This window comes from Arcicella sp. (assembly GCF_964672035.1).
In genome coordinates this window covers 1-41,263 of sequence record NZ_CBABQS010000040.1, presented here as the reverse complement: position 1 = coordinate 41,263, position 41,263 = coordinate 1, and the positions used below count along the sequence as shown (strand labels likewise).

At 35.9% G+C, this 41,263-nt stretch carries 35 protein-coding genes; 13 read left to right on the top strand and 22 right to left on the bottom strand.

Annotated elements, in window-relative coordinates; translation table 11 throughout:
• Positions 1-202: 202 nt before the first annotated feature.
• Positions 203-1,285 carry a glycosyltransferase family 4 protein gene (locus tag AC1W31_RS12200; protein WP_481734729.1) on the bottom strand — a complete coding sequence of 361 codons (1,083 nt, stop codon included), beginning with the start codon at positions 1,283-1,285 and terminating at the stop codon, positions 203-205.
• A gap of 86 nt (positions 1,286-1,371) precedes the next feature.
• On the opposite strand from AC1W31_RS12200, the gene AC1W31_RS12195 reads away from it, so the two are divergent.
• The 6 genes from AC1W31_RS12195 (at position 1,372) to AC1W31_RS12170 (ending at position 8,130) form a co-directional block, all read left to right on the top strand.
• A complete protein-coding gene (locus AC1W31_RS12195; protein WP_481734728.1) occupies positions 1,372-2,604 on the top strand; it encodes a M16 family metallopeptidase in 1,233 nt (410 codons plus the stop codon).
• A 53-nt stretch (positions 2,605-2,657) separates the two neighbouring features.
• Entirely contained in the window at positions 2,658-3,188 is a 531-nt protein-coding gene (locus AC1W31_RS12190; RefSeq protein ID WP_481734727.1) for an ADP-ribosyltransferase, read from the top strand.
• Between the two features lie 3 nt (positions 3,189-3,191).
• Positions 3,192-3,527, top strand: coding sequence for a hypothetical protein (locus tag AC1W31_RS12185; protein ID WP_481734726.1), 336 nt, complete (start codon positions 3,192-3,194; stop codon positions 3,525-3,527).
• Positions 3,528-3,550: 23 nt separating this feature from the next.
• Positions 3,551-4,672, top strand: coding sequence for a radical SAM family heme chaperone HemW (gene hemW / locus AC1W31_RS12180; RefSeq protein ID WP_481734725.1), 1,122 nt, complete (start codon positions 3,551-3,553; stop codon positions 4,670-4,672).
• 118 nt (positions 4,673-4,790) lie between these two features.
• The gene (gene mtgA / locus AC1W31_RS12175; RefSeq protein WP_481734724.1) at positions 4,791-5,591 is read left to right on the top strand and encodes a monofunctional biosynthetic peptidoglycan transglycosylase; all 801 of its coding nucleotides are present in this window, start codon (positions 4,791-4,793) and stop codon (positions 5,589-5,591) included.
• A 70-nt stretch (positions 5,592-5,661) separates the two neighbouring features.
• Positions 5,662-8,130: a YfhO family protein gene (locus tag AC1W31_RS12170; RefSeq protein ID WP_481734723.1), complete on the top strand. Its 2,469-nt coding sequence runs from the start codon at positions 5,662-5,664 to the stop codon at positions 8,128-8,130.
• Positions 8,131-8,268: 138 nt separating this feature from the next.
• On the opposite strand, the gene AC1W31_RS12165 is transcribed toward AC1W31_RS12170, so the two are convergent.
• The 3 genes from AC1W31_RS12165 to AC1W31_RS12155 all read right to left on the bottom strand — a co-directional run bounded on the left by AC1W31_RS12165 (position 8,269) and on the right by AC1W31_RS12155 (position 11,593).
• Complete coding sequence (locus AC1W31_RS12165; RefSeq protein WP_481734722.1) at positions 8,269-9,387, bottom strand: glucosaminidase domain-containing protein; 1,119 nt, start codon at positions 9,385-9,387, stop codon at positions 8,269-8,271.
• Positions 9,388-9,548: 161 nt separating this feature from the next.
• Positions 9,549-9,869 carry an MGMT family protein gene (locus AC1W31_RS12160; RefSeq protein ID WP_481734721.1) on the bottom strand — a complete coding sequence of 107 codons (321 nt, stop codon included), beginning with the start codon at positions 9,867-9,869 and terminating at the stop codon, positions 9,549-9,551.
• 107 nt (positions 9,870-9,976) lie between these two features.
• Positions 9,977-11,593: a beta-N-acetylhexosaminidase gene (locus AC1W31_RS12155; protein ID WP_481734720.1), complete on the bottom strand. Its 1,617-nt coding sequence runs from the start codon at positions 11,591-11,593 to the stop codon at positions 9,977-9,979.
• Between the two features lie 128 nt (positions 11,594-11,721).
• On the opposite strand from AC1W31_RS12155, the gene AC1W31_RS12150 reads away from it, so the two are divergent.
• Positions 11,722-12,117 (top strand): VanZ family protein, encoded by a 396-nt coding sequence (locus AC1W31_RS12150; protein WP_481734719.1) that lies wholly within the window; start codon positions 11,722-11,724, stop codon positions 12,115-12,117.
• Here the strand turns inward: AC1W31_RS12150 and AC1W31_RS12145 are convergent.
• The 6 genes from AC1W31_RS12145 to thrA form a co-directional block, all read right to left on the bottom strand.
• On the bottom strand, positions 12,106-13,233 hold the full coding sequence (locus tag AC1W31_RS12145) for a helix-turn-helix domain-containing protein (RefSeq protein ID WP_481734718.1): 1,128 nt from the start codon (positions 13,231-13,233) through the stop codon (positions 12,106-12,108). The two genes, AC1W31_RS12150 and AC1W31_RS12145, sit on opposite strands and share 12 nt — an antisense overlap.
• Positions 13,234-13,301: 68 nt before the next feature.
• On the bottom strand, positions 13,302-13,739 hold the full coding sequence (locus tag AC1W31_RS12140; RefSeq protein WP_481734717.1) for a DoxX family protein: 438 nt from the start codon (positions 13,737-13,739) through the stop codon (positions 13,302-13,304).
• A 49-nt stretch (positions 13,740-13,788) separates the two neighbouring features.
• Complete coding sequence (locus AC1W31_RS12135) at positions 13,789-14,505, bottom strand: hypothetical protein (protein WP_481734716.1); 717 nt, start codon at positions 14,503-14,505, stop codon at positions 13,789-13,791.
• A 219-nt stretch (positions 14,506-14,724) separates the two neighbouring features.
• Positions 14,725-15,660, bottom strand: a complete 936-nt coding sequence (locus tag AC1W31_RS12130; protein WP_481734715.1) for a homoserine kinase — start codon at positions 15,658-15,660, stop codon at positions 14,725-14,727.
• Between the two features lie 430 nt (positions 15,661-16,090).
• Positions 16,091-16,243 (bottom strand): hypothetical protein, encoded by a 153-nt coding sequence (locus AC1W31_RS12125; protein ID WP_481734714.1) that lies wholly within the window; start codon positions 16,241-16,243, stop codon positions 16,091-16,093.
• A 49-nt stretch (positions 16,244-16,292) separates the two neighbouring features.
• Positions 16,293-18,749 carry a bifunctional aspartate kinase/homoserine dehydrogenase I gene (thrA, locus tag AC1W31_RS12120; protein ID WP_481734713.1) on the bottom strand — a complete coding sequence of 819 codons (2,457 nt, stop codon included), beginning with the start codon at positions 18,747-18,749 and terminating at the stop codon, positions 16,293-16,295.
• Between the two features lie 193 nt (positions 18,750-18,942).
• Here thrA and AC1W31_RS12115 point away from each other — a divergent pair, with 193 nt between their 5' ends.
• Together AC1W31_RS12115 and AC1W31_RS12110 are read left to right on the top strand one after the other, a co-directional pair.
• Positions 18,943-19,449: a DUF2237 family protein gene (locus AC1W31_RS12115; protein WP_481734712.1), complete on the top strand. Its 507-nt coding sequence runs from the start codon at positions 18,943-18,945 to the stop codon at positions 19,447-19,449.
• A gap of 197 nt (positions 19,450-19,646) precedes the next feature.
• A complete protein-coding gene (locus tag AC1W31_RS12110) occupies positions 19,647-20,765 on the top strand; it encodes a vWA domain-containing protein (RefSeq protein ID WP_481734711.1) in 1,119 nt (372 codons plus the stop codon).
• A 70-nt stretch (positions 20,766-20,835) separates the two neighbouring features.
• On the opposite strand, the gene AC1W31_RS12105 is transcribed toward AC1W31_RS12110, so the two are convergent.
• Together AC1W31_RS12105 and AC1W31_RS12100 are read right to left on the bottom strand one after the other, a co-directional pair.
• On the bottom strand, positions 20,836-21,627 hold the full coding sequence (locus AC1W31_RS12105; RefSeq protein ID WP_481734710.1) for a 3-keto-disaccharide hydrolase: 792 nt from the start codon (positions 21,625-21,627) through the stop codon (positions 20,836-20,838).
• A gap of 126 nt (positions 21,628-21,753) precedes the next feature.
• Positions 21,754-25,449, bottom strand: a complete 3,696-nt coding sequence (locus AC1W31_RS12100; protein ID WP_481734709.1) for an immunoglobulin domain-containing protein — start codon at positions 25,447-25,449, stop codon at positions 21,754-21,756.
• Positions 25,450-25,603: 154 nt separating this feature from the next.
• Between AC1W31_RS12100 and AC1W31_RS12095 the strand changes: the two genes are divergently transcribed.
• The 3 genes from AC1W31_RS12095 (at position 25,604) to AC1W31_RS12085 (ending at position 28,535) form a co-directional block, all read left to right on the top strand.
• Positions 25,604-27,139, top strand: a complete 1,536-nt coding sequence (locus AC1W31_RS12095) for a MoxR family ATPase (protein WP_481734708.1) — start codon at positions 25,604-25,606, stop codon at positions 27,137-27,139.
• Between the two features lie 66 nt (positions 27,140-27,205).
• Positions 27,206-27,829, top strand: a complete 624-nt coding sequence (locus AC1W31_RS12090) for a Uma2 family endonuclease (RefSeq protein ID WP_481734707.1) — start codon at positions 27,206-27,208, stop codon at positions 27,827-27,829.
• A gap of 13 nt (positions 27,830-27,842) precedes the next feature.
• Positions 27,843-28,535 carry a peptidase associated/transthyretin-like domain-containing protein gene (locus AC1W31_RS12085; protein WP_481734706.1) on the top strand — a complete coding sequence of 231 codons (693 nt, stop codon included), beginning with the start codon at positions 27,843-27,845 and terminating at the stop codon, positions 28,533-28,535.
• A gap of 36 nt (positions 28,536-28,571) precedes the next feature.
• Here AC1W31_RS12085 and AC1W31_RS12080 read toward each other — a convergent pair whose 3' ends face one another.
• From AC1W31_RS12080 to alaS, 9 genes are all read right to left on the bottom strand, one after another.
• Complete coding sequence (locus AC1W31_RS12080) at positions 28,572-29,456, bottom strand: tyrosine-type recombinase/integrase (protein WP_481734705.1); 885 nt, start codon at positions 29,454-29,456, stop codon at positions 28,572-28,574.
• 293 nt (positions 29,457-29,749) lie between these two features.
• Positions 29,750-29,944 (bottom strand): 30S ribosomal protein S21, encoded by a 195-nt coding sequence (rpsU, locus tag AC1W31_RS12075; protein ID WP_481734704.1) that lies wholly within the window; start codon positions 29,942-29,944, stop codon positions 29,750-29,752.
• Positions 29,945-30,077: 133 nt separating this feature from the next.
• The gene (leuS, locus tag AC1W31_RS12070) at positions 30,078-32,921 is read right to left on the bottom strand and encodes a leucine--tRNA ligase (RefSeq protein ID WP_481734703.1); all 2,844 of its coding nucleotides are present in this window, start codon (positions 32,919-32,921) and stop codon (positions 30,078-30,080) included.
• A 190-nt stretch (positions 32,922-33,111) separates the two neighbouring features.
• Positions 33,112-33,996: a hypothetical protein gene (locus tag AC1W31_RS12065; protein WP_481734702.1), complete on the bottom strand. Its 885-nt coding sequence runs from the start codon at positions 33,994-33,996 to the stop codon at positions 33,112-33,114.
• Between the two features lie 60 nt (positions 33,997-34,056).
• Positions 34,057-35,058: an aminodeoxychorismate synthase component I gene (locus AC1W31_RS12060; RefSeq protein ID WP_481734701.1), complete on the bottom strand. Its 1,002-nt coding sequence runs from the start codon at positions 35,056-35,058 to the stop codon at positions 34,057-34,059.
• 5 nt (positions 35,059-35,063) lie between these two features.
• Entirely contained in the window at positions 35,064-35,480 is a 417-nt protein-coding gene (locus tag AC1W31_RS12055) for a c-type cytochrome (protein ID WP_481734700.1), read from the bottom strand.
• Positions 35,481-35,595: 115 nt separating this feature from the next.
• Positions 35,596-35,835: a hypothetical protein gene (locus AC1W31_RS12050; RefSeq protein WP_481734699.1), complete on the bottom strand. Its 240-nt coding sequence runs from the start codon at positions 35,833-35,835 to the stop codon at positions 35,596-35,598.
• A 14-nt stretch (positions 35,836-35,849) separates the two neighbouring features.
• Complete coding sequence (locus tag AC1W31_RS12045) at positions 35,850-36,014, bottom strand: hypothetical protein (RefSeq protein WP_481734698.1); 165 nt, start codon at positions 36,012-36,014, stop codon at positions 35,850-35,852.
• 41 nt (positions 36,015-36,055) lie between these two features.
• On the bottom strand, positions 36,056-38,701 hold the full coding sequence (gene alaS, locus AC1W31_RS12040; RefSeq protein WP_481734697.1) for an alanine--tRNA ligase: 2,646 nt from the start codon (positions 38,699-38,701) through the stop codon (positions 36,056-36,058).
• Between the two features lie 280 nt (positions 38,702-38,981).
• Between alaS and AC1W31_RS12035 the strand changes: the two genes are divergently transcribed.
• Positions 38,982-39,359, top strand: a complete 378-nt coding sequence (locus AC1W31_RS12035; protein ID WP_481734696.1) for a MerR family transcriptional regulator — start codon at positions 38,982-38,984, stop codon at positions 39,357-39,359.
• A gap of 308 nt (positions 39,360-39,667) precedes the next feature.
• On the opposite strand, the gene AC1W31_RS12030 is transcribed toward AC1W31_RS12035, so the two are convergent.
• Positions 39,668-41,263 (bottom strand): xanthine dehydrogenase family protein molybdopterin-binding subunit (locus tag AC1W31_RS12030; RefSeq protein ID WP_481734695.1); only part of this gene is annotated, 1,596 nt, incomplete at its 5' end.

Sequence of the window (41,263 nt, the reverse complement as noted above, 5' to 3'; positions counted from 1 at the left end):
CCCTCAGAGCCTTGAATCGTCCCTTGGGTCTTTAACCCAGCACAGTACATTAAGGTACTTCTGAGGGGATGGTTTTCTCACTTTGAGAAATTATTTGAAATTACTTTTTTCTTGGAAAAATTCAACAGCACAAACCTAAAAGCACAGTCCTGTCGATTATTTACTCATGGCATGACTCAAAGTCATGCCATGAGTGTTAGTTTTATAATTTTTGATAAAGTTCATTTAATTGTCTCGCAACTCGTTCCGCAGAAAACTGTTTAACGTGTTTTTGCCCAGCTTCAACCAATTGGTTTTTTAAGTTTTTATTAACCAATACTTGCAAAATTTTATTCGATAAATCATTGATATCTACAGGATTAGCGTACAAAGCTCCTTCGCCCCCAGCCTCTTCCAAGCATGAACCCGTCGCTGCTACCACGGGCACACCAGAATGTAATGCCTCCACAATCGGGATACCAAACCCTTCAAAAAAGGAAGGATAGACAAATAATTCTGCGCCTTGATAAATAGCGGGCAAATCTTGAAAAGGCACTTTATTTAAAATCTTTACATGATGAACACGATTTTCTTTGATATACTTTTCAATCTGGTCTTGGTATTTTGAATGACCGCCTACCAAAATTAATTCATAATTGCTAAGGTTTAATTTATGAAAAGCGGCCACTAAAATTGCCTGATTTTTCCGCTCAATAATTGTTCCCACCGAAAGGATATATTTTTTCTTGATTTGGTATTTTTCTTTAACTTTATCAAGGTTTTCACCATTCAATTTTACTTGAAACGCCACATCACAATCTTGATAAATCACGTGGATTTTTTCTGGATTAATTCCGTAGAAATTAACAATATCTCGCTTCGTTTGTTCGCTCACTGCCACAATAGCATCCGTATTTTTACAGGCTTTTCGGAATTTAATTTTGTAGATGAACGTATCAAAAAATGGGTAAAGCTTTGGGTATCTTTCAAAGATTAAATCGTGGATAGTTACCACCGTTTTGATACCCGAAGGCATTTTTCCGAAGGGCAATTCGTTACTTAATCCGTGATAAATTTGGATTCCGTCACGTTGTAAGTCGTTCTTAATGAACCAACTACGCCAGAGAAATTTCTTTTTGGGCGTTATTGCTTTAATGCCAATTTCTTTGTCTGATAATTTAGGTGAATACGCAAAATATTCGTTTTGCGGAAAATATTTCAACAATCCTTCCATCACGAAACGACTGTAATTTCCTAAACCTGTATTATTATGAAATGCCCGTTTGGCATCGAAACCTATTTTCATTTTTACACTCATTGAATCATTCAGCTATAAAATTAGTTAAATTTGTAGTTATCTTCTACGATTTTGAAATCGTCTTAATTTTTTTAATGGAATCAATCAATCAACATACTTTGCCCAACGGCATTCGAGTCGTGCATCGGCAAGTTACGCATACTACTATTTCACACATCGGGATAATGCTCGATATGGGAAGTCGGGACGAAAAACCTCACCAACAAGGGCTTGCTCATTTTTGGGAACACATGGCTTTCAAAGGCACTCAAAAACGCTCTTCTCTCCAGATTATCAACCGTTTAGAGATTGTTGGCGGTGAATTAAATGCTTATACCACCAAAGAAAAAATCTGTTTTCACGCTTCCGTGCTCACGCCTCATTATGAACGTGCCTTGGAACTTTTGGCGGATATTACTTTCCGTTCAACCTTCCCCGAAAAGCAAGTTGAACGTGAACGTGGCGTAATTTTGGAAGAAATGGCGATGTATTACGACTCGCCCGAAGATGCTATACAAGATGATTTTGATGAAATAATTTTTGCGAATCATCAATTAGGAAAAAACACACTCGGAAATCAAGAAAGTGTGTCGAATTTCACGAGACAAGATTTATCAAATTTCATTTCCGAAAACCTTGATACAGAACGAGTTATCTTTTCATCCATTGGAAATATTCCTTTCAAAAAAGTAGTACAATTTGCCGAAAAATTCTTCAAAGATATTCCCGCAAAAAGTTCTGATTTAGTAAGAATTGTGCCAAATGTTTATGTACCGCAAATTCAAAGTATTACCAAACCTATTTCACAGGCACACGTTGCCATTGGTCGCACAGCTTATTCATTGACGGACAAAAACCGTTTACCTTTTTTTATGTTGGTAAATTTATTGGGCGGTTTTGGCATGAATTCTCGCTTGAATTTAGCCGTCAGAGAGCGCAACGGCTTGGTTTATTCCATTGATGCGGGTTATACGCCTTTTATTGATACGGGTTTTTGGGGAATAAGTTATGCCACGGAAGTGAAACGATTGAACAAAGTTAATTCATTGATTTTAAATGAATTACGAAAATTCAGAGAAGTTTCCTTAACAAAAACACAACTTCAAAATACCAAAGACCAATTGATGGGGCAAATGGCAATGTCGGAAGAAGGAAACATGAGTTTTATGTTGATGATGGCAAAAAGTTTGTTGGATATGAACAGGATTGACGGCTTGGAAGACCTTTTCGTACAGATAAAAGCCGTGACCGCTCCACAACTACAAGACCTTGCAAATGAGATGTTTAGGGAAGAAGATTTGAGTTATTTGACTTTTTTGCCAGAGTGAAATCTTCATTATTCTTTGTATATTTGTCTTAGCAACTACATTTTAGAAACTCTATGACATCGGAAGAATACGCTAATAAATACTTAGAAAATGAACTTAAAATCATTGAAAATTCTGAGAGGAAAATCGTTTTACCAGAATTAACCATTTTTGAAAAAGCTATAATCTATAAATACTCAGATGATGGATATCAAGATTTGAATGAGAATTTAAGAATTAATAATGGAGCAAATATGCCTATTTTTGGAAAATTATTATCTGAATGCTTAGATAAATTACCCAATTTTGTTGATAATATTTACAGAGGTGTTGATTTGACAACTAATGAATATAATATGTATTTGGAAGCATATTTAAATGATGAAATAATTAACGAGCCCTTTTTTACTTCCACCAGTAGAAGTATATTAGTGGGAAATCAGTTTGGTAATATACATTTTGAAATATTTTGTCAAACAGGTAAAAATATTGAACATATCGCAAAACACCCTATGGAAAAAGAGATATTACTTGGCAACAATTGCAAATTTAGGGTTGTTATGGCAAACGAAATTGAAGGGAAAATCAAACTTATTGAAATTTAGAAAATGGGAACTTTAACGAAAGAAATACACTCATCCGAAATCATATATACACCTACATTTTCTCAGGTGGTAGCAAACTATTCATTTGATGAAAAGGACAAAAGCCTTGAAATTGAATGGATTGAGGTAGAATTAGCTTTTGTCAAGCAGAAATTGGCAACTGGTGCATCTACTTTGCAAAGAACAACAATTGCTCGATTAATGGATTTAGTTCGAGAATTAACACTCAAAAAGGAATATTTACAGGAAGGGCTATCATTAACCCTTTCCAATACTCCTGATATCTCAGCATGGCGATTACACAAAAAATCGCAATCAGGTTTTGAATTAAAAGATTGATAATCTGACCATTTCTTCTCAAAATGCACCTATACCTCCATATCCCCTTCTGCCGACAGGCTTGTTATTATTGTGACTTTCATTTTAGCACTTCTTTAAAGGCTAAAAGTGAAATTGTGCAAGCAATTTGTCATGAAATTTTCTTGCAAAAGGATTATCTTCAAGACAAAAATTTAGAGACCATTTACTTCGGGGGTGGTACGCCTTCATTATTGGAAGAAGCTGATTTTATCCAGATTTTTGAGACTATTTCTAAGCATTTCAACATCAAATCAAATGCAGAAATAACCCTCGAAGCCAATCCCGATGATTTGACGAAGGAAAAACTGCAATTATTCAAAAAATACCATATCAATCGGTTGAGTATTGGCATCCAATCTTTCCACGAACCGCATCTAAAAAGTCTCCATAGAATTCATACCAGTCAAGAAGGCGAAACTTGCGTTAAATTATCACAAGATATTGGTATTCAGAACCTTACGATTGATTTAATCTACGCAATTCCTGCTGAAAGTCATAAAATTTTTGAGTTAGATTTACAGAAAGCAACGGCGTTAAATACCAATCATATCTCCGCTTATTGCCTCACAATCGAACCCAAAACCGTTTTTGGAAAATGGTTAAAACAAGGAAAAATACAAGTAATTGATGATGATTTTGCGGCTACTCAATTTGATATGTTGGTCAGTCATTTAGCTCAGAATGATTTTGAACAATACGAAATTTCAAATTTTGCCAAAAAAGAACATTATTCACGACACAATACCAGTTATTGGAAACAAGAAGAATATTTAGGAATTGGCCCGTCGGCGCATAGTTTCAACCACGTAAGTCGGCAATATAATGTGCCGAATAACACAAAATACGTCAAGGAATTACAACAAAATATCGTTCCTACTGAAATAGAAATTTTGACCATTGAAGACCAAGTAAACGAATATTTATTAACGGGTTTGCGGTCAAAGTGGGGTTGTGATATTCATAAAATCAATACGTTATCCAATCAATTATTTCAAAAGCAAAATGCTTCTGAATTAGAAAAACAGATTCGGGAAGGTTTTTTGATAATTGAAAACAATACACTCTTATTGACTTACAGAGGAAAACTATTTGCGGATAGAATTGCGAGTGATTTGTTTCTGTAATGGCAACCACATAGTATGTTTAGAAAATCAAGAAAATTTAGGGCAAAAAGGGTTTTAAATTCTGTATCTAACACAAAAGAATCGTAATTTTGTGGTTAAACCGACCAACAAATCCACAATGGCAAAAAATACGTTCAAAAATTCCTTTCCTTCCGAAGAAAATCGACAAAGCTCACAACCCAAATTGAGTCGTTGGCAACGCTTTGAGGATTTTGGCGAACATTATCCAATTGTGCAAATCATTCTCATTAACTTTATTAAGTTTATTCTCTACGGCATTGGCGTTTCTCTGGTTACGGTTATTCTCTTAAAATTCGTTCCTGTGTGGATAACACCCACGATGATTGACCGTAAATTCACCGCACTATTCAACGGTAAAGATTCCGAAATCCATTCGGATTGGGAATCTTACGATAATATTTCTAAAGAAGCTGCCTTGGCAGTTATAGCCTCAGAAGACCAACTTTTTCCCTACCATAACGGCTTTGATTTTGAAGCAATGTACGGCGCATTTCGTCATAATTTAAAAGGGAAACGTATCAAAGGAGCCAGTACGATTTCTCAACAAGTAGCCAAAAATGTTTTTCTTTGGCAAGGCAGAAGTTACATCAGAAAAGTTTTGGAGGTTTATTTTACCTTTTTGATTGAAGTGATATGGGGAAAAGAACGCATTTTGGAAGTGTATCTAAACGTAGCCGAAATGGGCAAAATGACCTTTGGCGTTGAGGCCGCTTCCCTGCGATTCTACGGACATGGGGCAAGCAGTTTATCCCGCACCGAAGCCGCCCGAATTGCCGCAGTTTTACCAAGTCCAAACCGTTTTTCTATTTCAAATCCTTCCAATTATGTGCAGCGACGGACAAATTTTATTGTACGACAAATGCGTGGTTTGGGTGGGAAGGCTTATTTGAGATTTTAATCTCTCGATAATATTTTGGCATAAAATTTGGTTAAATTTAGGATATAAATTAACCAAGTCCTTACCCAAAATGGCTAAAAACAAACAAAATTCTCAAAGCATAAAACAAACCGAATCTACGAAGAAAGTAGAAACAGAAATTACACAAAAGCCTGTTGGTCAGAGTATTATTGCTAAATATACGTTTCAGATATTTACCTTATGCTTAATCCTGACGGGTTTTTTCATTTTCAAGGATTATTTATTGGGTAAAGCGGCCTACCAATTTAAAGATATTGGAAGTGATTCTATTAACCTTACACAAACAATTTTAGTATGGCTGCACGATTATTGGCGAACCGAAGGAATGCCAAGTTGGTCGTTCCAGCAAGGGATGGGGCTAAACCTTTATCCATTCTTTTTTGATCAGTTCTTCTGGATAATTCCATTTTTCAGCAAAGAAAATATCCCTTTTGCTATCGTCTGGGTAACTTGGTTTGAAGTCATGGCCGCAGGTGCAGTATTTTATTATTATCTTAAAACCCTCAGATTAACAGCGCTATCCTCTCTCATTGGCGGACTCTGCTATGCATATTGTGCTTACGGAATATTGTCTTCAACTTGGGTCAACCGATTTGAAATTGAATTATTCAACAACGCTCTTCTATTATTAGCCTTAGAGCGATTTATTCAAAAAAAATCATGGTGGTTGATTCCCACAACCATTGCATTAATGACTATTGATATGCCTTTTAATCTTTATCCATTTAGTTTTTTAATCTTAGGGTATTGTATATTTAGGCACTTAATTATTGAAGGAAAATTCACCTATAATATTCTCACTACCTTAATTTGGATGCTATGTTTAGGAACATTAGGCGTGGGAATGGGAGCAGTTTTAGGTTTTGGAGAACTTGACCAAATGTTAGATAGTCCCCGTGTAAATGGAGGACAGTCATTTGTAAGTCAATTGATTGATAAAGGGCTTTCTGGTTCGATTGGTAGCAAAGAATTATTAACTTGTATTACTCGTACATTCTCAAATGATATGTTAGGAACAGGTTTAGAATTTAAAGGTTGGAGTAATTATTTAGAAGCCCCCATGTTTTATGTTGGTTTATTTCCGCTCGTTTGTCTTCCTCAACTTTTCTATTTTACAGATACTACTCGAACAAGAATTTATGGATTTTTATTAGTTATAATATTTATTCCAATACTTCTTCCTTTTTTCAGATTTGCTTTTTGGGCTTTTACGGGAGATTATTATCGTACCTATTCTTTATTCGTGGGTATGACACTCCTAACATTAGCAATGAAAGCGCTTAGCAAAATTGAAGAATCAAATAAAATCAATTGGATTACACTCATTTTGACCATTTTAGGTTTTATTGTCTTACTTTTTTTACCCCTTAGCGACGAAGATATTATTCAAAAAAGTATTCGTTCGTTAGTGGTATTATTCCTCATTATCAACGGTATTTTATTATGGGCAATTTCGATGAAAAGTTTTAGAAATATTGCTCAAATTGTCCTATTGATAGTTTTATGTACAGATTTAGTTATTAATTCTTCTCGAACTATCAATATGGCAAATAGAGAAGCCTTAACCAAAGAAGAGTTATCTAAAAAAACAGGTTTTAATGATTACACCAATGAGGCTATTACTTTTATTAAAAATAGCGAAAAATCTCCTTTTTATAGAATCGAAAAAAGCTTCGGTTCTGGACCAACTCGTTTTCAGAGTATCAATGACCCAAAGATTCAAAATTTTTATGGTATCAAATCGTATCATTCTTTCAATCAGCCCAATTATATTCGATTTATGACGGCTCTGAAAGTCGTAAACCCACAAGATGAAAACACTTCACGTTGGTGTTCTGGTTATCCCGCTAATGTGATTTGGCATAGTTTAGTGGGCGTCAAATATTTTATTTCTAAAACCAGTGACGGGCAAATGTTTGGTTATGATTCGTTGAAAACTTTTAATGACATAAAATTGTCAAAAAATCATTTTGCCTTGCCTTTGGGAATTACGTATTCAAATTATATGATAGAGGAAGATTTTTCTAACAATAATTATTCTAATATATATGCTTCAAAAGCGATGTTGAAAGCCTGTATAATTGACAGAAAAATGCTCCCACAATTATCTGAATTACAAAAAATATCAACCATCGACACTTCACAAGTATTTGGTAATGGTGAGTTTGAACAAGATATTAAGAATCTAACCAATGATACTTTACAGATTTCTTCTTTTGGGAATACTAAAATTACTGGAAATATTGATTTAAAGACCAAGAAGATTCTCTATTTATCCATTCCATTTGATAAGGGTTGGCACGCAATGGTTGATGGGAAAGAGGCTGAATTACAGCGAGTTCAATGGGGATTAACGGGTTTAGTGTTGGATAAAGGCAATCATACAATTGACTTAACCTTTACACCTCCCTACCGAAAAGAAGGCACATTTGTTTCGCTATTTTCTTTGGGATTATTTGGGGTGATGTTGTTTGTTAGTAGCAGACGAAAAGGCAAAGAGAAAATTTTGGATGTTTAATATATCACGGGGATTTATCCCGAGAATTATGAGTCCAATCACGGGATAAATCCCTTGGTACATTAAAAAGCCTCAAATAATCAAATTTGAGGCTTTTTACTTTTATTTCTATGTATACTATGTCTCTATGTGGTTGCACTAATCATGTTCAATTAAACCATATTTATCGACTACTCTCATGATTCTATCGGCATAAAACTTGCCTCCTTTGTGGGTATAACCACGTTCGCCGACTGAATATATGAAAGTATAAGCGGCTGAATATTTCTCTACCCCTGAAGCAATTTGTCCACGATAAAATTTGGCAATATCGCTGTAATCACGCTTCCAAGCCCCTGTTTTATGAAGGAAAACTTCTTCTATTAGAAACTCAATACATTCACGTCTCGAACCAAAACGGCGATACCAATTATCGGGGCGACGATTTTCGTCATAAATGATTTGTCCATCGTCTGATTTTTTCAAAATGGCCACTTTTCCTTGGTATTCATCGGGTTGGCCTTTCAATTGATAAGCGTTTGATTCATTCCCCCACCATTGCTTTATTCCGAAGAAATTATTGGCAAAAACGGCATTTCTACTAAATCCATAGCCACTTTCCATGGCAGCCATTGCCATTACAACGCTGGCTGGAATTTGATGTTTTTGTCCCAATTCAACCGCAATAGGCTTGATATCTTCCAAAAATGCACGGGCCTCATCTTGCGTAGGGTGTCCGATAGCAGTTCCATAAACATTCTGATTTTTTCCTAAAAAGGGGTCTTCAAAAGGGGTTGGATTAAATTTCAGTTTGGTAGTTGGCAGTGGATAAGTTGGCTTTGAAATATCGGGTTCATTATTAATGGTGGCCCAACCACTATTAAATTCATTCTGAATAACCACTACACTCCCCAAAGATTTCCCAGTAATCGCAATGTCTCCGTAAGCTACACTCACGGTATCATTTGTGGAAGAAATACCTACGAATCTCAGCTTTTTCGTACTTGGAAAACCAAAGGAAAAACTCAATTCAGCTTTGTTCTGAACGGTTTTTATGGTTCCGAGACTTCCTTTATCCGAAAATATTTTGATTCTTTGGACATTATCGCCCGCTGTGAATAGAAACCTAACCTCCTCCCCTACGGATGCAGAGGGGGTATATTCGACATTAAGACCGATTTTTTTAAGTTTTTGGTAGGAGAAAGCAAGTAGTACAACTACCAAAAGGCTTAACGAACCCAAGATGCCGCCACGAAGTAAATTCTTTTCCGTCTTCATAAATTTTTCTTAAATCCTTAGCTCTATATCTTTAACTGTCTATGGCGGGAGAAGTTAATTTAACTAAGGTTAAACAAAAACCATGCCGTGAGCAATTGATAATTGACAGTGTACAATGGACAAAAGTTAATCATCCATTGTACACTGACAATTATCAATTATTAAAGCAGTTCCTCTTTCGGAATCCAATAATGGGTTTTAAAATTCTTTATTTTATCGTTTTCTATCGAAATTCCTTCATTTTCAAGTAATTCTTGCATTCGATTTCCTCCGAAGAACGCCTTACCCGTCAGTATTCCAGCACGATTCACTACTCGGTGAGCGGGAATAGTTGGGTCGCCATGACATGCATTCATGGCCCAACCCACAAATCTTGCTCCGCCTTTTGAACCAAGATATTCCGCAATTGCACCGTAAGAAGTAACTCTACCTGCGGGAATAAGCTTGACTACTTCGTAAATGTCTTCAAAGGTATTTTTCATGATGATGTCATTTAAACAAAAAGCTAAAAATAGTCCAAATGAAGGTAATGGAGCTATTTTTAGCTTTGTATTTTAAAAAAATCATTAACGTAAAATTTATTATTTTCTTATTTTTTATCCGACAAAAATCCCTTATAGTAATTCACTTTCAAGTTATCCAAGCGTTTTGCATGGATTTTTAACCGTTTTTCAAAATCTACAAAATTCTTGGTACCCTTTGGCGACCACGCCGTTTCTGCAATGGCGGAGGCACGAGGATAAACCATATATTCTATTCGATTGGTGTCCCACATATATTCTGTCCAGACATTTCCTTGAAAACCGATGATTTTTTTCTGTTGTTCTTCCGTTAATTCTTTTGGAGCTGGGTCGTAACCATACACTCGTTCGACGGGCAAAAATATACCCACATTCATAGAGTCAGCTTTAACGCCCGATTGAAAATAATCCAAATAAACGAACCTATCGGGAGTCATAATAACATCGTGGTTTTGTTTGGCAGCGGCAATTCCGCCTGCTTCTCCTCGCCACGACATAATCGTAGCATTTGGCGAAATTCCACCTTCCAAAATTTCGTCCCAACCAATAATTTTTCTGCCTTTTGAGGTAACAAATTTATCAATTCTTCGGATAAAATAACTCTGTAATTCGTGTTCATCTTTCAAGCCTTCTTTTTTCATCAATTCCTGACAAAACCGACTGGTTTTCCATTGGTCTTTCGGACATTCATCCCCGCCAATGTGAATATATTGACTCGGAAACAAGGCTATAACCTCAGAAAGCACGTTTTCTAAGAAAGTAAACGTTTCCTCTCTCGGGCAAAATACATCATAAGAAACACCCCAAGAAGTCCAAACGTCATAGATTTTATCTTGATTACAGCCAAATTCTGGATAAGCTGCCAATACTGCTTGGGCGTGTCCTGGCATTTCGATTTCTGGAATAATGGCAATAAATTTCTTTTGTGCATAAGCCACCACGTCTTTGATTTCTTCTTGCGTGTAGATTCCACCGTATTCTTTACCATCATATTTTGGCGTTTTTCTATTTCGACCAATCAACGTTTCCTTACGTTTTGAGCTAATTTCGGTCAATTTTGGGTACTTTTTAATCTCAATCCTCCACCCTTGATCATCGGTTAAATGCCAGTGAAAGGTATTAAATTTGTGCAAAGCAAGCAAATCAATGTACTTTTTAACAAATGAAACGGGTGAAAAATGACGAGCAACGTCCAAATGCAATCCACGGTAAGAATATCTTGGGGCATCTTCAATTTTACAGCACGGAATTGTCCATTTTATGCCTTCCGTTTTTGCATCTTTGAAAATTTCGGTTGGCAATAATTGTAATAAAGTTTGCACGCCATAAAATGCACCTTTGTTAGTTTTTGCCTTGATAATTACTTGTTTTGGCAAAACTTCCAAGGTGTATCCTTCTTCCGCAATATTTTCATCTTGAACAAATTGAATTGAATTATTGGATTTTTTTGAAGTATTTATCACTACTTTTTTACTCCAACCACCCACATTATTTAGCTGAGTATTCAGTAATTCTGCTACTTCTTGCCAGTTAGAATTTCCTAAAATAACTGTTTTTTCATTAACTGTAAAAACGCCCGATTGAGCTTCTAATTTTTGGGGAATTGGGATAATATTATACTCATTTTGAGCAAAAGTTGAGAAAGAACATACCCAAAAGGATAATACAACAAAGATTTTTTTCATGATGAATAGTTTTTGATTGATAATACTATTCAAAAGTAAGTCAAAGAAGATGAATAATGAAGGTTAGTTTCATATTTTTGGCGATTATCTTTTATTAATCGGCAATATATTACTTATTAAGAAATTAATTGCCGATTATTTTAAGATTTAGTAATTTTGTATTTATGAAAAATATTGTCAAAATTATTCAATCAAAGTACACAGCCATATTTTGGACTATACTTATTTTTATTCTTTGTACACTTCCGAGTAAACATTTACCCCAAAATAATGACAAAATAAGTCATTTCATTGCCTTTGCAGGATTCACGTTCTTCTGGTTTTTTCAAACTTCAAAATACTGGCTAATTATTCTCACGGCAACAATATATGGAATTGGAATTGAGTTTTGGCAAGGTAATTTACCCGAAAGCTTTCATCGTAATTTTGATTGGTATGATGCTTTAGCAGATGCAGTTGGGGGAATGATTGGACTGCCTGTTCATATATTTTTCGATAGATTAACAAAAATTTTAATCCGATAAAAAATCTTTCGGTGCTTTGCCTGTAAATTTTTTAACCGAGCGATTGAAAGTGGCTTTTGAGTTAAATCCACAATCAAAAGCGATGCCTAAAAGTGTAATATTTTTGTTTTCGGGTAAAAAAATTCGTTCTTGAAATTCTTTTACCCGGTATTCATTTACGAAATCATTAAAATTCTTTCCGAAAGCATTATTTACCACGCCCGAAAGCACTGAGATATTGGTTTTCAGACGATTAGCAATATCCGAAAGATTTAATTCGGGCTGGAGATAGAGTTTTTCATCTTCTATCAATATTAAAATTTTTATTTTCCAATTTTCCAATTCAGATTCATTAAATTTCTCTTTCTGGATATTTTCAATTTTATGTTCTTCCTCTTTAAAAACCAAGCCAGTATTTGGTTGCGCCTGTGCGTAACCCGTAATGGAAACGTAATAAATCAAAGCCACGCCCACCAAATTATCCCACCAATCTTGTTTGAAATCAAGTTGATAAATATTGTCAATAACTAATTTTAACAGGTAAACGATTAGCATTATCACCAAGACAATCAGGAAGTTACGAAACCATTTAAAACTAATAGCATCAGTATCGGAGAATTGTACTTTTGTCCACTCACGATATTGTTGGTACAGTTTTAAGGCACGATAAGCATAATAACAATCTAAAAAAATACCTGTAAACGTTTCTATTTCAGGAATATGCAATGCACCGTGAAAGTTTTTCTCGACCATTTTTACAAAATCTTGCCCCATTGAAAACACTCCTACATGATAAACCGTATGAATGATAAAGGGTAAGAAATTGATGATATCTTTCTTAGAAAAACGAAAATCTTTATCAATTTGACTTTTGAAATAGAAATAACAAAGTGGTGGAAAGGCATATCCAAAATTTCGGGGAAAGAAATTCAGTTCTTTCCACAGAATTTCAATGCCCGAAAAACCAAGCATATATTCCCAAATATTAAACGCCATTCCTACCAAAACCAAACCCAAAAGTACATCTGAAAGACGACCATTTTGCCTACTACGATTCCAGAGTAAAAAGGCATAAATCCAAGCTTGAATAAAGCCAAACCAAAGCGGTGTAGAATAGTAGGACAGATAAATTTCCATTGAGAATTAATAAATTGAAAGTTTCAAAATTAAATATACAAGGTAAACTCATTTTTGAGAAATCAGTTTTAGGCAAGCCATTTTTTAGCAATCAAATGGTCAATTCCAAATCTTCCCGAACCCATCACAATAGCATATATTGAAATCCAAAGGAAGCCCATGGCCGGCAACATTTCCCAAACTTCTCCGCCCCATTTTTGGAAGAAAATAGCCACCAACATCGTACACATTACCATAAATCCTGCAAAACGAGTGAATAAACCAAGCACTAAAAATGCTCCGCCAAATGTTTCCGCTAAAACGGCAGCCCACGCAAAAAAGGCAGGAAAAGGAAAACCATATTTGGTAACGTCCGAAATAAACCAATCTGGACAAGGGAATTTACTTCCGCCGAAATTGACCGCTAAAAAATAACATCCAATAATGCGTGGAAGCGCTAATAATAAGTCGGTGTACCAAGCAGATGTGTGAACAGGTCTAATGATTTTTGAGAATAGATTTTTCATGATTTTTGATGCGGAAAACCGCTTTTAGATTTATAAAATCAATTGATAATTAATTCAATACAACGGTTAAGTCCGACTTTTTATCATCCACCATTAAGACAAGCTTTTCGGTAAATTTGGTATCTTTATCCCAATATTTTCCGCTACATTGATAGACTTTTGTGCCGATTGGAAGAAATACGTATTGCCCTTTAAATTTACCAAGAGACGTGGAAAAGCCCGTTTGCTTATCATTTCCCCAAGGTAATTCATAACGTACGTGAGCCATTGAGGGAAACCATGATGAGCCTTTTATATTAATACCAATTAATTTAAGTCCTTTATTCTTAGCAATGCTTTCAATAGAATTATCGTCTTTTACTTTCTCAAAATTTCGTTGATTCATTTCCGCACGAGCCGCTTCAAGATATTGTTCACGGCTGATTTCGTATTCATTATTGACGTTATACGTTTTACCATTATCTTTTTCTGTTACGACAAAAAGTAGTTCATTTTTACCATTTTTTTCTTGGAATACATACACAGGAACGGGCAGATTTACAGCGTGTGAAGCCAAGCCATTTAGTCCATAGCCGTAGCCCGCCGTAAATCTTTCTTTTGCAGCACTATAACTTCTAAAGTCAACCATTTTACTTTTTAACGATGGATTTTTGATGGTGAAGCTGACACGAGACTGTTCTATCCGAGCAGGTTCTGTTTGGCCTTGGCTCATGAAAGTGATAAAAGAAAAACAAGCGATGATGATTTTTTTAATTTGCGTTTTCATGTTTATAAATTGTTTATTTGTGAATTAATGGGTCAAAGTTTCACCTTTAAAAACCCCGAAACGCTTTAAAACATGATTTGAAACGTCTTGAATCATGATTTGAGACAACAAAAAAACCTGCAAGAAAAAAAATTCTTGCAGGTTTTCAAGTAGGACAGGATTCTAACCTATCAAATACTAATTATTCCACTAATAGATTAGAGATCTGTCGAACATAAATTATCCCAGAACGACAGGTCCCGCCTGATTAATTCCAGAAACGTAACATTCTGAGCCAATCCCAACTTTGGCAAAACCATCTTGCATGGCTTTCCCAACCCGATTTGCCGTAAATAAATCTTTCGACAAAGCAAACATCGAAGGGCCAGAACCTGAGATTGAACAACCCAAAGCTCCGTTGTCTAATGCCGCATTTTTCACGTCATCAAACTGAGGAATCAAGATTGAGCGAATAGGTTCGATGATTACATCTACCAAACTTCTCGAAATCAAATCGTAGTCGGGCAACATCAAACCAGCGACCAACCCCGCTACATTTCCCATTTGAGTAATGGTATTTTTCAAAGAAATCTCTCTTTTCAAAATATTACGAGCATCCTTCGTATTTACCTCAATGTGTGGATGAACAATGGTAGCGTATAATTCTTGCGGCGTTTTCAATTGAATAATATCCAAGGGTTCGTAAGAACGAATAACCACAAAACCGCCCATTAAACTTGGCCCAACATTATCGGCATGAGCAGAACCGCAAGCGATACGCTCACCTTCCATGGCAAAAGGCAATAAATCTTTTTGAGCCAAAGGTCTGCCCATCAATTCATTAGCGGCAAAAACACCCGCCACCGACGAAGCTGCCGAAGAGCCCAAACCTGAACCCAAAGGCATGAGTTTTTTAAGATTCATTTCAAAACCCTGACCTTCTTCGCCAATGGCTTCTAAGAATTTAATAATGGCAATTCCAGCGGTATTTCTTTCGGCATCCAATGGCAAACGACCGTCGTCACCTTCAATACTAAGAATTTTAACGCCTTTGTGGTTAGCTTTTTTCAAGATTAATTCATCTCCAGGATTATCAACGGCAAAACCGAAAATATCAAATCCACAGGCTACATTTGCCACCGTTGCAGGGGCGAAAACTTTTATTGTATTTGTCATTCTATAATTTTATCCAATTCCAACTTCTTTCAAAAGCTCATTTAACTCATTTTCTTTTATCGTTGATTGGCTACTTTTATCATAAATCGATAAGAGATAAATGGTTTCATTAACAATTTTCACACAAGTAATTACCCTTGCACCGCCTGATTAACCTCTATTTTTTGATTCAATTGCCATTGTGACTTTGTAGCAATCATTTCCTAATCCATCCCCTTGAAGCGGGTTTTATAATAGGGACTCAATAAATATTTTAAAATCGCTATCAATAGAACGATACTTCTTTTTTAAAGCCTTGATATCCTTTGCAAAAGAAGGAATGGCATCTATTTTCATAAATTCTCAGACCTTAATTCAGCCAATAATTCTTGTGCTGATTGCAATTTGATTTTACCTTGTTGATGTAATTCAACTTCAACTAAAGCCTGTTTCAATCCATCAACAAATTCTTGTTGTTCGGCAGTGAGTTTACGTTTTGCTTTTTTTCTAATTCTTCTTTACGCATTTTGATGTGTAAAGAGGAAGCCAATTCTCTAAAGACAGGAATATGGCTGGGCTGAACATTTTCTAATACTAAGTTCATATTATTTGAATTTTATAATCTTAATTTTTCCTTAAAGATAAACAAAAACCTAAGCCAAATAACTCCCAATTGCCACAATATCCGCAAACACACCCGATGCCGTTACTTCTGCTCCTGCTCCTGGTCCTTTAATGACCAATGGGCGGTCGTGGTAGCGTTTTGTGGTGAATGAAATCACGTTATCGGCTCCGTCCATCATATAAAATGGATGCGTTTTTCCGATACTTCTCACGCCGATATTGATTTTATTGTCTTCCAAAGTCGCAATGAATCTCAGCACTTCGCCTTTGGCTTCTGCTTCGTTTACCATTGCTTCAAAATAAGCATTTGAAACCTCTAATTCTTTGAAAAAATCTTCAACGGTTGGGGCTGATTCGCAATTTTCTGGCAATAATTTAGCGATTGTAACGTCTTCTGGTTCTAATTTTAAACCTATTTCACGACCCAAAATCAATATTTTTCTTGCCACATCCATACCACTCAAATCTTCTCTTGGGTCTGGTTCGGTATAACCTTTTATTTTGGCTTCTTTTACGATGTCGGCAAACTTAACGCCCGCTTTGAAATTATTGAAAATATAGGATAATGTTCCAGATAAAACGCCTTCGATTTTCTCGAATCTATCGCCCGAAGAAATCAAACCTTGTAAGGTATTAATGACGGGTAAACCCGCTCCTACGTTGGTTTCGTACAAGAATTTTACCCCTTTTTTCAAGGCTGTTCTATGCAACAAAGCGTAATCTTCGTAACGTCCAGAATTAGCGACTTTATTCGGGGTTACTACCGAAATATTCGCTTCAAATAATCCTAAATAATAGTTATGAATTTCTTTGTTGGCGGTACAATCAGCAAAGACAGAATTTGGTAAATTTAAACGTTTCGCTTCTTCCACAAATGCCCAAATTTCGGCCGATTTTCCTTTTGAATCACGTTCATCTTCCCACGAATCTATGTCAATTCCTTGTGGGTCAATGAGCATTTTTCGAGAATTCATAACGCCTACTAAATTGATTTTCAAGGCTTTATATTTCGACAAATAATTTTCTTGTCCTTGCAATTGTTCTAATAATGCTTTACCGATTAAACCTGTTCCTACCAAGAAAAGATTTAATGTTTTGGCTTGTGAGAAGAAGAACGAATCGTGGATAACATTCAAGGCTTTTGAAATATCTTTCCGTTCAATTACCACGGAAATATTCAATTCTGACGAACCTTGTGCGGTCGCAATAATGTTGATTCCATTTTTACCCAGAACCGAAAATAATTTACCACTCACACCCGTATGACGACGCATTCCTTCGCCCACCACAGCAATTACCGACAAATTTTCTTGAATATCAATGCCTTCTACATCGCCATCGGCAATTTCAGTTTTGAATTCTTCTTCCAATAATGCTTTCACTTCTGCCGATGCCGACGGCTCAATGGCAAAACATATTGAGTGTTCGGAAGATGCTTGCGAAATCAAAATAACGGAGATTTTATGCTTCGCTAAAACGGTAAATAATTTGGCAGAAACCCCCGCCACGCCAATCATACCCGAACCTTGTAAATTGACCAAAGCCAAATTATCAATCGAACTGATACCCGTAATAATGTATTCTGATGGTTCAGCAGCACGATTTACCACGGTTCCAACAAAATCGGTATTGAATGTATTGAGAACTCTAATCGGAATATTTTTGGCAAAAGCAGGTTGCAACGAAGGTGGATAAATCACTTTTGCGCCAAAATGCGTCAATTCCATTGCTTCCGAATACGTGATTGTCGGAATGGTGAAAGCATTTTTTACTTTGCGTGGGTCGGCGGTCATCATGCCGTCCACATCCGTCCACATTTCGATTTCTTCGGCATTTAAAGCCGCCCCAAAAATTGAACCTGTATAGTCAGAGCCTCCACGACCAAGTGTTGTGGTTTCGCCTTTTTCAGTCGAACCAATAAAACCAGTAATTAATTGTAGTGATTTTGTTTTCGAGAAATACGTTTGAATTTGAGCATTTGTTACCTCAAAATTTACCGCTGCCATATTGAAATTACTGTCGGTACGAATGACTTTACGAGCATCTAAGAACTGACAATCAACACCTTGTGCATGAAGAATTTCATAAATCAAAGTGGTAGAAAGACGTTCTCCGAAACTGACGATAAGGTCGGATGTTCGGTCAGAAATTTCACGAATCAACGAAACACCTTTCAGTAAATCTTCTAATTCGTTGATAGTGGTACGGATATTTGCGAATACTTTCGACTGAGATTTTACGTCAATTAAGGCACGTACAACTGTGAAATGACGATTTTCAATCTCTTTAACTAAGTCGAAATAGGTGGTATCTCCTACCGACGCTAAATCTCCTGCTTTCAATAATTGGTTGGTTACGCCACCCATTGCTGAAAATACTGCTGCAACTTGCTCACCTTTTGCCTGTTTGCTTTTGATGATGCCTAACACTGCTTGGATACTGTCAATAGTACCACAAGAAGTTCCTCCGAATTTTAATACTTTCATTTATTTTAGTGAATAGTTTCCCTATTCCTGCTTGGATTATCTGCTTTACAACAGCAGGTTTCATTTATTATGTTTTATTAGCAACAAATATACCCATAAAAGCCCTCAACCTCAAAGCAGATAAAGGCATTGTTTCCAAAGAGCACAAACAATATACCTGCACATTCGTTTTATTAGTGTAAAATTTAAGTATATGAATAAGATATTTATCTTGGGTTTTCTCTTTTACACGAACCTCTGTATAGCACAAAATAAAACCCTTGCCAATCAATCAAAAGCGGGTTGTGGACCTGTGACTGAAACAAATCTGAAAAAGAAAATGGAAAATCAAGCGAAGAAAGACGAGAAAAATGTACTTGGTACAGAGTTAAAAATAGCTGGCACATCGCCCATCACGGGATTTTATAGAGACGGCTTTTGCTCAACGGGAACCGCCGACCGAGGTATTCACGTAGTGGCAGCCATCGTTACGGACAAGTTTTTACAATACTCAAAAGCCCGTGGCAATGATTTAATTACGCCTTATCCAGCCTACGGATTCCCAGGGTTGAAGGCGGGTGACAAATGGTGCTTGTGTGCCGCTCGTTGGAAAGAAGCCTACGATGCTGGGGTCGCTCCGCCCGTTGTCTTGGAAGCAACGCACGAAAAAGCCTTGGAATATGCCACTTTGGAAGAATTGAAAGGCGAAAAGATTAAGTAGGTAAGAACTTGTAAGAAATATTCGTTGTTATTCCAGTAACCATTAGACCACGGATGACACGGGTTTAACAGATTTTCACGGATAAAAAATTTGATTTATATTAATTTTTCAACTCAATTGATTATTTCATTGAATTAAACAATTAAAAATCCGTCCAATCCTTGTCATCCGTGGTCTAATAAATCCTAAATCAAAATATGCTCGGCTATCGTTTCTCAGAATTTATACCCTCCGAACAGGAAGATGGCAAAAAAGCCAAGTTCGACCAATTGCTTGATATTTTCAATCAATTAATCACGATGACTGCGGGGAACGTATCCGAGGCTTTGTCGTGGATTACGCAATTGGATAAGCAATATAACCTCACCGATGAATCTTACGGAATTGCCGATTTTATCCAAGATTTAAAGGATAAAGGCTATATCAAAGAAGAAAAAAACGAAGATGGACAGGGGCAACAAGTCCTCACGGCAAAGGGCGAGCAATCAATTCGTAAACAATCGTTGGATGAGATTTTCGGTAAATTGAAGAAAACCAACAATTCTGGCAATCACCGCACGCCCTATCAAGGCACGGGCGATGAAAATAATACCGACCGCCGAGAATTTCAATTTGGGGATTCGATGGAACAAATTGCCATGACTGAATCCATCCGAAATGCGCAGATTAATAATGGCGTTGAGAATTTTATGCTTACTGAAAATGACCTCGAAATCATGGACAAAGAGTATAAAGCCCAAACTTCTACGGTATTGATGATTGACATTTCGCACTCAATGATTCTTTACGGTGAGGATAGAATTACGCCCGCAAAAAAAGTAGCAATGGCCATGGCAGAACTCATTATGACCAAATATCCAAAAGATACGTTGGACGTAATTGTGTTTGGAAATGATGCTTGGCAGATTCAAGTGCGTGATTTACCGTATTTAGAAGTTGGCCCTTATCATACAAATACCGTGGCAGGATTGGAATTGGCGATGGATTTATTGAGAAGAAGAAAGAATAAGAACAAGCAAATTTTCATGATTACTGACGGCAAACCAACCTGTTTGAAAGAAGGAATCAAATATTATAAAAATTCGTTTGGCTTAGACAAAAAGATTCTGAATAAAACGTTAACCTTGGCGGCTCAATGCCGTAGATTGAAAATTCCAGTAACCACTTTCATGATTGCGAGAGACCAATATTTGAAAGAATTTGTGCAGGAATTTACCAAAATTAACAATGGACGAGCGTATTATTCTTCGTTGAAAGGTTTGGGGGAGTTTATTTTTGAGGATTATGAGAAGAATCGGAAGAAAGATGTTAGATAATTAACAATTGAAAATGGATAATTGAAAATGGACAATTGATAATTATTCATTTTCAATTATCCATTATTCATTAATATTCCATAATTTCAATCGACTTAAAATCCATCGGGTGACTGTTAGATTGTAACGAAATATAGCCATTTGTTACAGCATCATTTCCATTAACGATAAAGGTTTTACCGATAATATGCATTGGGTCAAATCGAGGGTTTTCGTATTCCAAAATCTTTTCTCCATTAATAAAATGAGCCATTTTACCGTCTTTCACGTCAATTTCTAAAGTTACCCATTGGTCGCCATGAAAAGTACGTTTCACCGTTGCGGGCGTGCAATAAGCTTTATTTTTATCTCCATTCACGGTTACATAGATTCCGTTGGCACAAATTTCACCCAAAGGATTTTCATCTTTTCCATTGCCTCCGTGCAGATTATACTCCAAACAAACAGGAAAGTTTTGCATTTTTTCCACCGTGTTTGGGTCTTGACAATAGAATTGCACTCCACCGTCTCTGTAACCCCAAGTTGGTGCTCCTGGAGCAGTTTCTCCCACAAATCTATATGTTACTTTTATTCTAAAATTGGCGTACTTCTTCTTGAAATACAAAGCGCCAAACTGATTATCAAAGCTTTTATATTGGTCATAACGAGTGCTTAAAATGCCATTTTCAATTCGAAAAGTATTGTAGGCATTTTCACCCACTGGAAATCCTACGATTTTCGGTTTCCAACCATCGAAGTTTTTACCGTTGAAAAGTTGCACCCATTTGGGTTTGACGCTTTTTCCTTGAGGTTTTTCTTTTGTAAAAGCAGCGAAGTTTAGACAAAGAGATAGCAGTAATAAAAAGTTTATTTTACGAATCATCGTGTTAAGTTTTAGTATTTATGTCAAATTAAGCCGTATTTATCTTTATACTTATGCTGATTTATCGTTATAAAAAATACGGACTGAAATTGACATTCCAACCCGTAATGTAAATATTGTTAATTTCTAAGGAGTTCTAAACTGTAGAGTTGTACCATTCAGAAATGACAGAACTCCATTGGTTATAATTGAACCGACCCGAGCATCACCACTAAAAACCGTTACTGTTGTTCCTCCCGCCACGGTGGTAGCATCCACAAAAGTAGGCACACGCCCACATGACCACGTACTTCCTGCGTGCCAATCGCCATTTACCATACTGATTAATTGGTTGGTGGTAACGTTGAAAGAAGGAGAGACAGGACTGGTTACGCCATTGCTTACTACTCGAATATTATAATTTCCAGAGGGTATATCCAAGGGTAAAATAACGTTAATTGGAGACGTTGTACTTTGCCCAATTACCGTTGGATTTACTGGAAAATTACCCGAAACATCCGATAATTGAACACTTGCGGCTGTACCTGCGGGAATTCCATATCTATCAAATTCTAAGCTAAACATATTACCATTACAAAGTGTATTACCCGTTATTTTAGGAGTTGAAATAATACTGGTAACATTATTTGATAAAATTACAACTGAAATATCGAAAGTATTTCCAACTCTATCAATCGGATTAGAGGGTTCAAAATCAAAAGTTGCCCCATTATATTGTTTTGAAACAACTCTTATCCGTAGTCTTGTAAATCCTGTATTTGAGCCATTGGGGACTGTAAAACTTTGGTTTTGAGAAGTGTTCCAATGTTGAGCAAATTGGTTTTTTATTAATTCTTCGCCTACATCATCAAAATCTCCATCATGATTTGAATCTATCCATACTCCTGTTAATAAATTTTCAAAACTTGAACTACTAAAATTACTTGTTTGTATCAAAGAATAGGTTTCTCCATTTTTCAAAATGACGGATGGCTTCTGTAAGTTGATAGAATTATAGTCATAATAACCGTTTACGATGTCACTTGGCATATAATTATTATAGGGTCGTTTGAATAATGTATCAGTAGAACTCAAAATTACCATCTTATTTGTAAGTTCATGATAGCTCGTTTGCTGAAATGGTTTTATATACCACCGAGCATTATTTTTATCTTTTGTTTTTACATTTAAATAAAAATCGGTTGATGAACTATTATACCCTCCACAAGTATTACTGTAAGATATATTATACTTTTGCCCATGTATAGGAGCTAAATTAACCGTTATCGTTCCACTGTTAACAGGAGAATTATAAATTTGACCTCCTCCTGCTGGATAACTATTTAGGTAGATACTATACGGTGGAGCGCCTCCTGAAAAATTAACATTCAAGGCTGTAACCTCTCCTTCATTAATGCTATTTCTTGATAAATTAGACGTAATACTGACAGAAGTATTAAATAATTCAAATGTTGTGGCAAAAACTGGAGAAATTAAATTGCCTGTTTTTTTAACAACCCTTAGGCGGTATCCTTTACCCGGAGGAAGTTGTAAAGAGACTGGAATACTACAATTAATCTCTTGTCCCCCTTCGGCTTCGGTCAACACACGAGTAGTACAGATATGCCCAATATCCTGTGGATTAGCGAAACTTCCATTTATATCTGAAATCTGAACGTGGTAAAATTTATAGGTTAAGGTGTCTAAAAACTCTCCTGCAAATCTTACATTAAAAGTACCACAAAGCTTATCAATGGCAGTAGTATCATAGTAAGCCTTATATACTTTCATTATTTTAAGATACGGATTTCCAACTGAAATCATGATACTATCCGATGTTGTATTCGTACACACATTATCAGATACTCGAATTGTTTTATATTTTCTGTTAGTAGTAAGTAAAATATTATTATCAATTGGAATATCTCCATTAGCTAAACTTGAAAATGTCCTACCATCGTTTAATTCCAACGTAATACCAGCACCACCTGTTCGGCCAAAAACACTTATCGGTGTACCGTATTGAATAGATAATTTCTTAACAGAATTGTAGTAATAGTAGGGGTCATAAATACCAGCTAATAGTGTAGCAACAGGCTTCGTTTTGATGAATAATAAATTGGGGGCTTTGTTAATTATTTTAGTAATAATATCAACCACCGGCACAACTCGGACATAAAATCCACTACTATAATAATAATTTATTAAAGACGAATTACAAATGATTGGGCTACTTGTTCCAGTGCCAATAATGGTAGGAAAAGAAAAATCTGCGTAAGTAGAGGCTTCCACTTTATAGGCAGTAGTTGTGGGCAATGGTGTACCAGATATAGTATACTTTAACGGAAATTGATTACCCTGACAAACCCCTAATATTGGCAATGAATCAGTAGTTATTGTGGTTGGAGTTACTCCGTTATAAACATTCAATACATAATCTTCAATTTCACCATTTTGGCTATTAACACAAGGATAATTTCCGATATAGTAGCTGTCACTTCCAAGCATTACTCTCATTCGAGTTTGACCACTAAACGCATTTGCTGGAATCCTTAAGGTATTGGTAAAACTATTTATAATGCTTTGAGAAGAAGAACTTTGGCTGGCAGGAAAAATTCTCTCGCCTGTTTCAAACAATCCATTTTGGTTCAAATCTACAAAAATTGAAAAATATTGTTGCGCTTGCGATAAAGCCTGAATTGTGAAATTATAATTAACATTTGCGTTCATGTTTGCGGCTGTAAAACTCTCACCCCAACCATCACCAGCCTTACCTGAATTTAAATTATTAATGGTTGTCCCTTGAATAGAGAAGTTTTTAATTCCTTGTGTACCCAATCCATAATTAGGACAGTATTTTGAATCATTAATTCGCACTCTAAGGCTTGATGAATTATTTAATTGAGAACCACAAGCATCTGTTATTGTGCTGATTGTATAAGTTCTTACCCCACTCACAGGAGATGTGAATTGATAATCTCTAAAAGAATTAATATTCGTTTCTACCGTATTATTCACCCCATCATTTAAGGTATAGTTGAAAGGTGGGCGACCACCACTAATCCCTGCTCTCAATGTAAATGATTCATTTGATTTAATAAAAAAGGGAATCCCATAAGCACTGTATCCATTATTATTGCCATTATTAAAAGTCTGCATACTACTACTCAAAGCATAAGGAATACTTAGACTTACATAATCAGAAACAATACCACAACCACTCGCATTCGTTACTTTTACTGAATAAGAACCATTCGTTGATGCGATATATGAGGTATTTGTAGCATTGCTGATATTAGATGAATAAGCTAACCATTGATATGTATAACTATTATTCGGATTGGTAACGGTAAGCGTTTGCGTTGCCCCTGTACACAAACTAACACTTCCATTCACATTAAGTAAAGGAATTGCTGGACTTGATAATACTGAAAAAGACTCACTGTAATCACTAAATGCTGATGGTAATTTAGAAAATACCCTAATTCGATAACCAGTTCCTGCTGGCAAACTTTGCCCGTTAATATCTATATAACCGACATAAATAACGTTTACATAAGGAGTAAAACAACCAATTTCTCTGGGTTGTATCAAACCATTTTCATTAGATAACTCAACAAAATGATTGGGCGAATATTCCGACAAATTCACCACATTAGAAGAAAATGCATAACTCAAATTGTTATAGTAATTGTTTGTACTACTACAAATCTGGTTTGTGCCAATAATGGGTTTTGTAATCCTAAAAGTACTTTGGGCTGAAATAAACGAAATTGAAAGAAAGAAAAAAACAGAAAAAAACAGTATTGCTTTCAAGAAATTCTTAATAGAAAGTAGATACATAGCGTAGTAAATTAATGGTTATGTTAACAATTTGGATAAATTTAAAAAAAATAATTAACAATAAAGAGAAATATCGTGAAAGAACTTTTTAGCGAATATCTTGTTTGTAATGGTATAGCTTTATAATTACAAAAAAGGATTAAAACCAATAATAATGCAATACAAAAACCTAACATCAAGCGATCTTTTAAAAATCAATACACTTAGTGCGTTGAAAGCATCTGGGTATCAACCAAAGTCTATTAAAGACGAATTAAGAGAAAATCTTATCGCAAAAATTAAAAATAAAGAAAAAATTTTTGAAGGAATTTGGGGATTTGAAGATACCGTAATTCCTGATTTAGAACGGGCTATTTTGTCACAACATCATATTAACCTTTTGGGGCTTCGTGGACAAGCAAAAACTCGTATTGCTCGTTTGATGGTTAATCTTTTGGATGAATACGTGCCCGTTGTAAAAGGTTCTGAATTGAATGATGACCCATTACAACCGCTTTCACGTTTTGCCAAAGATTTAATTGCCGAACACGGTGACTTAACACCCGTAACTTGGATGCACCGTGACGACCGCTACACCGAAAAATTGGCAACGCCTGATGTATCCGTGGCCGACCTTATTGGTGATGCCGACCCCATCAAAGCGGCAACCTTGAAATTACCTTATTCTGATGAAAGAGTAGTTCACTTTGGACTCATTCCACGTTCGCACCGTTGTATTTTTGTAATTAATGAATTACCCGATTTACAGGCTCGTATTCAGGTTTCTTTATTCAACATTTTGCAAGAAGGCGATATTCAAATTCGTGGTTTCAAAATCCGCTTGCCATTGGATTTACAGTTCGTCTTTACGGCCAATCCGGAAGATTATACCAATCGTGGTTCGATCGTTACGCCATTGAAAGACCGTATTGATTCTCAGATTGTTACGCATTACCCGAAGACGTTGGAGATTGGAAAAAAGATTACTTTGCAAGAAGCCAAATTGAAAGACGGACAGGTGGAAATGGTCACGACCAACCACATCATGGACGATTTAATTGAGCAAATTGCCATTGAAGCCCGTGCTTCTGAATTTGTGGATGCCAAGTCGGGTGTTTCTGCCCGTATGACCATTTCAGCTTACGAAAATTTGGTTTCTGCCGCTGAAAGACGTGCTTTATTGAACGGTGAAGACAAAACTTACGTGCGTGTAGCTGATCTCGTTGGCGTGATTCCTGCGGTGTGTGGGAAAGTGGAATTGGTTTATGAAGGTGAAGTAGAAGGTCCCGTAATTGTGGCTCAAAACCTTATTGGAAAAGCCATCAGAACGCAGTTTTTAAATTATTTTCCAGATCCAGAAAAAATCAAAAAAGCTTCTAAAGATAAGGCTGGAAAAAATCCTTATAAACCAATTATTGACTGGTTTATGGATGGAAATATGATGGACATTTTGAATGATAGCGCAGATAATGACTATTCCGCTCGACTCAGAACCATTGATGGATTGGATGATTTAATCGAAAAAGTCTATCCACAAATGCAAGGACGGGAGAAATTATTTATGATGGAATTTGTCTTGCACGGTTTATCAGAATTCTCAATTATTGCAAAAAAATCATTAGAAAAAGGCTTACAATTCAAAGATTTAACCGATTCACTATTCGATTTGGATAACTTCAAATTTGATGAAGATGAGGATGATTTTAGATAACGATTAAATGAAAGACTTGGCAATTTTGTCAAGTCTTTTTATATTGCAGCAAACAAAGACAAAATTATGTCGGTAGCTGAAATAGAACCTCCCAAATCGGTACGTCCACCCAAATTAAAGGAAATACCAGAAGCACTCGTGTATGAAATCATAGACGGGCGAAAACTGTATTACAAAGGTTATAAAGACGTATTATCTAAAAAGAAAAAAATAGAGGACATCATGGGTGCGAGTGGTTTACAATCGTTTATTATTCAGTATATTTTAAGAATGTTATTCACAAAAGTGAACCCTGATATCTACTACTTTCTTACGAATGAAATAGGCACACATTTATCCAAAAATACAAATCTGTCTGGTGACATTTATATATTTGAAAAAAGTAAATTACCAGCCTCAAAAATCAATGTTCATTATTTAGATATTCCTCCAAAAATTGCTATTGAAATAGATATCAGAATTGATCTCTCTGACGATAAAGATTTTGAATATACTTTTACCAAAACCCAAAAATTATTAGATTTTGGTGTCGAGAAAGTAATCTGGATTTTCTCTAAAATGCACAAAGTAGTCGTTGCTACAAAAGATGAGGACTGGATTGTGAGGGATTGGAATAAAGATATAGAACTCCTTGACAGTCATCTGTTTAATATTGGAGAATATTTAAAAAATGAGGGAGTGGAAGTATAAAGTAATATCACCCATGAAAAAGCTAAAATTAATTATCTACAATTTTTTAATTATCATTCTAACTACAAAATGCGGTTTTTTTCAAGCGCCTGTAAAAAATTCAATTGTAGAAGGAAAATTGTTTAAAAAATATACTAATGAACCTCTCGTAGGATGTCAAATTTCGGCTAATGTCCAACATGGATTTAGTGTTCCAGAAGATTTGGGTAAAACCGTAACTGATAAAGACGGAAAATTTTCGTTGAAAGTATTAACCGAATATAGCTCCTATTCAATGTTTTTTGATTCTTATAATGAACCCGAATTTTATATAGAATTCCCTTCTCAAACAGGTTCTTATAGAGAAATGATTCTTTCTAATTCTCAAAATTATAATCTTTCTTTGCCGATAATATTTCCAATGGGTTTTATCCCAGATTTTCATAATACTAAGCCGTTTGATAAAAATGATAAATTAATAGCTGAGTATTATCAAAACGGAAAATTGATTAAGAATCCTCAAAAAACAAAAGAAGGAAGAGAAGAATATTTAGGGGATAGTTTAGATTTTAAACGTCGCAATAACTCATGGTTTACAGAAGGAAATACTTATTTGAAAATTAAAATGTTTATTACCAAAAATGGAAAAACTGAATTGCGAGAAGATTCCGTTTTTTGTATGCCATTAAAGACTCCCACTCCAGCCACAAAACGTATCGAATATTAAAATCCAAAATCTTCAATCGAAAATCCGAAATGGAATTCACGCCTTCGGATGCGCCTGCTGATAAATCTTCTTAATTTTTTCCATCGAATTGTGCGTATAAACTTGCGTGGCGGATAAGGAAGAATGTCCCAAAAGGTCTTTTATAGCGGTTAATTCTGCACCATTATTGAGTAAATGCGTAGCGTAAGAATGTCGCAAAATATGGGGAGATTTTTTAGCGAGTGTGGTAACTAAACTCAAATATTTTTTCGTAATTCGCTGAATCATAACGGGATATGCTTGATTTCCTTTATCCGAAACTATTACATTTTCGTGCATTAATCCTTCCGAATTTTTAAAACTTTGATAATCTTGAATCAATTTTACTAAAGGCTGATTTATCGGAATAATTCTTTCTTTATTTCCTTTTCCTAACACTTTTACCGTCTTACTATAAAAATCAATATCTCGTTCCTTCAAATCTATCAATTCCGACAAACGCATACCCGTTCCGTACAATAATTCCAAAATTAATTTATCTCTCACACCCGCAAAGTCATCTGGAAATTCAACTTCATCCAATAAATTATCCAACTCTTTTTCACGCACAAATTCTGGGATATTTTTCTGGGTTTTCAAAACCGATATTTTCAGCATTGGGTCTTTTTCAATGATTTTTTTCTGTAAAAGAAATTTATAGAAAGTTCGTAACGTAGCAATCTTCCGATTCACCGAACGATTTTCAATTTTCCTTTCTACCATCGAAACAATCCAAGAGCGAATCATCTGAAAATTAGCCAATTCTGGATGGTTGAAGTCGTAGGATTTCGACAAATATTCCGCAAATTGTTTCATATCAATTCCATAAGCCGTAGTGGTATGGTCAGAACTACGCTTTTCGTACTTAATATATTTGAGAAAGCAAGAGATTATTTCATTCATATTTTGGGACATGGATTTAACGGATTAGACCGCATCGGCGGACCGCACAGATTAAAATTGATTTTATAAAGTATTAGAACATAAGAAAAGATTGATTCAGAATCAAAAATTCTTAAAAGTAAACAGTCATAAAATTAATAAAAATCCGTGTCAAATCCGTTTTCCGTCTCGCATAAAAAAAGCGTTAGCATAAACTGTTTAGTTTATGCTAACGCTTTTTGTTGCTGACGGTTATCGGCTTAATTCACGATTAAATTGATAACATAAATGTTATTAAAAATCAAATCAACGAACTATGCCTCTTCGTTACCGTACATTCTTTGCTTATATGACGCACGAATCATTTCTGTACGACGAGTAATTGATGGCTTAATAAAAGCACCTCTTCTGCGAAGTTGCTTAACTACACCAGTTTTTTCAAATTTTTTCTTAAATCTTTTTAACGCTTTGTCGATTGACTCGTTTTCTTTGATATTGATAATCAGCATATTATATTTTTGTTTAAATCTTTTTTTGTAATTAGAGGTGCAAAGATAAGGGTTTGAATTTTAAATGTCAAGTAAACTAATCAATAATCGACTGATAAATTAACAGTTAAGCTTGTTTTAAACTACTAACCCATCAAGGAACCACATTTACAATTCTTTTAAGCACAACAATTACCTTTTTAGGCGCTTTGCCTTCCAACCATTTCTGAACAATTTCATTGGCTAAAACACCCGCTTCAATATCCGCTGGAAGTGCATCCGTTGGGAATGAAATATTAGCTCTTACTTTTCCATTAATTGAAATTGGATATTCAAAGTTGGCTTCTATTAAATAGTTTGGGTTGAATTTTGGGAATGAAGCGTAAGAAATTGTTCCTGCTTCGTTACCCAATAATGTCCATAATTCTTCGGCAATGTGTGGCGTATAGGGCGACATTAAAATGACTAATTCTTGCAAAATTGCCTTTTTAGAACATTTCAACGAACCTAAATCATTCACACAAATCATCAACGTCGACACAACCGTATTGAACGAATAACGTTCTAAATCTTCCTCAACTTTCTTGATAGCGGTATGTAAAACCTTCAATTCTGCTGGCGTTGGCACTTCATCTTTTACTTTAAAAGCACCCAAATCATCGTAAAATAAACGCCAAACTTTTTTGATAAATCTAAATGAACCATCAATTCCGTTGGTATTCCAAGGTTTTGCTTGTTCCAAAGGCCCCAAGAACATTTCGTACAAACGCAAGGTATCAGCACCCACTTTATCCACTAAAATATCGGGATTGACAACGTTGTATTTCGATTTCGACATTTTCTCAACCTCCACACCGCAAACGTATTTTCCATCTTCCAAAATAAACTCAGCATTGGCAAAATCTTCTCTCCAATTTTTGAACGCATTGGTATCCAAAATATCGTTATTGACAATATTTACGTCCACATGAATCCCTGTTGTTTCGTATTGGTCTTTCAAATTATAAGAAACAAAAATTGGATTTTTGCCCTCTCCTACCGAAGATTTCACTCGATAAACAAAGTTAGACCGTCCCTGAATCATGCCTTGATTAATCAATTTCTTAGCAAATTCTTCTTCTGGTACTAATCCTAAATCTTTCAAGAATTTATTCCAAAAACGGCTGTACAATAAATGTCCAGTAGCGTGTTCAGAACCACCGATGTACAAATCAATAGCTTTCCAGTAATTGATTGACTCCTGCGAAGCAAATTCTTGCTCGTTTTGAGCATCCATATAACGATACCAATACCAAGACGAACCTGCCCAACCTGGCATCGTAGAAAGTTCGTATTCGTATTCGCCTTTATATTTCCAGTTTTCCGCACGTCCCAAAGGTGGTTCGCCCGTTTCAGTTGGTAAATATTTATCAATTACGGGTAATTCTAATGGCAATTTTGACTCTTCAATCAAATAAGGTAAACCGTCCTTAAAATACACTGGAACTGGCTCGCCCCAATAGCGTTGGCGACTGAAAACAGCATTTCTCAAACGGTATTGAATCTTACCTTTTCCGATGCCTTTTTCTTCCAAATAAGTCGTTAAAATTTTGGTTGCTTCTTTGTATTCCATGCCGTTGATAATCCCAGAATTGATATATTTTCCTTCTTTGGTATTATCAGCTTGGGTATCCATCTCTTTTTGAGCATTAAGAATTGGAATAATTGGCAAATTGAAGTGCGTCGCAAAATTCCAGTCACGTTGGTCGCCCGAAGGAACGCCCATCACCGCACCAGTTCCGTAACCAGCCAAGACGTAATCAGCCAAATAAATCGGCACTTTTTCGTCATTGAAAGGATTAATCACATAGCTTCCAGTGAATACCCCCGAAACCTTTTTCACTTCCGACATACGGTCTAATTCACTCCGAGAAGCGACCCATTTTATGTATTCTTCAACAGCTTCTTTTTGTTCTGGTGTAGTCAAAAATGGCACTGATTCCAATTCTGGGGCAATTACCATGAAAGAAACACCGTAAATGGTATCAACTCTTGTGGTGAAAACCTCAATTGATTTTGGATTTTCGATTTTCGATTGCAGATTTATTTTCGAGAATTCCTCAATCCGCAATCCCAAATCCGCAATCGAAAATCTTACACTCGCTCCTGTACTTCTACCAATCCAATTACGTTGTTGGTCTTTCATTGAATCAGACCAATCTACTTCGTTCAATCCATCAATCAAACGGTCGGCGTAGGCAGTGATTCGCATGGCCCATTGCTTCATTTTTCGTTGTTCAACGGGATAACCGCCTCTTTCTGAAACACCATCTTTTATTTCATCATTTGCCAAAACTGCTTTCAAACCTGGACACCAGTTCACGACCGATTCGTCAGGATAAGTCAAACGATATTTCAACAACATTGACTGTTGGTCAAATTCGCTCATTGCATTCCATTCCTCCGAAGTGAAAACTGGCGTATCTTCATCACAAACCGCATTGACCGATTTATTTCCTGACATTACGAATTTTTCCACCAAATCAGCAATCTTCAAAGCCTTGTTTGCATCCTTATCGTAATAATGATTAAACAATTGCATGAAAATCCACTGCGTCCATTGATAATATTTTGAGTCCGAGGTACGCACTTCTCTGCTCCAATCGTAGCTAAAACCAATTTGTTTTAGTTGACGGATATAAGTAGTAATATTTTCTTCGGTAGTAATGGCAGGATGTTGCCCCGTTTGAATAGCGTACTGTTCGGCAGGTAAACCAAAAGAGTCAAAACCCATTGGGTGCAAAACATTAAAACCCTTCAAACGCTTGTAGCGAGCAATAATATCAGAGGCAATATACCCAAGCGGATGCCCAACGTGCAAACCAGCCCCAGATGGATAAGGGAACATATCTAAGACGTAATATTTGGGTTTTAAGTGATTTATCTCCGTTTTGAAAGTTTTATTATTCTCCCAGAACTCTCTCCATTTTTGTTCTATTTCTTTATGATTATATTCCATTTGTTTTAGTTAAGTATTCGTTAAAAATTAGTTTATGGTTGAATATGTTGTAATAGCTTGATTAATAACGAGTTCCAATACTACTGCCTAACAACTAAATCCTAACCCCTACTTATTAGTAATTAGTAATTGGTGGATATATCGGACTAATCACCAATCACTGTAACACAAAATTAGAACTTTAAGAGGATTAAATAAAGGATTGGACGTACTTAATGAATTTGATACTTCCTGCATTGAAAACTTCAAGATGTTTATCGTCAGTGAGGCAATTGGTAGGCAATCTTTCCAAAGTATTGATGTTTATAAAAAAAATCTGTGGTGTTGAGTTTTCTCTTTTCGTAAAACCCAATTTATCATAACTTCGCCCATCCGACCAATCACGGTCGGCATAGGACATAATATCATCGGGTTGATGCTCTTCCGAAAAGGCTTTCAATAATTTATCCATTCCTCCCACAACCACATATCCTTTCAAGGAAGCAAATCTTATTAATTCATACGACCGTGTGCCTGCCCGTTCTCCTACTTTCATCGTTCTACCTCCGCTAAAAGTAGCAACGGCGATGAGTAATTTTTGCAGCTTATTGCCGTTAAATTGTGTGGTTGGTGTCTCCATCAACCACTCCGATTTATTCATAAACCTTTCAATATATTGCGGTTTCAAGTATAATCCATACTTGAATTTAGCCTTCACAGAACCTTGTAAGTGATTGATTTCTAAGAAATTACCTGTCGTATGCTTGTCAATTCTTTCAATAAAACAATGCCTTGCGTGTAGGCGTGTAAATGAGCCTAAGATTGCCAAAATTCGAGATTCTACCAGTACTGTTTTACTTAAATAAACGTCTTCCCAAAGATGGATTATTCGTTGATTTTGAGCATTTAATTTATCGGAAATAGTTTGAAAATAAGATACAGAGAGCTGATTTTGTTGGAAAGATTGGAGATCAATTAGGTGTAAATAAAAAGAAGATTGAGGAAGAAAAATAGTTTCAAAAACAGATACCGAATGATTAATTTCAAAAGGTATTTGATTGATTTTTAGGAGTTTATGTATTTCTTTTTTCCACATAATTAGTACCACAGACTTTAGTCTGTACACAAACACAGACTAAAGTCTGTGGTACAAAAGTTAAATAGGCAAATATATTTTATCAATCATTTCTTGATATTCAGATTTTGCGTCCGAAAATACCGTTATTCCACCACCACTTTTAAAAGTCAACCTTCCATCTTCTTGTTTTTCGATAAAGCGAATCATCACGGAACTATCTAAATCTTTTCCATCGAATATCCCAAAAACACCCGTATAATAGCCCCTATCGTAATTTTCGGCTTCTTTTATAATTGCTAAAGTTTGCGGTTTGGGCGCTCCACAGATTGAACCTGCGGGTAATAATTTAAACAAAAGTGTTCCAATTTGGGCTTGATAATCCGCTGGAAGTTTTCCGCAAATTTCGGAACTTACTTGCAATAAATCTCCATCGTGCGAATGAATTCTACTGATATACCTAAATTTTTCAACCCATACTTTTTCCGAAATCATGCTAATATCATTACGAATTAAATCAACGATGGTGGTATGTTCAGCAAATTCTTTTTTATCGTTCAAAATCACCGCTTCAGCATCAGGAATATCGGCTGAAATAGTGCCTTTCATCGGATGGGAGGAGATGATTCCATTTTCAATTTTGACAAATATTTCGGGAGAGAACAGCACAAATTTATCTTTGAAATATAACTGATATTTTGCCCGACTACGTTGGAAAATCTCTTGCAACGACAAATTAATTTTGATGGGAGTCGGCTTCGTTAAATTCGTCAAAAAACTATCGCCACGCAGCATTGCCTGTTTTACAAAATCAAATGACTTTAAATATTCTTGAAAACTAATTGGATATTTTTCTAAATAAAGCGGTTTTTCATAAGGAGATTTCCCAAAAGAAAAATTCGTTTTATCGTTAATTTTATAGAAGATATTTGCTTGTTCAACCTCCTCTAAAGTCAAAACAATGGGCTGTTTCATTTCATAATCAATTACGAAGAAAAACGGCTTGGCTTGACTACCCAAATCGTTCATTTTTTGGATAGCTTGTTGGGTTATTTCTGGATGTATTGGGAGATTTTTTTTCAAAAAATTTATTGATTGTCTAAATAAGCCATGATGGCCATAATTTCTTCCCTTTTCAAATTTGGGTAAGGTGTCATTTCAGTATAATTGAATTTTTTGTATAAATCTAAGGCATATTTGTCTCCACTTTTTATGACTTTTTGAGGATTATGAACCCATTTAACAATCCACTCAATTGGTCTTCTTTTTACAATTCCTTTCAACCCTGGCCCAACTACAACTTCGTCTGTTGCAGCATGACAAGTTGAACAGTTATTTTTAAATATTGCCTCTCCTTGTGCCAGTTCTGGTGTGTAAGCAGTTGGATTGCTTTTCATATCAACTACTCCACAATAAAACTGAGGTTCTTCTAAAGGTACAATAGATTTTGAATAATCATAAAAAGCGTATAACACCATTCCAAAACTCATTAATATTAAAATCAATGATAATGAAATAATTTTTACAATATGCAGAATATAAATTTTCATCTAAGAAAACAACAAGTAAAAAGCCCTAAAAAGTTTCGTTTTTAGGGCTTTTTTGCAATAAAATGGATAATTATGAAATCGGAATTCCAGCATCTTTCATCATTTGTTTTCCGATTGCTATTTGTTCAGAATATAATTTATTCTTTCCATGCAAATAACTATCAAATGCTACTTTAAATTCTTTTTGCTCATCTTTTGAAAGGGAATCATAATAAACAAACCAATCCCTTTCGACATAACTTTCTGAAAGCCTATCAGGTGCTTGTCTCAATTTTTCAAAATGTTCCTGAAAATTAAATGTTATAGTCATGATTTTAAAATTTATTAGTTTGACTTCAATAAGTTTAAAATTAAGTTATTGATTTCTGTCCAGTTGTCCAAGAGTCTATCAATTTCTGATTGACTTGCACTCACTTTAACGGCTTTATCAAGATCTTTCTCAATATTCGCTTTTATTTCTTGAAAATATTTCAATATGGTCTCTTTCATAAACACTTAAAATTAAAAAATCATTCTGTCATTTCAAACCTCTACGCAACAAAACTTTTCCCTTTCTCAATCGCACTTTTAAGCCCCAAAACATCATTTCCACCTGCCGTAGCAAAGAACGGCTGACCACCGCCTCCACCTTTGATTTCTTTGGCAATTTCTTTGATAATTTGTCCTGCATTTAGGTTTTTGGATGCTACTAAATTCTCCGCAATCATTACTGCCAATTGTGGTTTTCCGTTTACTTCTGCTCCCAAAACGCAATATAAATCGCCAATTTTTGCTTTTAATTCGTATGCTAATTGCTTCAAAGCATCGGCAGAGGGAACTTCCACTACTTCCGCAATCATGTTGATATCACCCACGGAAATAATTTTGGCGTACAATCTTTCTTTGACTTCTTGGAGTTTTTCATTCTCGAAAATTTCTATTTTTTTCGAGAATGAATTACGCTCTTCCTGTAAAGCTTTCACGGCTTTCACGAGGTCATTTTGTCCTTTGAAAAGCTCTTTCAATTCTTCAATAATGGCTAATTGCTTATTGATTTCTGACATCGCCTTTTCACCCGTATAGGCCTCCACACGACGTACACCCGCAGAAACTGAACTTTCAGCTACGAATTTAAACATACCGATTTCGCCCGTTGCGGGTACGTGTGTACCGCCACAAAGTTCAACCGAAAATGTAGGGTCAAACGTAATTACTCTTACAAAATCACCGTATTTTTCACCAAAAGTTGCCGTTGCACCCCATGCTACCGCTTCTTGAATTGGAACATTTCGTTTTTCATTTAATTTGATATTTTCACGAATTTTATGATTAACGATTTCCTCAATTTTTGCTAATTCTTCATCCGTAACTTTCGAGAAATGAGCAAAGTCAAAACGTGTAACTTCTTCGTTTTGGAATGAACCCTTTTGAGAAATATGCGAACCCAAAACCTGACGCATCGCTGACAACATTAAGTGCGTAGCAGTATGATTTTGCGTAATTCTTTGTCTTCTTTTAGTATCAATTTTGGCAGTTACAATATTTCCTACATCAATATTTGAAAGAATTTCACCCACCTTTTTATCGGTAGAAATATGAATAAATAAATCATTCTCTTTCTTCGTATCAGCAATATTAATTGACTGTCCATTACCTACTACCAAAGCTCCACTATCTCCAACCTGTCCACCCATTTCAGCGTAGAAAGGAGTTTTATCCAAAACGATGTGATACTCTTCGCCAGTTTTGGTTTTCACTTTACGATATTTAGTAATTTTTGATTGTGTTTCTATTTCGTCATAACCCACAAATTCAAAGTCGAAATCTTCATCCGACACAATTACCCAATCAGTAGCTTCTTTGGTTGAATCTTTACGAGAACGGTCTTTCTGAGCTTGTAAAGCCGTTTTAAAACCTTCTTCATCAATCGAAAGTCCATTTTCACGAGCAATTAAAGCAGTTAAATCAGAAGGAAAACCGAAAGTATCTGATAATTCAAAAACTACATTTCCGTCAATTATACCATTTTTAGGCGTTTCTTTAATGATATCATCCAAACGTTTCAAACCTGTTTCTAAAGTTCTCAAAAATGAATTTTCTTCTTCCAAAATTACCCGTTGGATGAAATCTTGTTGTGCTTTTAATTCTGGAAAAACGCCATCGAATTGTTCTGCCAATAACGGAATAATGGTATTCATAAACGGCTCACGGAAACCCAAATAAGTATATCCATAACGAACTGCACGGCGAAGAATACGTCTAATTACGTAACCAGCCTTGTTATTTGACGGTAATTGTCCATCTGCAATAGCAAAAGCAATGGCACGAATATGGTCAGAAATTACTCGTAACGCAATGTCCGCCCACTTTTCTTCTCCATAGATTTTACCCGCTTTATCGCCAATAAATTTGATGGTATTTGAAAAAACGTCCGTATCATAATTCGACTGTTTACCTTGAATCGCCATACAAAGACGCTCAAAACCCATCCCCGTATCCACATGTTTTGAAGGCAAAGGCACTAATGAACCGTCTGCCATACGCTCAAATTGCATGAAAACATTATTCCAAATTTCAACCACTTGCGGGTGGTCATTGTTCACTAAATCTTTACCCGAAATTTTAGCTAATTCATCCGCATCCCTTAAATCTATGTGGATTTCTGAGCAAGGTCCACAAGGGCCAGTCTCGCCCATTTCCCAGAAATTATCTTTTTTATTGCCTAAAATAATACGGTCTTCGCCCAACATTGACTTCCAAATATCCCAAGCTTCTTGGTCGAAAGGCACGCCATCTTTTTCATCTCCTTGAAAAACGGATACGTAAATTCTGTCTTTCGGTAATTTATAAACTTCCGTCAAAAGCTCCCACGACCACGCCAAAGCCTCTTTTTTGAAATAATCGCCAAAGGACCAGTTGCCCAACATCTCAAACATTGTGTGGTGATAGGTATCAAATCCTACGTCTTCCAAATCGTTGTGTTTACCAGAAACCCTCAAACATTTTTGGGTATCAGCAATGCGTTTTGAAGGTGGCGTACCGTTGCCCAAGAAAAAATCCTTGAATTGAGCCATCCCCGAATTATTAAACATCAAGGTTGGGTCGTTTTTGGCAACGAGTGGTGCAGAGGGCACAATTAAGTGTCCTTTTGAAGCGAAAAAATCTAAAAATTGCTGACGTATTTGTCTGGAAGTCATGTTGATTTCGGATTTACGATTTTTGATTCTGGATTTAATTTTTCAAGAAATTAGCTTTCCGTATAAGTTATTGATAATGAAAATATTAACAAACAACTGATAAGGAATAACGAATAACCGTTAAATATTTCCGAATTAATGATTTGTTTTTTAACTTGTAAATTATTCGATTTTACGGTTAAAAGTCCGCAAATTTACATAAAATTGTCTTTGATACCTGACAGGTTGATGAAAACATATTAATTGCTTTAACACGTTTCCTTACTCGTGTTTTAAATTCATGGAACTAACCAAGCGCTATTATTCAATTTCGGAAGTTGCACAGATGTTTGAAATGAACATTTCTAAGCTCCGTTTTTGGGAAGAACAATTCCCCACTTTATCGCCCAAGCGTGACCGTTCGGGTGATAGAAAATATACCCCAGACGACATTAAACATCTTCAAGAAATTGTGGAATTAGTTGATGATCAAGGACATACGATTGACGGAGCAAAAAAAGCGTTGGACAATAAAAGGAAGAAAAAAAATGTCAATCAGGGTGTGATTGACCGATTAATTGAGGTAAAATCTTTCATGACTTTTTTACGAGATTCATTAGATAAAGATATAAAAGCCCAAAATCATGAAGATGAATTTGAAGACGCCGAAGCCGAATAAATTGTCGGAATTTGAATCATCCACTTGTAAATTTACTTCCACCTTTTCAGTCATAATTTTCAAAATATTTCTAAAAAACAAGCATCACAAATAGTCTTTTCTAACTCTTCATTTTTGGATAAGCCACCCCATTTCCAATAATAAATGCTTAATAATCAAATAATTATTGCATTTTTATTATTTTAAAAATTTACTTCTAAATAAATATTTGGAAATAAAAAAGCGATTTTCACGAATAATTTTCGCATAAAATCGCTTAAAAACTGATGGCATGACTTTGAGTCATGCCATCAGTAAATAGACATTTCTTAAACAATATTATCAATATCAAAAGGCAAAGTCCGAATTCTTTTTCCCGTCAAATTAAAAATTGCATTACACAAAGCAGGCGCAATTGGTGGAAGTCCAGGCTCGCCAACACCACTTGGGGCTTCTTGATTTTCGATGATATGCACTTCCGTTTTTGGCATCTCGTTGATTCTCATGACATTGTACTGATGAAAATTACTTTGTTCTACCATTCCTTCTTTGAAAGTAATATCATTTTTAATGGCCGCCGTTAATCCCATCACAATATTTCCTTCGGTTTGGGCGATAACATTATTGGGGTTCACGGTCATTCCGCAGTCAATTACCGACACGACTTTCTCAATTTTCACGCCTTTTCCTTGTTTTGAAATCGTTACGGCATGAGCCACAATCGACCCAAAAGAACGGGTAACGGCAATGCCAATGGCTTGATTTTCAGGCAATTTATGATGATAATTTGATTTCTTGGCTAAAGTTTGCAATACTCTACTGAATCTTGGAGCATCCGCCAACATATCCAAACGGAAAGCCAATGGATCCGTTTTGGCAGCGTGTGCCAATTCGTCCATAAAACTTTCTTGCCCGAAAGCCGTAGTCGAAGAATAAACCGAACGCCACCATAAAATCGGAATATCGGTTTCGGCCAAATGAAAACTCATCGTCCGACTGCCAAAATTATAGGGGCTATCTTCCATATTTGCCGTTTCGGGAGCCCACGAATCAGGAGCATTTTTCAGCGGATTTTTGAAAACTTGGTGTTCAATCGAACTACCCACAATTTTGTGATTATGCGCAACCACTGCACCCTTATCATCCAAGCCCCCTTCCATCACCGATACCATTCCTGGACGGAAAGGTCCTTGCATAGTATCGTCCTCACGTGTCCAGATAACTTTTATTGGCGCATTTACTTGTTTTGAAATATGCACAGCCTCCATCACGTAGTCATAATAGGCTTTTCGTCCAAACGAACCGCCCATAAACGGCACATTTACTTTTATGTTTTCGGGCTTGATTTTTAGGTATTGTGCCACTTCCTGCATCACACCATCGGGTGCTTGTACGGGTGCCCACAATTCTACTTTATCACCTTGCACCCAAACGGTAGCATTTTGTGGTTCTAAGGCAGCGTGAGCCGCAAATGGCGTTTGATAATAGCCTTCTACTTTTTGGGTTGCGCCCGCAAATTCTTTGGTAAAATCGCCTATAGTATTATCTTTATAAATTTCGCCTTTGGTTTTTGCCAATTTTTGTAAATCAGCATAATACGCATCGGTGGATATTTTATCCGAACCTTCGGCATCCCATTTTATTTTCAAGGCTTTCCGACCCTTGAGGGCTGCCCAATAATTATCCGCTACTACTGCTACTGCCTCAACGGTTTTGTGAGGCATTTTTCGCTCGGTTTTTAACACAAATTTTACGCCTTTTACTTTCATTGCATCCGCTCCGTCATAGCTCAACACTTTTCCGTGAATCGTTGGGGAATGCTCGATGCTGGCGTATAACATTCCAGGGACATCTCCATCAATCCCAAAAACAGCACTTCCGTTTACTTTGGAAGGAATTTCTGGACGTGGCACTGATTTTCCTAA

Bases quoted from the DNA above. Each gene is read 5' to 3' on its own strand.
- AC1W31_RS12080 (WP_481734705.1), bottom strand. From the start codon at position 29,456: ATGAATGAAATAATCTCTTGCTTTCTCAAATATATTAAGTACGAAAAG.
- AC1W31_RS12045 (WP_481734698.1), bottom strand. From the start codon at position 36,014: ATGAAAGAGACCATATTGAAATATTTTCAAGAAATAAAAGCGAATATT.
- hemW (WP_481734725.1), top strand. From the start codon at position 3,551: ATGCACCTATACCTCCATATCCCCTTCTGCCGACAGGCTTGTTATTAT.
- AC1W31_RS12090 (WP_481734707.1), top strand. From the start codon at position 27,206: ATGTCGGTAGCTGAAATAGAACCTCCCAAATCGGTACGTCCACCCAAA.
- AC1W31_RS12105 (WP_481734710.1), bottom strand. From the start codon at position 21,627: ATGATTCGTAAAATAAACTTTTTATTACTGCTATCTCTTTGTCTAAAC.
- AC1W31_RS12125 (WP_481734714.1), bottom strand. From the start codon at position 16,243: ATGAACTTAGTATTAGAAAATGTTCAGCCCAGCCATATTCCTGTCTTT.
- AC1W31_RS12085 (WP_481734706.1), top strand. From the start codon at position 27,843: ATGAAAAAGCTAAAATTAATTATCTACAATTTTTTAATTATCATTCTA.
- AC1W31_RS12135 (WP_481734716.1), bottom strand. From the start codon at position 14,505: ATGAAAACGCAAATTAAAAAAATCATCATCGCTTGTTTTTCTTTTATC.
- AC1W31_RS12195 (WP_481734728.1), top strand. From the start codon at position 1,372: ATGGAATCAATCAATCAACATACTTTGCCCAACGGCATTCGAGTCGTG.
- AC1W31_RS12035 (WP_481734696.1), top strand. From the start codon at position 38,982: ATGGAACTAACCAAGCGCTATTATTCAATTTCGGAAGTTGCACAGATG.
- AC1W31_RS12050 (WP_481734699.1), bottom strand. From the start codon at position 35,835: ATGACTATAACATTTAATTTTCAGGAACATTTTGAAAAATTGAGACAA.
- AC1W31_RS12100 (WP_481734709.1), bottom strand. From the start codon at position 25,449: ATGTATCTACTTTCTATTAAGAATTTCTTGAAAGCAATACTGTTTTTT.
- AC1W31_RS12165 (WP_481734722.1), bottom strand. From the start codon at position 9,387: ATGAAGACGGAAAAGAATTTACTTCGTGGCGGCATCTTGGGTTCGTTA.
- mtgA (WP_481734724.1), top strand. From the start codon at position 4,791: ATGGCAAAAAATACGTTCAAAAATTCCTTTCCTTCCGAAGAAAATCGA.
- AC1W31_RS12115 (WP_481734712.1), top strand. From the start codon at position 18,943: ATGAATAAGATATTTATCTTGGGTTTTCTCTTTTACACGAACCTCTGT.
- leuS (WP_481734703.1), bottom strand. From the start codon at position 32,921: ATGGAATATAATCATAAAGAAATAGAACAAAAATGGAGAGAGTTCTGG.
- AC1W31_RS12095 (WP_481734708.1), top strand. From the start codon at position 25,604: ATGCAATACAAAAACCTAACATCAAGCGATCTTTTAAAAATCAATACA.
- AC1W31_RS12170 (WP_481734723.1), top strand. From the start codon at position 5,662: ATGGCTAAAAACAAACAAAATTCTCAAAGCATAAAACAAACCGAATCT.
- AC1W31_RS12130 (WP_481734715.1), bottom strand. From the start codon at position 15,660: ATGACAAATACAATAAAAGTTTTCGCCCCTGCAACGGTGGCAAATGTA.
- AC1W31_RS12185 (WP_481734726.1), top strand. From the start codon at position 3,192: ATGGGAACTTTAACGAAAGAAATACACTCATCCGAAATCATATATACA.
- thrA (WP_481734713.1), bottom strand. From the start codon at position 18,749: ATGAAAGTATTAAAATTCGGAGGAACTTCTTGTGGTACTATTGACAGT.
- rpsU (WP_481734704.1), bottom strand. From the start codon at position 29,944: ATGCTGATTATCAATATCAAAGAAAACGAGTCAATCGACAAAGCGTTA.
- AC1W31_RS12145 (WP_481734718.1), bottom strand. From the start codon at position 13,233: ATGGAAATTTATCTGTCCTACTATTCTACACCGCTTTGGTTTGGCTTT.
- alaS (WP_481734697.1), bottom strand. From the start codon at position 38,701: ATGACTTCCAGACAAATACGTCAGCAATTTTTAGATTTTTTCGCTTCA.
- AC1W31_RS12200 (WP_481734729.1), bottom strand. From the start codon at position 1,285: ATGAAAATAGGTTTCGATGCCAAACGGGCATTTCATAATAATACAGGT.
- AC1W31_RS12140 (WP_481734717.1), bottom strand. From the start codon at position 13,739: ATGAAAAATCTATTCTCAAAAATCATTAGACCTGTTCACACATCTGCT.
- AC1W31_RS12160 (WP_481734721.1), bottom strand. From the start codon at position 9,869: ATGAAAAATACCTTTGAAGACATTTACGAAGTAGTCAAGCTTATTCCC.
- AC1W31_RS12110 (WP_481734711.1), top strand. From the start codon at position 19,647: ATGCTCGGCTATCGTTTCTCAGAATTTATACCCTCCGAACAGGAAGAT.
- AC1W31_RS12155 (WP_481734720.1), bottom strand. From the start codon at position 11,593: ATGAAAAAAATCTTTGTTGTATTATCCTTTTGGGTATGTTCTTTCTCA.
- AC1W31_RS12065 (WP_481734702.1), bottom strand. From the start codon at position 33,996: ATGTGGAAAAAAGAAATACATAAACTCCTAAAAATCAATCAAATACCT.
- AC1W31_RS12190 (WP_481734727.1), top strand. From the start codon at position 2,658: ATGACATCGGAAGAATACGCTAATAAATACTTAGAAAATGAACTTAAA.